This is a genomic window from Myroides sp. DF42-4-2, from assembly GCF_030326445.1.
Lineage (GTDB): Bacteria > Bacteroidota > Bacteroidia > Flavobacteriales > Flavobacteriaceae > Flavobacterium.
Genome location: NZ_JACAKI010000014.1, coordinates 44,270 through 101,940 on the forward strand (window position 1 = coordinate 44,270; position 57,671 = coordinate 101,940).

A 57,671-nucleotide genomic window follows, 5' to 3' on the forward strand; every position below is an offset into this window, starting at 1 on the left:
ATCAATGAAGATGGTGATACAGTTAGTTTGGATATTTCTTCTGTTGTAAAAGCCAATGAAACGCTAACGACTTTAGTAAAAGATGCTTCAGGTAATGGACAATACACTTATACCAATGAGGCAGGAACACCTGTAGTTATCGATGTAAAGGCAGATGTTATCAGCAATTTTGAGACTATCATCAACACTACAGAGGTTCAGGATATCATCAACAACATCATCAAAACAGTAGGGGGAAATGTTTACTATGATGGTAGTTCTTTTACTTATATCAATGAAGATGGTGATACAGTTAGTTTGGATATTTCTTCTGTTGTAAAAGCCAATGAAACGCTAACGACTTTAGTTAATGTTAACGATGTGTTTACTTATACAAGTGAAAATAGCACAGCAACAGAAATTAATATTCCGAGTCTAGTAAAAGATCATGAAACTTTGACAACATTAGAAAATGTAAAAACACAAGAGACAGAAGAAAGTGGTGAAGTTATTGATATTTATACCTTAACATATAAAGATGAAAATGGGAATTTAAACCCTATCGATATAAAAGTATTGGTGAAGGGAAGTGAAACACTTACAACTTTAGTTTATGATCCTATAGCTCATGTTCTAACTTATACTAATGAAAAGGGAGAAGAAACTATCTTAAAATTAACTGATTTAGTTGGAGATGGGGAATCATTAACTAAGTTAGAATTTGATGCAAGTACAAATTCTCTATTGTATACTGATGAAAAACAAATCATTCATACAATTGATTTAGAGACAATAAATAAACATCCTTGGTATGATTCTGCAACACAAAAAGTAGCAACATCTAATACATCTGATATTTATACAAGAGGTTGGGTAGGAATTGGTTTTACAGAACCTTCTAATGCACCAAATGAAAAGTTGAGAGTTAATGGAAGTATAACTGCAGTTAATAGTTATTATGCTGATTATGTTTTTGAAAATTATTTTGATGGTTACTCTGCACTTAAATATGATTATAAGTTTAAGGAATTAGATGATATTGCTGATTTTATTAGAGAAAATCGTCATTTACCTGGTATTACACCAATCCATGAATTGAAGAAATCAGAAGAAGGGTATGCAATTAATGTTTCGGAACTTTCTGTCCAACTTCTAGAGAAAACGGAAGAGTTGTATTTACATATGATTGAACAAAATAATGAGTTAGAGCAGAAAGAAGCTAGGATAAAAGAATTAGAAACTTTAAATCGTGAAGTATTAAAAAAGATTAATCTTTTAGAGGAAAAAGAAACTAAAATAAATGAATTGGAAATGATAAATAAAATGTTTTATCAAAAATTAGAGCAATTAGAGCAAGAATTGTTAGAGTTAAAAAGTAAAAACTAAACTTTTAAATTATGAGTTATAATACCACTACATATAAGTATATGAAATATAAGTTTTCATTATTATTGATACTTCTTTTTACGGCTTTTTCTAGTTTGGCTCAAACCCATATGACTAAAATTAAAGATGGAACAATATCGGGTACAAGTGCCACTCCGAATCCTGGAGTTATATTAGAATTAGAAAGTGTTAATAAAGGTTTTTTAGCCCCTCGTTTAACAACGCAACAAAGGGATGCTATAGCTATAGAGAATCGAACAGATGGTTTATTGATTTACAATAGTACAACAGGGTGTTTCAATTATTGGAGTACGATTCAAGATACTTGGTTGAGTTTATGTGGAACACCACCGCCTGCTGTATTTGAAATCACTAATCTACAATGTAGTTCAGTACAGTCAAATGGGAACTTTAAACAAGGTGAATTTTTAAATTCTTCAAACTTTTTAACTATTCCAGTTACTGTAACTCAAGCAGGTACCTATGAATTAACTGCTACAACAGATAATGGATATTATTTTACAACTAAAGGAACATTTCCTACCGCAGGTGCATATACGCTTTTTGTCCCAGGAATAGGTACACCGAATAACGGGTATGATTCAGGTGCTCAAGGTGATAGATTGACTATTTTACTGAATAATAGAGAAAGTAATTGTGAAAAATATATTTTTGTAGAAAGAGCTAATGTTAATTATAGTATCGTATGTCCAGACACTTCTATTGAAGGAGCCTATATGATTGGACAAACTTTGACAAATACACATAAAATAGTTTTAAAAGTTAATGTTATTTCTGTTGGATATTGGAGTATAACAACCAATACAAGTAATGGGTATTCTTTTAGAGGAACTGGTAATTTTAGTCAAGCAGGTGAGCAGACCGTAGAGTTGTTAGGAACGGGAACACCTATTAGTTCAGGGACTAATTCGTTTACTTTTACAACCAATTCAGATCAGATGTCAGCTGCTTGTACAGCTGAAATTACTGTACAACCAATTAAATATACAGTAGATTGCTCTCAAGCGACTATAGCAGGTGTTTATAAGCAGGATGAGGCTATGACTGCCTCAAATACTGTAACTATTAAAGTTGATGTTCAAGCCACTGGTGAGACTAGTATTAGCACTAATCCTGTTGCTGGAATTCATTTTACTTCTGGACCTTTATCTTTTGATAGTATTGGAGAAAGAAATGTTGTATTAACAGCAGTTGGTACGCCGACTACTCCAGGGGATCATACTTTTACTTTAAATGCAGCTAGTGGAATGATATCACCTTGTTCTTTTGATGTTACAGTAACAGCTCAACCAGTAGCTTATAATTTAATATGTTCATCTATTCAATTAGAGGGCTCATATGCGCCCAATATTGCAATGACTACTGAAAATAAAATGATATTAAATGTTAATGTTCAATATCCAGGTGCTTATTCTATTTCTACCAATACGGTAAATGGAGTAACATTTTCAGCAAGTGGTACTTTTACAATAACAGGTACACAAGAAGTTACCTTGACTGCTACGGGAACTCCAGTTACAGGAGGAATTCATCGCTACACTATAACAACAAATAGTTCTATAGGAGCTAATACATGTAATAGAAATATCGAATATTTATATCGAAAAATGAATATATTAGGTCTTGGTGGAGGCGCCTATCAACTTGGATCAGCTTCTGGATCTGAAGCATCAAGAGCAATTCCACAAGCTGGGAGTAATTTTGGTCCTAATGGAACTGTAAAGATGGAAGGTATAACGATTTTTAATGGAAACTATATACAAGGAAATACTTTAAAGAACAGTATTAATAGTAATAAAATTGACGTAGTTGTTATTGGATATAATTATCAACCTGATGCAAATTCTATAGTGATTTTAGCAGATTTTGTTAAGAATAAAAAAGGAGTATTGATTCATTCACAAGAAAATGGTGCAACTTCTACAGAAAACATGATTAACGCTATTGCGTATTCAGCAAATACAACCGTATCAGGAACTGGTCAGACTTATATAAATCCAGTACTAAATTTAGATGATCCAATTTTAAATGGACCATTTGGGGATTTAAGAGGTAAAAATACAGGAAGTGATGTAAATAATTCTTACTATGTTACGGGCTACTCAAGTGAATTAAAGAGTTTCGTTCATCAACAAGGTAATACAGATCGTTCATGGTTTTTAAAGCATAATTCTTTAGGATATGTATATATTGGTGATTCAGGATGGACAGCAGGAAGTGCTAGTAATAACTCGACTACAATTTGGCCAGCTGCTATAACATCAGGTGGGGCACCAATCTCTAAAACTTACAACGGAGGTACAATTGTATTTAATAGTATTATGTATGCCAATACATTGACTTGGGCAATAATATATGTTCAAGAGAATACAGATGTAAATTATCAAATTCCTTAAAATAAATAATGAATAAGAACAAGGCTACTTAGAATCGAACTAAGTAGCCTTTTTTGTTATAATTAAAAATCTTATAATTCTATAGAATAAATCAAAAAAAAATTATATTTATTATGTGTGTTTATTTCTGTTAATAGATAATCTTTATTGTTTGTTTGTTTAAATTTATTGTTTTATACTTTGTTTTTAACGAAATAAAATAATAGTATTGTATGATGTTATGACCTATAAATATAGAGTATAAATGTTTGTATATGGAATCTAAGCTTTTAAAATTTAATTTAATCTTATTTTTAGTTTTTTTTGTTAGTTGTGATAATAAGGTAATACCTGAAAAAGCAACCGTAGTTGAAAATTTTGAAATTAAATCCTACTTAGGTACTTGGTATGAAATAGCAAGATTTGATCTTTATTTTGAAAAAGATTTAGATAATACATCTGCACATTACTCTTTAAATGAAGATGGAACAATTCAAGTAGTAAATATTGGTTTTAATCACAAGACAAAAAAATGGAAAAAAATTGATGGTAAAGCCAGATTTAGAAATAATGAAGATCAAGGAGCGTTGGAAGTAAGTTTTTTTGGACCTTTTTATTCAGGATACAATATAGTTGCACTTGATAAGGATTATAAATATGCTTTAGTTGTAGGGAAGGATTTAAATTATTTATGGATGTTGTCTCGAGAAAAATTTATCCCTGATAATATAAAATTAGATTTTGTAAACAAGGCACAACAAATTGGATATAATACCTCTCGTTTAATTTGGGTTAAACACGATAAACTGCATAATCCTTACTTTTAGATGATATATTCATTTTTTTAACGATTAATATTACTATATATAAAATAAAAAGGGAGCTAATATAAGCTCCCTTTTAGTTATTAACTAATTGTAAATTAGAAAACCAATCTAAGTATATTTTAGACACTAATACAGTTGCGTTAAATATTAGATCTAATTACTTTCATTAAAATTTACATATTAGAAATATAACAGTTGTTTATGAATTGCAAATGTAATTAAAAAAATGAATATAATATGTTTTTTATTTTCATATTTTATACCATATTTTTCTAAAAGATTAATATAAAAATATTTATTATCTGAATTGTAAAGATTTAAACTAAAAATGGTTATTCAGTCTTTTTTAATAATTTATCTATTGTATCTGTATAGGATTTTTTATCATTACTATGATCTTTTAAAAATAAATACAAAGTTTCTACATGAGAACCCATATCATTGACAGATTTTATATTATTTTCTATACTATATATTTGCACATAATTTGAAATAGTGCTCATAACAACATTTAGTTGTTTTTCATCCTTAAATTTAACTTTCATATTGAATTTTTATACAAAAATAATTATAATCTTTGTAAATGGTTTAAAATTAATTATTTTTAACATTTTTGATATTAAAAATGTTAAATAATGGGAGATGTTTATTATTAATCAGCTTACTTATCTCTAAAAATAAGCCGTTAATCTGAGCCCTGTCGAAAGATAGTGTAAGTCAGCCTTATTGGACTCAAATTTATTATTTGAAGAATTAAGCTGAGGATTTCCTGGTGTATATCTAATGGTAGGCTTAGTAGTAGAATAATCTGCGTATAAAGATAATCCTAATTGATCGGTTATATTGTAGGTAAAAGCTGTACCTGTTGACCAACGAAAAGAACTATGAGGTTTATAAGAGCTAATAGTCATGTCATCTAGAATGTTAACTGGTAGAAATATATCAGTGTCATTTTGTTTGGCTTCAATTTTACCAGAGGCCCCAAAAGAATACCCTATTGTAGCTTTTAACATCATATTAAATTTAGAAGAAAAATGAAACGCATAATAGGGACCAATACCAGCATTCATGAAACCAAGTGCAGAATTTACGGTAGAAAGATTATACTGTTCAAAAGTATCAGAAGCTTCCAGTTTGTTTGTATTATTTTGTGCTAAAGGATATCCTGATATGGTAAACTCTCCTCCAATCCCTATTGATTTTGTGAAAAAATAAGCGCCTTCAAAGCCTGCTTCCCAACCAATTTTAGCCTCAGGTCCATCGTTATGAAATTTAAGTATGTTATTACTATTAAAACTAGCTCCTAATCTAACTGCTAAGAAAGAAGGGGTTTCATTGCCTTCAATTTTAGATAAGAAACTCAGATTATCTCCTTTATTACCATATATTTTATCAATGAAAAAGTAAGCCAAATTAGTGGAAAGAATTCCAAAACCAGCACCTGCTAGAATATCAGGTGACCAGTGTCTATTATTCATGCTACGACCTATCCCTGTTATGATGGCCATTCCGTAACCTGTGATAGAATAAGAAGGATTAACCAATCCATATTCTTTATCTAAAAATGCTGCATTGGCAAAAGCAGTTGCTGCATGACCAGATGGCCATGAATTAGCAGTACTACCATCGGGTCTCATTACTTTGGTTGAGTATTTTAAACTGTTTACAAAAATTCCAGTAATTAGCATGCTTCCAGCATAATTGTACACGCTTCGCCTTATATTATTTCTACCATTAACCCCAGATGCTTTTAAACCAAAAGCTAAAGCTCCAGGAGCATATTGTAGATAATCATCAAAAGTATTGGCAAATTCGGGAATATATTTATTTCTAGTCTCAAGAATATGCTCTCTGCCATTCCAGGTTATAGCTGTCGAGCCAAAAAAAATAGTTGGAACGAAAGTTATTTTAACAGATTCACTATTCCAGAATGATTTTGGAAAGATAGAATCAGATACTTTATAGTTAGTATAATTCTTCTTATAGGCAGAACCAAGATCCTCTTGAAAAGCATGGGCTATTGAAGTTGTGAATAGAAGTGATAAAAAATACAAGGCTTTTATTTTTTTCATATTGAATTCATTTTTGTTTGTATAGGATTATAATTATGTTTTTATATGAATATACACTTATAGTCATGTTTAAAGCTTACTCATTTTTTGTCAAGTATTTTTTTGTTAAGGTGTATCCATTGCTATTATTTATTATCCTAAAAGGATATTATAAAAGTATGTGTTTTAAAATATCCTTTTAGGATAATAAATGTTAAAAACGATGTTTTTTTTATTCTAGTAATGTATTTAGTGTTTATTTTTGGTTCAAATTAATTAAAACATTAAGAATAGTAAAATATGAAAAGAAGTTTATTGAAATTTTTAGCAGTAGGTTTTTTGGTATCGTTGTCAATTGCAAGTTTTTCTTGTTCTAGTGATGATTCTAAAAACGAAATTATTACAAAGAAAGAATCAGGGGCTAAAATATTATCAAATCACGTATGGATTACCTCAAAAATAGTGGATAATAAAGGTAACGATATTAGCTTAGATATTATGCCAGGTGCTATGTATGCAGGATATGCTTATTATAACACCAATGGAACTTTTAGAATTGTGGATTTTAACGATGGTCATAAAATGTTTGGTTTATGGAGTTTAACAGATAATGATTCTAAACGCAATTTAAAGGCGTATAACTCAAAAAATGAAATAGCTTTTGAACGTTCAGTAGATATAATAGAATTGAATAATAAAAAGTTTACCTACTCGATTGCAGATGTAAATAGTCCAGAGATTATTTATAGTGTTGAACATATTCCTGTTACTAATCACCCTGAACCAAATACTCCAGCTGAAATTTTATCAAGTGTAGAATGGAAAACTACTAAGGTTTTGGATATTACAAACGGGATAGATAAAGCTATAGAGTTAGATAGAGCTGTGCCTCCAGCCTCAAACTTTTCTGGCGATGCATATTATATAAATGATAGTGGTAGAGCATATTTTCCTAAAAATAAGGATAATAAGTACGTTAATGGTAGTTTTCTAATAACAGCTTATGGAGATAAATCAGCTGTTCGCTCTCAAGGCGATTGGTATGTTTCATTAGATGGTAAGACTAGAACTTTAATGGGGAGAGCAGCAGATGGATCTATTACATTTGAAAGAACAGTAGATATTTTTGAATTAACAAATGATAAATTCACCTATGATATACAAGTTGAACAAACTTTGTTAAGGGTGGAGCATGAACCTATCAATTAATTAGTTATTTGTATTTTTTCCAATTAAGCAAAAAGACGTCCTCAACTATCATTAACTTGTTGGGGATGTCTGCTTTTTTTTTTGCGTATTCGTTTTAAATTGATTCTACTAAAATAGTTAATAATAGCGTTGTTCCTTTATTCGATTCAGATTCAATTTTTAACTTAGCTGATATATTGTCTGCTCTTTCTTTTATATTTTTAAGTCCAATACCATGATTGGAATTATACTTCATGCCTAAACCATTATCTTTAATACTAAAAATAATGTAGTTATTTTCAAAAGCAACACTGAGTTTACATTTACTAGCATTAGCGTGTTTATTCACATTTTGAAAACACTCTTGAATAATTAGATAAATATTAATTTTTTGATGGTTAGTTAAATATTCAAGATTAATATTGCACTCAAAACTATAGTCAGTTTTATTTTCATTATTTTGTTTGTTGACTAATTCATTTAGAAGCTTTTCAAATGATTTGTTTTGCAAAACATCGTGGTATGCGAATGAATGAGATATATTTCGTATAACATGTTCTAGATGTATAAGTTCTTTAATTAAACTATTTTTTAATTCTTCATTAGGAATTTGTAATAGTTGTGTATTAAAGCGAAGAGTAAAAATGCTATTAACCACTCCATCATGTAAATCTCTAGCAATACGATTACGTTCTTTTAAAATAGTCTGATTCTCAATGTTTTCTTTTTCTAGTATTAAATTTAAGATTTGTTCATTTTTTTGTTGTTTATCATTAGCATAAATTAATTCCCTATTTTTAATTCGCAATCTCACTACAATGAAAATAAAAATAAAACTAATTATAGCACTTGTTATGATGAAATACAATAAAATAACGCGTTGTTTTAGTATTGAGTTTTCTTGTTCTAATATAAAAGTGTCAAACTCAATTTTTGTAAAACTTTTTACTATTTTATTCTGTTGCTCTTCCATAAAGTAAGATGTATTAACTAGTTCAGCAATTAATTCCTGTGTTTCATAGGTAGGATGAGCTTCTAACAATTGTTGTATTACTTCTTTTTTTTGTTTGTAGAACTTATTTTTATCTGCTAATTCATAAGCCTTTAGTAACCAGTTCAAGGATTGATAAGTTTGGTTTTGTTCTCTGTATAATTCTGCTATATAAGTGGATAATGATATGGCGTAAAAAGGATGGTTTAATTCTATGTATGTGTTATAAGAGTCTATTAAATCATTTACAATATTTTTCTGCAATCCTTGTTGATATAATATTTTGTGGTAAGACCAGTTTAAATGCGCTTGTATTTGATTTGCTTTTATATTTTTAGCGTTGTCTAATCCTTCTAAACAAAAATCCTTAGCCTTTGATAATTGACCTAAATCAATATAGTTTAAAGCTATGTTTAAACACAAATTAGCAAATGCAAGATTGAATTTTTCTTTTGGTAAAATAGTATATATTCCTTTATCCTTTTTTAATTGATAATAGATTTGTTCTAATACAATTAACCCCTGTATTATATCTTTATCTGTTTCTTTTTTGTAAAATGTTTTTAGCTGATTCGCTTCTATATTTATTGGGTTTTTTGGATCCTTTTTTAAAATATTTAATGCGAAATCAAGCTTCGATTCTGATTCCTGATACAAATCTACTTCATAGAGTAAACGAGCTTGATAATAAATATTTTCAGCTAAGGCTATACTATCTTTACTTTCTTTATATAAATGTTCTGCCTTAAGATAATAGGTATAAACACTATCTAATTGTTGTTCATCATGATAATAAACGGCCATATTTTCATAAAGGTGTGCCAATCTAGAAATATCATATTGTTCTTTAGCTTGTTGTTCGGCAGTTTTTACTAGTTTAAAAAAGAGTTCTGTATTACTACTCCAGCGTAACTTTGAAATTAAGCTATCTATTTGTTTATTCTTTTTCTTACTTTGGTCTGATTGTAGAATTTCGTAACCTGCTTTACTGTATTTATTGGCAATACTATCTTTTTGGATTTGAGTACGTTTGTATGCATATAGATTATCTAGGTCTGTTTGATGTATAGTTTGTTTACGATTGCATCCAAATAGAAAAAAGAAAATAAATACAATAGGTAATATATATATGAATGATGGTTTCGCTTTATGTATAAACATTAATGTGAAGCTAGAAAGTTTCGAAAATGTACAGTATATAAACGAAAGACTAAAAAAGAAGAATAAATGCTCCATCATTATGTAAATAAATTGGCTAAAATAAAGAAACAAATATAAAGGTTTTCATTTGTATCCTCCTTAGATAAAATTAAAGGTTTATGATGAAAAAAAACAGACGCTATTGATACTCTTTTTTTAGTGTTATTAAGGATCATATCTTTATATATGAAATAAGGTGTTTAAAATCATTGATTTAAAAGTTCGACTATTTCATGATACACAAAATTTAAAAGTCTGAAATTAGCTATTTATAAGACATACAGAATAGGGGGGATCTCCCTTTTTTATATAGATTAGAAAGCCGATAACTTATATTATCGGTTTTTATATTTGTTTTTCCTTTTATAATTCTACGTTAACGTTTTTTTTAAAATATAAATTTTCAGTCGTACTGCACTTGGCCACCAAAGCACTTTAACTATCTACTAAAATATTTAAAATCTTAAAAATTAATCTAAATATCCTTCTTTTTCAAAATATATTCGTGCACTTTTGTTTAAATTTGATCATCAGATATCCATTCTATAAAAAACAGAACAACTTTTCAATGCAAACATACTTAATCAATACAATAAATAATTTAGTATTTTAAATGTTGAATTAATTGCAAATTCCAATAGTGAATCAATTAAGAAATCAGAAGATGTATTTATCAATCAATTGAATACATTATTAACGAATCACAATTAAATCCTAGCCTAGGAATATACTAGCGATCAACTAAAAAGAACTACTTAACTGTTTTTTAGTTGAATCAATGAATACTATTTGTTTTTTACAGAAGAAGGAGAAAATCCAAAATGTTTCTTGAATACCTTGCTAAAGTAAACAGCATCTTCAAAACCAACTGCCCAAGCAACATCAGCAACACTTCCTCCATTTTTCAACAATGCACAAGCCTTTTCAAGGCGAATATTTCGAATGTAATCCGCAGGCGTTTTTCCCGTGATGGTTTTCAGTTTACGAGTGAGTTGACTAACGGATAGAAATATACCTTCTGCTAAAGTATTTACGCTAAATTGCGGATTAGAAATATTGGTTTCTACCATTACAGTTACATCGTCAACGAATTTTCGATCGCGGCTATTCAATTCGGGTGTTTCTTCTGCTGTTGGAAGATTATTTCCATTGAATTTCTTTCGAAGTAATGCTTTAAAAGCTAAAATGTTTTTTACACGGAGTTTGAGTTCCTGGAGTGAAAACGGTTTGGTTAGGTAATCATCTGCTCCAGTTTCTAACCCAATTAGCTTGTCTTTTTGTTCTGCTTTTGCCGTAAGCAACATAATTGGAATATGAGAAGTGGCTATATTGTTTTTGAGTGTTTCACACAATTCAAGTCCATCTGTATCTGGCATCATCACATCACTAATAATTAAATCGGGAAGTAATTCTTTTGCGAGTCTTATTCCATCCGTACCATTTGACGCTTCCTCATAGCGGTATTGGCTACCTAGATTCTGAACGATGAAAGAACGAAGTTCTAGTTGATCTTCTATAATAAGCAATAAAGGAAGTTCTGGGTTTTCATCTTGAGCATCACGAGTTGTATCTTCAGTTGCTGTTTTGGCAGGAAAGATTGTATTGTGTTCAACAGCCGCTGCATCTTCTATATCTTCTGTTGCTGCACTTTCGATCCAAAAAGTAAAAATACAACCACCTTCGATAGGAGACTCTACCGCAATGTCACCACCATGGAGTATCGTCAATTCTTTAACCAAAGCCAATCCAATACCCGAACCGGCATAAGTGCGTTTTCCTGGTTCGTCCACTTGATAAAAACGCTCGAAAATTTTAGGTAAGTGTTCTACTGCAATACCTTCTCCTGTATCGGCAATGGAAACCCTCATCTTTGAATCCACATAATCGATGTGAGCTGTTACACTTCCACCAGCTGGTGTGTATTTAATTGCATTGGAGATTAAGTTGGTCATAATAATAGCCAAGGCCTCTGACGAATAAGTAAAAGGATGCTCAGCTAAATATTTTGCTTCTTCGGTTTGTTGAAGCAAAAGAGCAATGCCGTGTTGTTCCGCATAGGAATGGAACGATTGTACTAACATACTAGTCTCGTTGATTACATTTCCTCTTTTGTATTCCAACTTGTATTGGCCACTTTCCATTTTTGATAAGTCCAACAACTGATTGATGAGCGTAAGTAATCGTTTTCCGTTGTGTTCAATTTCATTAAAATGGACAAAATCTTCTTGGCGTCCACTTTCTTTCAACACTTCTACATGTCCGTTAATTAAGGTGAGCGGTGTTCTAAATTCATGTGAAATATTAGCTAAAAATCGGGTTTTAAACTGTTCATTTTCCTTTATAATCTCTACTTCTTTGCGTTGTAATTCGAGATTTTGCTTTTCGACCTTTAATTTCTTACCTCTCAACTTGAAAAAATAAATAGTCAAAATAGTTAAAAACCCCATAACACCAAACCCTGCAAATGCCACATTGCGTTCTAAGTTTTTCGTTTTAAGTTCAGCTTGAATAACAGCTGCTTTCTTATCGTATTCATACCCCATGGACGCCTTTAAACTTTTCTTTTCAGTTTCTTCATTGTTTAGACTGTCGCGATAGACAATGTATTGCTTGTAGTTTTCGAAAGCATCTTTAAAGTTACCAAGGGTACTGTCCACTTGTGTTGTATTGTAGTAAATATCTTTAAGCAAAGTTTTCATGCCTATTTCTTTGGCAAGTGATAGGGCTTTTTCGTTGTATCTTTTAGCAGATTCTGGGTGATTTAATCGCAATTCAACAAGACCTATATTGGTTTGCGCTTGTGCAATTCCTGATTTATCTCCGATTTCTTGGGATAATTGTAAGTATGTGAAGTAGTTTGCTAAGGCTTCAGCGTATTTGCCTTGCTCTTTATAAATAACACCTATGTTATTATAAGAACCAGCCATTTCTTGTTTATTTCCCAGTTCTTTTTTTATTTTTAAAGCCGCAAGGTGGTTCTCTAAAGCTTCCGGATATTTACCTTGAAGTTGATAAATATTTCCAATGTTGTTGTATGCCATTCCAATTCCCTGTTTATCTTCACTTTCTTGATACATTTTTAAAGTAAGGTGATAGTTTTCCAATGCTTTAGCATACTTTTCTTGATTTTTATAAACAATTCCAATGTTGTTTAGCGAATTTAAAATGCCTTTTTTATACTCGAGTTCTTCAAATAATTTTAAGGATTTAAAGTAATTTTCCAATGCTTCTGGATAGTTTCCTTGATATAAATGAGCAATTCCAATGTGATTGTATGTATTTGCAATACCCCATTTATCTCCGATCTTTTCTATTATTCTTAAGCTAGAATGGTAGTTTTCTAATGCTTTTGTATAGTCACCTTTAAACACACTGGCAATCCCAATGAGTTGGAAAGCGTCAACTTCTCCATTTTTAAAGTTCAATTTTTGCGCTAGTTTTTTTGACTTTTCTGCGTAACTGATCGCACTATCTAACTGTGATACCCTAACAAGAAGATTAGCTAAATCCTTCATTTGATTTACCGTTGTAGTATCAGGCGAAGTTTGTTTTTGAAGTAGGGTCGTAAGAGAATCAATTTTTCTTTGTTGTACTGAATTACCTTCTTGTGCAAAAAGAGTGAAGCTAATTAAAAAAGCAAAAAGAATGCTAAAATAAGGAGTTGTATTGTTGTTAAGCATGGGGAGTTTTTAGAAAACCAAAAGTAAAGAAAACGATTTCATATCTAAAAAATTACTTTATACTTTAACTTAGTTGAAAAATTAAAAGTAAATGTTAAAATAATAGAGGCGAATAGTTACTTTGAATCGTTTTTTATAATTGATTTCACAATTATACACCTAAATCGCTTTATATATTCCTTCCGTTTTAAAACTAATAGAACAACGGAATAAAGAAGAGTAGTTTATTTATTAAACGCTTGTTGAATAGAAAAAGCAGCAACAGTACTAAAAGTTGCTCCAACTGGGGGGCCTACATAAGGATAGTTAATTAAGTACATAAAAAATGGAAAAAGAATTTCCGAAAATAGCAATTAACAAAGGTCATAAATACCTTCCTAATTCCAATCCATCAGTTTTAATTTTAGAGATAACTGTCTCAATTGATGAATTTGACTTTAATATAAGTATAATGATGTCCCAATTCCATACTGCCAATAAAAGAAAACAGGCATTTTGAGCTTATCCATTGTATATTCTTTTAATTTATTAAGATTATTTTTAATCTCTTTTATTGTGACAAAATTTAATTGACGGATATAACTATTTAAAATTACTAAATTAGAATAGCCTTACTAGTAAATTTAGCTAATTTGTAAGGCTATTTTAATTGTTTAATTATTCATATACTCTTCTAATGTTTCCTTTAGTTTATCTAAATAGCTAGTTTTTGATTTCGCCCTTGTTTTCATTCGGTGAAAGGCATGATGTATATCCAAGAGTGTAATGCCAAATAATTGTTGAAAGAGTATTGCAATTTTACGTATTTCAAGTTTTCCATTATTTATTGAACCAGATACATATAAAGCATAGATGAGTTCTATAAGTGCATTTTGAGATTCTGACCAAACAAGTGTCTCTGATATGGATGGACAAGGTTGAGTTCTTCTTAATTGTGTATCTATTTTCTCTTGTAGATAATATTGCAATAGATTATGAGCGAGTATTCGAGAGACCTTATAATCATAGTAAGTAGAAAAAAGAGTATCTATTTCAAAGGCGAAGCTGTTGATGCCAATAAGTGGCGTAATTTTACCTAGAGTGAAATATTCTAGATCTTTATCCGATCGGTTTGATTTGTAGTATTTATAGAAATCACACTGACTAAAGTGTTTTTTATATTCCAAATTCAGTTCTTCTATTTTCTTAAGGTAGTATTTATGCTGAGAGGTATAATCTAAAGGACAACTCAATTCTATCCTATAAACTTTATTGTAAAAAATTAGCTTACTAAGAATTTTGGGTTTAATAACTTTAAAAAAAACAACTTCATCTGATTGATTTGTAAAGCCATTTTTTAGAATAGTGGTTTTTATATTCAGAAGTACAAGCTGAATAAAATGTATTATTTCTAGTGTTTTTTCAATAGTAATAGATTCTAAAAGACCTAATTCTGCTTCTTTACTTTTAATTGAGTTTAAAGCATTTTTTAAAATCATGTTTTGATGTTCCATAATTATTGAGTTTGGTTGGTTAATTATGGATATCATTTGCTCAAAAAATAGATGTAGTATTTGCCTTTTTAAAATAACACAAAGTCACTTTACTAATCAATACGTGAAAACACGATAAAATATGCGGAAAACACGTATTGCATCTTAATTGAATATTATAAATATTTACATTATTAACTTTAAATGCTTAATTTTATGAATGTTAACAAGAATTCAGGAACACAAATTAGCCTTGATAAGGCTATTGAATTTACACATGCTTATCAAGAGAATAATCTTGATTTACCCAAAAGTTACTTTGTAGGACTCGATAAGTTAGACGAGTTACTCGAACAAGAAGGTTGTATTGGACTTCGGATTTATCCAGGATTAGACTCTGATACAAATCAAAGTAATTTGGTCTTGGTAGGCGTGGATGAGAGTGGAGAGGATATGACACAAGGAATTATACTAGAGCACCTTGTTCTTTGTCCTCCTTTATGTCCTAAGCAAAGTCAATTAGTAAAAAAATGATTAAATGTTTTACAGCATACTTTTATATGCAACACTTATAGCGGGATGTGCCCCACTTAGTTTGTTTTTGGCTGGTCATAAGTATAGGACTAAAGCAAATAGAGTGGTTCTACCTTTAGTTGGACTTATGGTCCTTTCATCTGTGTATGAATACGTTGTTAGTTTACAACTACAAGTTAGTGTTGTATTATGGTATCTGATTTATCCAGCTTTTGAGTTTGCAACTCTATATTTTTTGTTTGAGAATTATATAACTCAAAGACCTAAGTGGCTTTTTCAAAGTTTACTAGGTCTTTTTGTTTTGTTTTACATTTTGTCTTTATGTTGTTTTGATACTGATTCGTATTTAATGTCAACAGGACTAAATAAATTATACAGTACTTTTTTTGTTTTGCTGTGTACCTTTTTGTGGGTTAGACAGGTGTCAAATCAGAAGAAGATTTTAAAGCTATACAATGAGAGTCAGTTTTTTATTGTAATGGGGCTTTTCTTTTATTATGTCACAACGATTTCTGTATTTACTCTCCTTGGCTTTATTGATAAAAGCGATTTATATATTTATGATTATTGGCTGGTTAATATTATAGCAAGTTTGATTTTAAGAATAACAATATCTATCGGTGTATGCAAAATGATTTAAACTTATTTTTTTGGCTAGGAACTTTCATTATGATCTCTTTAGCTATTATGGTTATTATTCTAGTTATTTTCTATCAAAAAAAGATAGTAAGACACCATAACGAGCAATTAAAAGAACAATTAAGAACCAATCTTATTGTTGAGCACAAAGAAAGGGAACGTATGGCAAAAGAGTTGCATGATGGGCTTTGTAGTGATCTAGCAACTATACAAAATCTAGTTTCAGTTTTAGAACTCAGTCCCAATAAGAATATGCAGGCTGAAACAATAGCAGATTTGCGCGATGGTGTCCAACTGTGTTATGATGAGGCACTGAGAATAAGTTATAATTTAGCTCCTCCGTTAGTTAATGATAACACCATTAGCGTTCTTTTGAACAATTATATAAAAAGAGTCTCAAAAGTAAGTGATCTTGAGTTCACGTTTATATCAAATAAGCCAACTTTTGTATTAAATGAAATTCAAAAATTTGAACTTTACCGGATTGTACAAGAGTTAATTCATAATATTATTAAACATAGTTATGCAAAAAAAGCAATGATTAATCTTGTTTGGCAAGATGACTCACTATGTCTACATCTTGTTGATGACGGTGTTAAATATAGCTTTGATAATCAAAATAAAGGACTTGGTCTTTCAAATATAAAAGCTCGTATTGTACAGCTACAAGCCGAATTTATCCATGATTCTACAGATGATGGGAACGATATTCGTATAACAATAAAAAGAAACGAATATGATTAGAATAGGAGTAGTAGATGATCATAAATTGTTTCGCAAGAGCTTTTTACGTTTGCTTTCTCAAGTTGAAGATGTAGAAGTTTTGTTTGATTGTTCCAATGGTATTGAGCTATTTGAGAGACTAAAAACCACAGAGATAGATATTGTTTTTTTAGATATTCAGATGCCAATAATGGATGGCTATCAAATAGCAAATTTGCTTGAAAAGGATTATCCAAAGATTAAAATTCTAATACTGACTAGTTTTGATGATTCTTATAGTATAGAGCGAATGCTTAAGCATAATATATCGGGTTATTTGACAAAGAATATTTCATTTTCAAAACTCAAAAATGCCATTTATGCTGTAAAGTCTGATGGGCTTTATTATGACAATCAAATCCGAGATATTGTGGATCAAATAGAGGATCAAAAAACATCTCAACAGGTTGTTTTATCGGATAAAGAAATTGAAATAATCAGGCTTTATGCCATGCAGTACACTGTTAAACAAATTGCTGAAATGCTTAATTTAAGTACAAGAACTATTGAAAAATATAAGGAAACATTGATGCAAAAAACAGATTCTAAGAATTTTATTGGAGTTATCTTATATGCCTTGCGATGGCATTATATTGAGGATAGTGATTTTAAGTAGTGAAAACACGATAAAAAAACCGTGAAAACACGTATTGATTTGAATTATAGTGAATTGTAGTTTTGATTATCCCAAAATGCAACGACTATGAAAGCCAAATACGTCCTTATAATATCCTACTTCTATATTTTACTTTTTGTATATGCAGCCATAAGTAAGCTCATTACTTTTGAAGCTTTTCAGGTTCAGTTAACACAGTCCCCACTGCTTAGCGCTTACGCCAATATCATTGCTTATTTAGTGCTAGGAGCCGAACTATTATTTGCTTTACTGCTTTGTACTAAAACAACAAGACTCCTAGGCCTTTATCTTAGTTATGGGCTTATGGTTGCATTTACTCTCTATATTTACCTGATACTGAATTACAGTGATTTCATTCCTTGTTCTTGTGGTGGAATACTTGAAAAGATGGGATGGAACGAGCATCTGTGGTTTAATATTATAGTTAATCTACTGGCCTTAGTTGCTTTATTTTTTCTTGATCAGAAAAGAAAACGATTTTATCTAGGATCAACCCTCACAACAATTATAAGTAGTTTACTTGTTATTGTGCTTTTTCTATCCTCAGAACATATTATAAAAAAAGAGAATCCATTTATTAGAAGGTATTTGCCTCATGGCGTGGTAGAGGATGATACCCTAGATTTAAGCGTAAATACTTTTTATCTCTCAGGCTATAATAAAAACAAAGTTTATTTAGGTAATAGTGTATCTCCCCTTATTTTTATAAGTGTTGATTCACTTCTAAATAGAGAAGATTTCACTATTCAAATTGACTCTACACAATTTGGATATCGATATTTACGATTAAAGACTGATTATCCCAATTTCTATTTAGCAGATGGTTCAATTCCAATTGTCTATAAAGGGATGCTTAATTCCAATGAAAAGACCAAGACTACAGAAATATTCAGCTTTAGAGAAGCCTATTTTACCGATTATATCCCCTTAGATTCAACTTCTATTGCCATTAAAAGTCAAAGTAGTGAAGACTACAATAATATTTTAGGACTTATTAATACTAAGACTACTCCAAGAGTCAATTTAAATTCAACTTTGCTAGAGAGTGATTCTGATGGAGTATTTGATAGTGACGGTATTTTCAGCTTTAGTAAAGAACACAAAACGTTGCTCTATACATATTTCTACAAGAATAAATACATTTTGATTAGTGAAACTTTGGATTTAATTAGTCAACGGCACACTATAGATAGAACTAAAGCTGTAACTATAACTTCTTCTAAACTAAGTACAGGAGAAAACAAAATGACAACACCTATAAGCGCTATAAACAAAAAAGTAGTGGTTAAAAACAATCTCTTGTTTATTGTATCAAATTCTCTTGGACAAAACGAGTCCGAAGCTATCTGGAAACAAGCTAGTATTGTTGATATCTACGACTTTAAAAAAGACAATTATATAGCTAGCTTTTATATCTATCACCTAGGGGATAGTAAGCTTATTGATTTAATTGTCACAGACCATTATCTCTATGGTTTATTTGATCAAAAGCTTGTCCGTTATCGAATGGCCAAATCACTAACAGATAAGTTTGAGTAAAGTTTGGCTTCACTTTAAAAAATAAGCTATCAACCAATAAATTTTAGTAAGATGAAAAAGTTTTTTAAAACAGCAGCAATGCCAATGGCAGTATTTGCGATTGCTATCGGAAGTGCATTTGCAACAAACGCAATGAAAAATGAACAAATTGCTGAGGATGCTTATCAAAAGATGGATTCTCAAGGCGTTGTTTGTATCAAAAAAGTAGCTTCATGCGATATTAATGGAGCAACAGTGTGCACATGGTCGGATGGTATTATTGACCATCAGTTATATGGTAAAGAGTTTAATCCAAAATTAAACGAAACAGTTTGTACTAGGCTTTTGTACAAAACTGAATAGTTTGATATATAAACGCCCTAGAAAATAGGGCGTTTTGCTTTGAATATTAATTGATCATCCTTTCTTTTTCGAATGTTGTGTTATACTTAACCCAATAAGTTTCCGTGGTATCTTTATTTTTTAAGAAATAATCAAACCAATTTATCAACCTCTTGGTAATATCAACTTGGTTTTCTTTTATTGAAAATCCATGACCTTCATTTTTATAAAACAAGGCTACATGAGGGATGTTGTAACGAAGCATACCAATGAAAAATTCTCTTTGTTGTTCCCAATGAATATTCTCATCTAGTTTACCTGTAAAAGTGAGTATAGGAGTCTTTATTTGATTGGTAAATAAAATTGGAGAATTTTTTAGAAAGAGTTCTTTATCTTCACTAAATGTTTTCGGCATTTTATATTGTCCATTTTCAAACTGAAAATAAAAAGGGGAATTAAAGTTTTCATTATAAGAGAAATAAGATCGGACAATATCTGAATTTCCTGCACCACTGACTGCTGCTTTAAAAATATTTGTTTGTGTTACTATGAAGTTGGTTTCATATGCTCCATGAGAAAATCCGAATATTCCAATATTTTTTTCATCAATTGCTGTTTCTTCTTGTAAGACTGATTTTAAACCTTGCTCAACACAATGGAGAGCAGATAAACCAGTCCCTTGTTCCGTATCTAAAATATCTGGCAAAAAAACAAAATAGTTTTTGTTTTGTAATAGAGTAATATTAAATCCTGTATCATTTAAGTAAGTTGGGTAAGTAAAAATATTTTTATGATGAAATTGTATTTCATAGACATGGGTAATCATAGGATATTTTTTACTTGAATCGAAATCTTTTGGATAAAATAGTATTCCTTTTAGGGGGGTACCAAATTTATCTTTATAAGTAATTATTTTTTGCTTCTGCCAGGAGTATAATTTTTTTGGCATTTTACTATCTAGAAGTAGATCAGTTTTTCCATTTTGATAGATATAAACTGTTTTAGGTTTATTAAAGTTCTCTAGCGAGTAAGTAATAGTTTTAAAGTCATCACTATATTTTATATCTGATATTTTATCCTCAGTTTTTTCAAGTATTGTGCTTTTTTTTTGATCATCTAAAAGTATAAGTGCTTGTGTGTTATCTTTAACGTTGAGTTTTTGAATTAATAATTTATAATCACTTGATATTGATTGATAATGTAGTTCACTATTGGTGTTAAAAAGGGTTTGGTTGGCTAAATTGATAATGTTATAACGTGAGTCAATATTGTTACTGTCTATGATAATTGAGAAATTTTTGTTTTTTGTATCGTAACGCATCAAATTTGAATGCGATACAAAATAAAAGTAACGCTCATCATTGGACCATATTCTAAGTCTATTTGCAAAAAAGCGTAGACTTAAATCATCATCTTTTATACTAATAGTATTTTCAATTAATCTATTGTTTATATTGTAAATATGTAGAATATTATTCTTGATATATACAAAATAACCTGCTTTTGGTGATAGGCTTGTAGTGTTAAAGGGGGATTCTTGTTGTTTAGTAATGATAGTTAACGTATCATTTTTAACATCATAAAGACTGATATCACGAGGTCTTGAGGACCAAGAATAGGAATAGTCGTAATACTGATTAGAATCAAAAACAAGTAGTGTGTTTTGATCTAAATTAATGGATTCATAGTTATCTATTTTTCGTGGTTGATAAACTTTTTTATTTTTATAATCAAAAAGAACATGAGTGTTTATTTTGCTTTCTTGAATTTCTGCTTTTGAATAGGCAATAGCATATCTTAGATAACGATCATTTGTACTCCACAGTTCAGTTTCTTTCGCATCATATGGAAGATTTCCTAAAGTATATGCTTGAATTAATTTAAAGCTAGATTCACTTGTTGATTCTAATTCATTGTAATGAGTATTAGTAGAATTATCTAAAGTTTGTTTATTATAGCTATTTGTCTTGTAGTTATAAAAGGTTAAGTAAGGATATTTATTATTACCTAAAGAAGTTGGAAGAAGAAAAATAACAGGGTGTTTTTTACTCCATATTACTTGTTTTATTGGATGAGTTATTTCACTATTTATTACCTTTTTTAAATTTACTAAGTTAATGAGTTCGATTCCTTGTTCGATTTTCTTTCGTTGGATTAAAAGCATCTGTTGATCATCGCTAATATTTATAAAGTTAATGTTGTCCTTTTTGTCGCTCCAAATTTCTTTAATTTCTTTTTGAGATACCTTCATAAGTTTGTAGCTTTCATTATCTGAATCTAAAAAGAAAACAAGACTGTATTTAGGTATAATGATAGGTTCAGTAACGTTAGAAATTACACGTGTTCGTATTGTATTGGTATCGAATATTTCTAACTCATTCTTTTGAGTGTTATAACTAGTAAATAAATGCTCATTAAATGTATCAAAAAGAAAGTTGGTTTGCTTACTGAAAATTAGCTTTCCTTTATTGAATATAAAAATGCTATCTCGTTTTGAGTCAAATTTATATTGTTTTCTCACCAGAGCTATTTTTCCATCAGAAGACAGTTGGTTATTTTTAAGTTCACTATATTTTAGACTGTCTTTAATTGTTTGTGCATTAATTGAAAAAGTAATGAATATAACAAAAATACAATATCTAAGACCTGTTTTAGTATTCATTTTGAGGGTTGAGATTAGGGTTAATAAGCAATTCTTTCTCAGGATAAGGTAGTAGAGCGTGTTTGTCTTGCCAGTTTGGTTTAGACTCCTTTAAAATTGACAGTTTATTATTCCTTTTTAAGTCAAAAAAACGTCTTGCATGTTCTAGGAAAAATTCTTTTCTGCTTTCCTCAAGCATGACTAGAATAGTATCTTCTTTACTGAGATTGTTGGATAAACTGGTTAAACCTGCTCTTTGTCTAATTACATTAAGATGAGGTATAGCTTCTTTTTCTCTGTTTTGATATATAAGCGCTTCAGAGAGTATAAAGTAGGCTTCCTCTATTCTAAATAGTATTGAGCATTCATCTGTATTATTTACATAATTTTTATACTTATTGTTGTAACTACCAGCTGATGGAGAGAATTCTGCGATCCAATTTGATTTTCTAAAATCATTGTTGTCAAAAGAATTTAGTAAGTTAGGACTCAGTTTATATAGCCAATCATCTACAAGCATTATATAGTTTCTTGCTTCATAAGTAGCTGAGGTAGAATTGCTATTGCTTAATTGCCATAAGGTGCTTTGAGCGTTCTTTTTAAATACTTGTGATAAATCAACTTCTAAATAATATAGAGGATTGTCTATTAAAAGTTGAGCATAAAATTCAGCCTTATCATATTTTTTTTGTAGTAAATAGTTTTTAGCTAAAATAAGCTCAACTACAGCCTTATTAATATAATATTTTTGAGAAGATTTATCTTGATATGAAAGAGACTCTAAAGATTTAAGTAAGTCTTGTTCAATATAATTTAAAACTTCTAAATGAGATGTTTTTTTAATAGATGCGTTCTCTTTATAATTTGTAGAGATCGTATAGGGAATATCTCCGAAGAGTTGTGTTAATCCTTGATAGTACATTGTTCTTAGGGTATATGCTTCAGCTAAAAATGTAGCTTTATCTTCATCTGAAATTCCAGTAGATTCGGTAACACCAATTATAAAAGAGTTAATGGCATAAATATGAGAGTAGGAAGTATTCCAAAACACTTCAAATATGGAGCTACTAGGATTAAGTGTATTATTAAATAAGAGTGATTCGTCTGCCGTTGGTGGAATTGATACTGGGACTAACTCGTCTGTATACAACCCCAATTGAGTTGCAATTCCTTGGCTATTACCTGTATAAATGGAATTCTCTCTAAGATTCAAATACAAGTTGGTTAATACAGCAGTAGCACTTCGTTTATCCTTAAATACATTTTTTGCATTAATCTGATCTGTTGGTAAATCGATTTCAATCATTTTTTCACAAGACTGAATCATTAGTATGCTTATTAGCAACAAGCTGATATATATGTTTTTTTTCATAACTTTTTGATTTAAAATTTTAGTTGAATGCCAAAAGCATACGTTTTGAGTGGAGGGAGATAACCTATTACTGTGAATTCAGGGTCTAATCCATAATAATTTGTGATTGTCCAAATATTTTGTGCTTGAAAGTATAGTTGAAGTGACTCTATTTTGGTCTTGGGAATTTTAAGTAAATATGATAAAGAGATATTTTTGAGTCTTATATAAGAAGCATCTCCAATAGACATATTACTACTTTTAAATAGATTAAAATCATTTGCCATAATTGGATCCATTCCACTAGTAAAGTATCCATATTGACTGTTTAAATTTGTTGGCGACCAACTATTAAGCACTTCTATTGGTTGATTAAAAATAGAGCCTGGCGTATTTAGATTATAGTTTTGATTATAACTAGTTTGCTTGACAAACTGAAACAAAAAATCAAGACTAAAATTTCTGTAGTTTAATGTGTTTTGTAATCCACCATGATAGTCTACTTTTATCTCTTTAATGTTTTGTTTATCGGAGTTAGCGTTTATTTTACCATCGTTGTTGTAGTCAGTAAAAGTATATCGTCCAGTTTTAGGGTCAATTCCTTCAAAATTGTATAGTCTAAGAACACTAGTACTTTTACCTACAACAAACTGATTTGCATAAGTAGAGCTTTCTAAATTAGGAAAAGAAAGCAATGTGTTTTTTGGAAAAGAGATATTAAAACTGGTTATCCAATTAAAGTTTTTAGTTATGATATTCTGTGAGTTTAGACTAAACTCCCAACCTTTATTCTCAACTGTAGCAGGTAGATTGTCTTGAATAGAAGAGAAACCTGTAGTACCTGGTAATGGTATCCCAACGAGTTGATTGGATGAAGTATTTCTATACCAAGCAAGATCAAATTGAAGTCTGTCATTAAATAAAGAAACTTCTATTGCTGTTTCTATTTTTTTAGTTTTTTCCCAGCTAAAGTCAGGATTATAAAGTCTTGATGGATTAAGCCCAGTGAGATCATCATATCTGTTTGGGTTAATTGTGTAAGTGTCTAAATATTGATAATCTCCAATATTGTCATTACCAGAGGTTCCGTAACTGGCTCTTAGCTTACCAAAACTTAGCCATGAAGAATCACTAAAAAGTTGTTCTTTTGAAAATATCCATGCTGCACCTATAGCACCAAAATTCCCGAATTTATGATTGTCTCCAAAACGGGAAGAACCATCACGTCTAGCAGTTAAATTCAATAAGTATTTACTATCATAGTTAAAATTAATCCTTCCAAAAACAGCAACGTATTTATACTGTAGATTAGCAGATTGATTAACGTTTGTGACTTTGGCAGCAGCAATATTTGAAATAAAATCATCAGTTTGAAAATTGGTTCCAGTTAGGTGTAAAGCATTAGTTTGACTTGATTGATAAGTCAAACCTACAAGTGAATTTATAGCTAAGCTGCCCATGTTTAAGAGATAGTTTATTTGAGGTTCAATTATATAAGATTTATTATCTCTAAAAGTATTCTCTGCAGTAGATTCCTCTGATGTATAATTACGATCAGGATTATATATTGTGTGTGGAGTAAGTTTTTTTTCTTCAGTATCAGATCTGTTATATCCAGTAGTCAATTTGAAATAAGTATTTCTAAATATCTCATAGCTCAAATCTATATTTAATACAAGATTCCTACTGTCATTTTCGTAAGTTTCATACATTGATGAAATTGGATTTGTATCTCCTGCAAAACTCCAATTTAAACTCCCATCTGGCTTATATAAACTTGGTGCATTAGGAGATAGGGTAAGAGCACTTTTAGTTAGATCAGTAGCAATTAGATTATTGTTTTGTAAAACATAGTTAGTCGATGAATTCAGTTTAAACTTTCCATCTTTGCTGTTGTGATTTACATTAAATAGAAAAGTATTTCTTTTATATCCCTTATCTGTTGGAAATACTGTTGTTTGAGATGATTGACTTGCTGAACCAGAAAAATGAGTAGTCTCGTTTCCACCGTTTATTCCAAGTTGTATATTTCGACTAATAGCTGTCCCTCCAATGAGTTCTTTTTGCCAATCAGTATACCGATACCTATCCCAAGTGCCATTTATGTCATATGCATTATCGGGATACGTAGTAATTCCATCATTAATATAGGCTTCATCTCTCATTTGGTTAAACTGCTCGGTATTTAAAAGTTTCATTTTATTTGCGACTTTGCTAAACGATGTAGAAGAGGAGAGAGTAAAAGAAAGTTGATCTGATTTGTTTTTCTTAGTTGTTATAAGAACTACTCCATTTGCACCTCGCGAACCATAGATAGCTGTAGCATCAGCATCTTTTAATATTTCAATACTTTCTATATCCGAAGGATTTATAGCATTTAAGATATTAGTATCACTCATGGGAAGTATAGAAACTGATAAAGAGGAATTAACTAAGTTTGAATTAGGAATAACAACCCCATCTATAACATAAAGAGGTGCATTGCCATTGATCGCGTTATTTTGATATCGGCGCAGACTATTTCGACCACGAATCTGTATATCAAATCCCCCTCCAGCAACCCCAGTGTTTTGAGTAATACTAACACCGACCATTCTACCTTGAATGGCTTGAAGTGGATTCAAAACCGGCTGAAACTCGATATCCTTTGCAGTCACTCTTGCAATACTTCCTGTGCGTTCTCGATCCTTTACCGTATAGTAACCAGCGTTAACTACAATTTCTTCAAGTGTTGTAGTATCCTCAAGTAGCTCAATATTTAAAACGACTCCCATACTACTTGAGTACACCATGGATCGCTCTTTGTAGCCGAGCATGGAAAAGGTAATCCGATCGCCAATAGACACATCTATCGTATATTTTCCATCAAGATCAGTAGCTACAGTTTTGTTTCCAACCGATACAATCACTCCACCAAGAACACCTTGAGCGTCCTTTACAGTTCCTGAGAGTTTTATAATTCCTTTTTGCTGCTTATTTTGTAATAGGTAAGAAGCATTAAAAAACAAATGATTATCATTTGATACGGCATAAGTTGGATAGATAATTAAAAGACTAACAAGCATAGCTATCCTATAACCACAAGTGGTCAATATTTGAGTTTTCATAATTTTATAATTGATTTTGATACAACAAGGCCTTTAAATCATCAAGATTCATATTGCCGTAGTACTTTGATCGGCCAGTTGCACCAAAAGGTTAGTTAATGGGTAATTTGTAATAGATAATAAAAAACTATCTCCTTCACTCTAAGCACGTCTCCCAAAATGCAAAAGAGCAAGGAGATAGCCATGGACTTTTAGCATGGCTCAAAACTCCCTTTAAGCCACACAATTTTTTGTGAGTTTTTTGTGCTTACTACTGGCTGACGTCTACATTATAACCAACCTAGATACACCAAGATAGTAAGCGGTTTTTTCCATAATAAAATAGTTTTAAGTGTGATTAATAATTAATAATAGAACAGTAGGAAAGTCTTATTTCATAGCATTTTTCCCTTACTAACTAATTAATATTGCCCTATAATCGAATGGATGAACGAATTATATAGATGTGAATTAAAAGGCAATAGATATCCTGTACGCATCCAAAAACAGTTTTTGGACCTAGCGTAAAAAGTGTATTATGCTAACTAAATAGATAATAGGGTAGCCATCCAACATCGAACAAGTCATGCTAGATACAACTACAACAATGTGATTTAGTTAAACTAAAATTTAATCATAGGCTAAATGTGAGTTTAGTTACTAATTTGTTGTTTTAATAAAATGTAATAATTGATAATTTCTCGAATAGAACATTCGATAAGTCCATTAAGGATAGATAAGGTATTGCAAGCATTCATTAAAACGAACACTAAACAAATCCACCTTTGTTTTAAAACCTCTATATACCAAATTGGGAGACGGTATAGTTTAGAAGTCTGTAGTATGTTTAATATAAAGCGAAACTTAAGTATTTCAATAAAGTGAGAAGTAAATGACAAGCCTATATAAAATAAGTTGGCGTGGGTACTCACAATATCTGCATCAGAGGTACTGGTATACCGAGGAACAGACAAGTGAGCCCACGCCTAGGTCGTGAGCTTTTAAACTTATCTTCTCGCTCCTTAAAATTACCAGTTTTCTGATACGAGATTCTAAGCAATAGCTTTAAATTTTTTTAATAGTCTAATTACAAAAATAGAATTTTTATAAAAGAGAATCAAATATAGGTAAAAATAAATATACATCCTAATAGGGATGTGATATTGTTTTTTTTTATGAAGTACTTGCTAATAAAAATAGTATGGCAAAACTTGAACAGATTACTATTATTATTTCAGAGTTAGAGTTGTTTTTAATTGATCGAATTCGTGAGTTAAGAGGTAGAGCTGTGCCATATATTTCGCAGGTTGATTTATCCATAAAGATGGAATACTCAGAAGGTTATATTGGAAAAGTAGAGAATTTTAAAACTAGTAGTAAATACAACTTGAGAAGCTTAAATCTAATAGCTAATAGCCTTGGACTTGAATCTTATACAGAATTGTTGCCTACGACTATTTTAAAAAATGATTTATTGGAATTAACTATTGAGGTCAAAGGAAGTAATGATAGGGTAGATTTTGATGAAAATAACCAAGTAATTAAAAATTATAATATTATTAAAAAACGCATTTTAACCAAAAAAGAGATAAAGGAATTTAATACTAGACGTAGTAAAAAATCTTCTTAAAAAAGAAAAGATTAAAGGTTTAATATTTTGGGATTAAAGATAGTTAGGATTGAAAAAAAAGTAAAATCCTAGGTAATTATGGTACTAAGAATCTGTTCATAAAAGAGTTCTTTTTTTATGAAAATAGTGCTTTTTAATTAATCATTTTTCAGCTTGTCGAAGCTTCATTTCTCACTTCTATCCTTTGCTGTTTATCTTCAATTCTTTCTTTTTCTAGAGAATGAATATAAAATAAAAAGAGACTAAAAAGAATTAATGAGTAAGCAAGCCATTTACCGATACGTTCTATAAAACGTATAAAAATAGAAGCTTCAAAACGTGAGAAGCCTTCTAAACCAGCTACATTTCTACGATAGAATTTTCTCCTATTTATTCAATATATGAGTGCAATTCCTATAAAAAGAGAAATAATTCCTATTGTTAGTGTAATGGTTACCATAAGTAATTAGATGTATTTTGTTGATATTGTATTTAATTACATAAATATAAGCTAAATCAAAACTCATGTATCAGTATAAGGAAGAGAAGCGCTTACTCGAGTTAAGTTGTTTTTCACTGTTTTTCCTTTGGATAACATTAATAATAGGTTTATTTTTAAGAAAAAATCTTACAGTAAAATTTGAATGTTTTTATTATTATATTTTAATCATAAAAAATAACATTTAGGTAATGATATTACTGAGTCGATTAGATGTGTAATCGATTTTTTAATCAATTATTTTTAAAGATTTTAAAAAAAACACTCTATTAGATGGCTGTTAACAAAAATGCACAAATTCGCTATAAAGCACTTGATAAATGTTTCTCTAATCAATATAAAAAATTTTATATCGACGATCTAATTAATTATTGTTCTACAGTATTAATGAATCATTATGGTAAAGAAATTTCTGTTTCTCGCAGACAAATTTTTAATGATATAGATTTTATGAGAAGTGATGCTGGATTCGAAGCACCTATTATTTCGATTAAAGAGGGCAGAAAAGTTTATTACAGATATGAAGATTTAAATTTTTCTATTTTAAACAAGCCTTTAACAGATGTTGAATTACAAGCCATCGACAATACCTTAGAAATTATTTCTAGAATTAAAGGTATACCAGGTTTTACTGATTTAGTAAGTACGCAAGCTAAATTACTTGGAACTAGGTATTCAGATAATAATCATATCATATCATTTGAAGAAAATGAATTTCTACAAGGTATCGAGCATTTAACGCCTTTGTTTAATTATATTAAAAGTAAACAAGTTTTAAAAATCGAAAGTTTATCTTTTAAAACAAACGAAAATTATCGTTCCGTTATTTCACCTTATTATTTAAAACAATTTAATAAAAGGTGGTTTTTATTTGGATGGAGCCATGAGTTTAATAATTTGCAAAATATAGCTTTGGATCGTATCATCTCTATTGAAATGGGTGATGTAAATTATGTAGATTCGACTATAGATTTTGAGGAATACTTTGATGAAATTATAGGAGTTACAAATTTTGCAGATAAAAATATAGCTAATATAAGCATACAATTATCAGATAATATTATTCCATATATTAAATCAAAGCCTATTCATGGTTCTCAGAAGATAAATGATAATATTATTACTTTTCAAGTAAAATTAAATTACGAACTAGAATCTCTTATTTTGTCGTATGGCGAAAATATGAAGGTTATAGAACCTATAGAATTAAAAAATAATATTCTTAATCGTCTAAAAAACACTATTAACCAATACTAATTAACTGTTTATGAAAAACAGCATACAATTCAAACATTTCAGAAAGTTTGAAGATTTTCCAAAATTAGATTTTAATGACATCACTTTTGTTGTAGGTAAAAACAATTCAGGTAAATCCACATTTGTGAAAGCATTTGTGATGGTCAACAATTACCTAAAGTCTGGTAACTTAAAACAGTTAGATCTAAATCAAGGAAGCGTGGAATTATTAAATATCGTAACTTTTGATCGAGCGTTGTGCAAAACAATGTGTGATAGAGAAAGTAAAGAACATATCCCTATTACATTAAAATTAGGTAATTATGAATTTTATCTAAACGTAACAGGCAAAAAAGATAGTACGATCTTAGATGTGGCTACTTTTAAAATTACTGATACATCGTCTTTTTTTACCGTCGAGATTGATCCGCAAAAAGAACATGCTATAGTTTCATATAATTATAAAGAAACTGTCGAGAATAATGCACTAAATGAAGCCATACATCAAAAGAAAGCACTTAAGCAAACACTTACATCCATAACCGATGAACTTTCTAAAGAAAGTATTGATATTAAAAGTCGATTAGAAAAAATAGCTAAAAATATTGAGAGTTTAAAAGATGCAAAAACTGAAATTGAAACATCTTTTACTGTGGAAGCGGATTATAACGGCAATGAATTCACTCAATTATTTAATGATTTATTCAGAGAACTGGATGTTCAATATTGGATTGAAAACCCGAATGTAGAGCTAATAGAAGAAAGTCAGGGTAACAGTATTGATGAAAACGATGTCACAGAAGAAATTTCCGAAAATGAAGAAATTATAGAAAGCGATGAAGAAGAAGTTTTCAGTGATTTACGTTACTATTACATCAATCGCAATAAATTCGAAAATTTCTCTGATCAGTTTTTAAGTTTTACAAATAGCTCCAAAGTGTTTTATTTGCCAGCAACACTTAACAAACAATCTGCTTTATTATCAATTCGAGATAAGAATAATGATTTGGCCGATGTAGTACATAAATACTATCAATTAGGTTTACAAGATGACCCTATCATCTCAGGTTTTGTTAAAGAGTGGATTAAGGAATTTCAGATTGGAACTGATTTAAAAATTGAATTAATAAACGGTGAGGCTTATGATATCACTTTAAAAGAAAATGAAGTATTTATTCCTTTAGCAGATAAAGGAATGGGATCGATTCAAGCGGTATTGTTAATTCTCAGGTTAGCCTCTGTTATTTATTACAAAGAGCAAGAAAGCAAAAAATCGAACTTTAATTACTTCGTTATTGTAGAAGAACCTGAACTTAATTTACATCCTGCGTTACAAAGTAAATTATGTGATTTGTTTTTTGATGTTTACGATAAATATAAAGTGAAGTTTATTATAGAAACACATTCGGAGTATATTATACGTCGTTCTCAAGTTATGAATGCTATTAAAGAATATGCCTTAGACTCTGACGATATCAATCCAACACCATTTTCAACTATTTATTTTAATTCTGAATCCGATGTGGTTGCTTACTCCATGAATTATCAGCCAGATGGTACATTTGAAAATGCTTTTGGAAATGGTTTTTTTGATGCGTCATCTTCAAGTACTTTAGAACTAATTCGTTTAAAACGTCAAAAAAATCAATAGTTATGAAGTTTGAAGTTTACTCGGATAAGGAGATTTTAGAAGAGATTTTGCTTGAAAGCTCTAAATACCAAAATTGGAACAACATTTTAAAGCATCATTCTGACGTTTACTTAAATATGTCTCAGACTGATTATGACCTTGAAATTGCTTTAGCTGACGAAAGTATTTTGTTTCAATATTTGCAAGATACGGGAGGTAAAGAACCTATCCCTAATGAGCAATTTTTTATTGATTTTGAAGCTGATAATAATATAGTTGAAGGGAAGCCGCTATCAGCTTTTTTCTTAAAGAAAGGTGACGCAGAAATCAATAGTTTAAAAGAGCACTTTGGTCTTTTATTCCAAAATGAAAAAATTGATGACAAGATTATATCGAATAAATTCCAAAAAAACTGTAACAAAAACGACATATACAATAATGCTGGATTAATTGGTTGGAAAGCAATAATGCCAACTCAAACTTTAGGTTATAATTCATTAATAATTACAGATCCCCACTTATTTAATAATGACAAAAATGTAAATGGAGTATTTGTTAATTATGGTGTGGAAAATATTATCTTATTTTTAGATGCTATATTACCATTACAATTAGGAGTTGAATTTCATTTATTAATTGTTTCTTCTCGTCAAAATGGAGGTTTTTCTGAAGCTAAAATGCAATCAATATTTCATGATTTAAATACTAGGATTATTGCATTAAGAGGTTATTCGATTACTACAGAATTAGTAATAACTCCTAATTCTATTCATCGAAGAAGCTCTTTTTCAAATTATCATTTAATTAATTGTGATAAGGGGTTTAAATTATTTTCTATAGATGATCCAAGTAGAGTAAATGATGATAACTCTTTTAAATACTGGAATATATTTGAAATTAATCTTCAAGCTCATGGAGATAGTCAATTTAAAGAATTAGTGGATGAGGTTCCAAAAATCAAGGCGGGGATTAGATCTGCAATAAATACCATTAACGGTATGAAACGTAATTTAGAGGATAAAAAATGTTACGGCTTACCACCAGATTATTCAATAAAAAATAGATTAATTAATCACTTTCCTTAACCAATGCATCTCTACTGCACAATTAAAACATATCTTTGCATAAACAAAAACAAACAATAGTATTACATGTCTACACAAAGACCCGATATAAGCTTCATTTTTAATATTACCGATAAGGTACTTTGGAACGTTTTCAAGAAAAACGAAATTGGTGATGTACTCTTACCTTTCGTGGTATTACGCCGTTTAGATTGTATCCTTAAAGATAAAAACGAGAACATACGCACTGCTTATGAAAACTTTAAAGGAAAGGTAGCGGATGATAAATTAGCTCCCATTTTAAAAAAGGCAGCAGGTGGATTAAATTTCTATAATACATCACGACACACGTTCGACTCGTTAAAAGAAAGTACAAAAACCATTGATATCGATTTTCATAATTACATAAATGGTTTTAATGCTATTGTAATTGAAATTTTAGAGAACTTTCAATTCGAAAAAATCATCGCTCGCTTGCAAAAGAACAAACTATTGTACGAAATGGTGAAAGCCATGTGCGATGTAGACTTGTCTTTAGAGAAGTATGATAACCAAAATATGGGTTATGTATTCGAAGAATTGATCCGTATCTCGAATGAGCAATCCAATGAAACGGCCGGAGAACATTTTACACCACGAGATGTAATTGAATTGATGTACAAGGTGGTCTTCTCGACCGAAAAAGAAGAATTATCCCAACCAGGAATCATTCGTACTATTTATGACCCTACATTGGGTACAGGTGGTATGGTCAATTTAGCAAAGAATTATATCGTAGATGAATTATTCGTTACGGGTGTAAAACCAACTATTTTCACCTATGGTCAGGAAATAAATGAACAATCCTATGCTATTGCTAAAGCCGAAGCATTAATTTCGGGAGGTGATGTTGATAATATCAAACACGGTAACACTTTAACAAACGATCGTTTCCCAGATAAAAAGTTCCATTACCAATTTGCTAATCCACCGTACGGAGTAACGTGGGCAAAAGATTACGATTTTGTAGCCAACGAAAGCACCAATCCTGCTGGTCGTTTTTATGCAGGTTTACCTGCTAAAAGTGACGGACAATTATTGTTTTTACAACACATGATTTCTAAAATGGAAACATCAGGTGGTAAAATAGCTGTTGTAACCAATGGTTCTCCTTTGTTTTCAGGTAGTGCAGGTGGTGGCGAAAGCGATATTCGTAAATTTATTATAGAAAGTGATTTGTTAGATTGCATCATTTCATTGCCAAAAGATATGTTCTATAACACAGGTATTGGTACGTATATCTGGTTTTTAGACAATAACAAACCTGTTCACCGTCGTGGTAAAGTACAACTCATCAACGCATCTGATGTTGAAGATAAACGTACTGGTAAAATAGGTTTTGCAACTCCTAACAAACGTAGCTTAGGTAATAAGCGTAACGAAATCTTAGAACATCATATTGATGCAGTGGTAGATATGTACACCCATTTTGAAGAGAGTGAGTATTCTAAAATATTCGATAACGAATTCTTTGGTTATTATAGTGTGCCAGTAGAAAGACCTGTTTATGATGACAAAGGCGAATACAAAAAAGACAAAAAAGGAGATTTAGTAGCAGACAGCAAAAAACGTAGTACAGAGCGTATTCCGCTATCCGATGATATACGCACATATTTTACAGAAAATATTTTACCGCATGTAGACCATGCATGGCCAGATGCCAATAAAATTAAAATTGGCTACGAGATTAATTTCTCTAAATATTTCTACAACTATGTGCCGTTACGTGCATCTACAGATATCAAAGAGGAAATACTAAATCTTGAATTTGGCACAAATGGGGAAAAAGGTATTTCTGATTTAATTAAAGAATTGTTTGTGTAATGGTGGAGCGTTTTAAAAAATCCAAGTTTGAATGGTTTGATGAAATTCCCTTGTCTTGGAGTGAATCTAAAATTTCTTATTTATTTGAAATAGGTAGAGGACGTGTTATATCCCAACAAGAATTAAAAGAGGATGGGATGTATCCCGTTTACTCTTCGCAAACAAAAGATAATGGATGCATGGGGATGATAGATACATATGATTTTGATGACAACTTAATTACATGGACTACAGACGGAGCAAATGCAGGAACAATTTTTATTCGAGAAGGTAAGTTTAATTGTACGAATGTTTGTGGTACATTAAAACCTATATTGGATATTGAATTGAAATACTACTATTATTATTTACAATTTGTTACTCAATTCTATAAAAGACCAGATACAAATGGGGCTAAAATAATGAATAATGAGATGGCAAATATACATACATTGATTCCTCCCAAGGAAACCCAAATCCACATTGCTAAATTTTTAGACAAGAAAACGGCCGAGATTGATGCTATCATAGAGAAAAAAGAAAATTTATTACTGCTGCTGGAAGAAAAGAAAAAAGCCATCATCAACGAAGCGGTAACGAAAGGTATTAATCCAAATGCTCCGATGAAGGATTCTGGGATTGAGTGGATTGGTGAAATTCCTGAGCATTGGGAAGTAAAGCCTTTAGGGTATTTAGGAAGTTGCCAAAATGGAGTAAGCAAAGGTGGTGATTATTTTGGAGAAGGTCATCCGTTTGTAAATTACGGTGATATTTATAAAAACTACGAATTACCGACAACAGTTGAAGGTTTAGCAAAATCTTCCGAAGAAGATCGTGAAGCATATTCTGTATTATATGGAGATGTTTTTTTTACTAGAACATCTGAAACTATTGAAGAAATAGGAATTGCTTCTACTTGTTTAAAAACAATTGAAAATGCAGTCTTTTCAGGCTTTACGATAAGATTTAGACCTTATAGTCTAGAAGAATTATATCCAGAGTATTCTAAATACTTTTTTAGAAGTAATTATATTAGAGTTTCATTAGTTAAAGAAATGAATCTTGTAACTAGAGCATCTTTGAGTCAAACTCTATTAAAATCACTTAAAGTAATATTGCCGCCTTATGAGGAACAAAAAAGTATTGTTTTATATTTTCAAAATAAATTCCAAACAATTGATAAGGCGAAAGAAAAAATAGATGTACAAATCAACAAACTCAAAGAATACCGTCAATCATTAATCTCAGAAGCTGTAACAGGCAAAATAGATATATAGGCTATGGCTACAGGAACGAACGAAGGTGCTTTTGAAGCACATGTGGTAAATTATTTAGTGCATACGGTACAAGAGTATCAGGAGAAACACACTTCTGTTTACAATAAAGATTTATGCCTCATTGAAGAGGATGTTATAAATTTTGTAAAAGAGACACAACCGGATGAATACCTAAAGTTAGAGCAACAATACGGCGCTTTAACGAATCGGAAGATTGTAGAAAACGTTGCAAAATCTATTGCTAATAATAAAACCTTACAGGTTCTTCGTGAAGGTGCTTTAAAAGATCGTGGGGTAAAATTGCAGTTAGCTTATTTCAAACCCAATCACGATCGTTCACCTGAGCATTTAGATAAATACAAAAAGAATAAGCTTACAGTTATTCGTCAACTAGCTTATTCAAACAGAAATAACAACTCACTTGATTTAGGTTTCTTCATCAATGGTATTCCTGTAGCTACTGCTGAACTTAAAAATGCGTTAACAGGTCAGTATCTTTCCCAAGCGATAGAACAATATCGTAAAGACAGAGATGCTAAAGAAAAACTATTCGAATTTCAGCGATGCTTAGTTCATTTTGCAGTAAGCACAGAAAAGGTAGCCATGACTACGCGTTTAGCCAATGAAAAAACCTTCTTTTTACCATTTAATCAAGATTTAGAAAATCATTGTGATGATGATTTTGCTACGTCCTATTGGTATCGCGATGTAATGCGTAAAGATTCCTTAATGGATTTGGTGCAGAATTTTATCAATTTACAAACCAATGAGGAGAAAGTCTTTAATCCTAAAACAAATGGAATAGAAGTAAAAAAATCAGAAGTATTAATTTTCCCCCGTTTTCATCAACGTCGAGCAGTTAATAAATTATTAAGTGATGTTAAAGAAAAAGGAGTTGGTCAAAAATATTTAATCCAACACTCGGCTGGTTCTGGTAAATCAAATACGATTTCTTGGTTGGCTCACCGCCTATCAGATTTGTACCAAAATCCCTCTGACCCAAAATCATTATTTGATACCACGATAGTGGTTACAGACCGTCGTGTATTAGACAAGCAGATACAAAACAACATTCGTCAGTTTGAGCAAACGCCTGGAGCTGTAGCCTATATCGATGAAAATAAATCAGCACAAGATTTACGTATAGCAATCGAAAACGGGAGTAGAATTATTGTAACCACTTTACAAAAATTCCCTGTAATCTCTGATACGGTATCACGTTTTTCAGATCGTAAATTTGCCGTAATTATAGATGAAGCCCATTCATCTCAATCAGGTGAAGCTGCTCGACATCTTCGTAAGTCCTTGTCTTTAGAAGAGGCGGAAGAAAAAGACGTAGTAGAAAAAAGTTTAGATGATATCATTGAGGATGAAATCAAAAGCAAAGGCGATCAAAAGAATATTTCATTTTTTGCTTTCACAGCAACTCCAAAAAACAAGACATTAGAAATTTTTGGGACTGTAAATGCATCTGGAGATAAAACCGAGTTTGATTTGTATTCTATGGAACAGGCCATTAAAGAAGGCTTTATTTTGGATGTGCTGAAAAACTACATGTCTTGGCGTCGTTATTACAAATTAGTTAAGCGTTCGGAGGTAGAAGATAAAGAGTATTCTAAAAAACAAACCTTACGTTTATTGGCAAACTATGTAGATTTACAAGATCATGCAATAGAGAAAAAAACACGTATCATGCTTGAACATTTTGCATCGCAAACGCAAAATGAAATTCAAGGTATGGCTCGTGCCATGTTGGTAACAAAAAGTAGATTACACGCAGTTCGATACAAACTAAAGTTTGATGAAATCATGCGTGAAATGAACCTGCCTTATGAAGCTTTAGTGGCGTTTAGTGGAACCGTTACGGATGGCGATACGGGAGCAGAACACACTTCTGAGTCCATGAATCAATTAGAAGGTAAAATATCGGTACCAGAAGCTTTAAAATTGCCTAAATATAGAATTCTTATTGTAGCAAACATGTATCAAACTGGTTTCGATGAACCTTTATTACATACCATGTTTGTGGATAAGAAATTAGGAGGAACAAGTACGGTGCAAACCCTCAGTCGTTTAAACCGTACTCGGAAAGGGAAAGATTCTACCATGGTTTTAGATTTTGTGAACGATCCCGAAAAAGTTCAGGAAGACTTTCAATTCTATTACGGTAGTAATCGCATGGATTTTGGAGATCAAACCGACCAAAATTCAGTCTATGATGTATTGAATAAAATTGAATCTACGAATTTAATTTATCAGAATGATGTAGAAGCTTTTGCAGAAATTTTCTTTAGAAAAGGTGATAATATGGAATTATTACAACCTATTTTAAATAATTTGGTAGAACGATTTAACGGTCTTGAAAATGAAGCTCAAATTGAACTAAAAGCTACTATCAATGACTTTATTCGTTTGTATAGATTCTTGTCACAAATTATAACCTTTACCGATATTGATTTAGAGAAATATTATGTACTATTAACAGCATTATTTAAAAAACTACCATCGAATAGAGTTTCATTACCCACTGATGTCTTAGAGAATGTAGAGTTAGATAGTTACAAACTTCAGCACCAATATACAACGGACCTACAATTAGAGTCTGCCGAAGTAAATATGCAAGGCCAAACACCTGGAGGTGCTAATGGTATTCAAGAAGATGAATTTGAATTGTTAACCAAAATCATAAAAGTATTAAATGATACCTTTGGTTTAGATTTAAAAGATGAAGACAAAGTCGAGTTCATGAAGATGAAAGAGAATGTTTATCAGAACGAAGAGCTAATGACATTCTTTAATAAGAATAACTCTAAAGCCAATATTCAGGATAAATTCGATGAAACTATCGATGATGAGCTTTTGAATTTTATTGATGGTAAATTAAGTTTATACAACAAACTTACAGATGATCGGGTAAATAAAGAGTTTAAACGTCTTTGGTTTAATGAGGTATATGATAGAGTGTTAAGAGGAGTGTAAATTAGATGCATATATAATTTAGATTAAAGTTTAAAATAACCCATTGGCAAAGCTTGGCAGATTTATTCTACCAAGCTTTGTTGTTTTGTAATGTTAGCTAACAAATTTAATTAACCCATTAAATTCTAACATTATGAATATAGATCGCACAGAATTCCTTTTATGGATGGAGCGTATTATGACGCGCTTCGATCACTTATCAGAACATATAAAAATCCTTCCTATAAAAACTCAAACTATAGACGGAGAAGAGCTTTTAGACAGTCAAGATGTAATGGCACTTTTTAAAATAAGTCCACGTTCCTTACAACGTTACCGCTCAGACGGTAGACTTCCTTATTATACAATTAGTGGTAAACTCTACTACAAACGCTCAGATGTCAATCAGTTTATCAGAGAATGTTTTAAACATCCTGTACGCAAGAAGTAAATAGCAGCTAAAAGCCAAGAGTGACCTTTAGAGCATACTATTTACTAAGCAGACTCTCTTGGCTTTAGTTTTAAGTTTTTAATCATTTAAAACTAGGTATTATGAGTACAGAAACCACACAAAGACAAGTCGAGCACGATGTACTTCTTGTCAACGACAAAACAAAAAATAAGATTCAAGTAGTTAAAGGACTGAATAAAGAAGGTAAACTTGAAACAGTACCACCAACTAAAAAGAATCAAAATCAATTTTTAAAAGTAGATCGTAACGGAGATTTCTTTTCCAACTTCTTTTCTAATTTTTTCAGCCAACTTAAAAATCCAACACAGTTTACTTTTTTTAGAGTTCCGGAGCTATTGACCATCAAGATGGCTAATCAAATGCAAAAAGAGCTCAATCAATCAGGGCCAACTCATGAGTTGTTTTTAAAACATCAGATTACAGAAATTGGTAATGAGTCAAAGAAAGAAAACAAAGTAGCTGAACCCGTAAAAGAAGAGGGACAGTATAGTTCTAATAAGTTTGATATTAAAGATATTGATTGGGATTCACTTTCAAGGCTTGGGCTATCAAAAGAAAAATTGCAAGAAATGGATTTATTAGAACCACTATTACAAGGCTATAAAACCAAGGATTTAGTAGCTGTAAATTTAGATTTAGGCTCAGCTGTGTTTTCTTTGGATGCAAGACTTTCACTACAAAAAAACGAAGAAGGTAAAGTGGTTATGGCACTAGAAGGAGTAAAGAAATACCCTAATCTTAATGTACCGCTTTATGGACATGAGTTTTCAAAGCAAGATAAACACAACCTTTTAAAAACAGGGAATATGGGTAGGGTAGTGGATCTTGTCCATCCAACAACAAAGGAGATGATTCCATCGGTTGTAAGCGTGGATAGATTAACTAATAACCTTGTAGTGACAAGAGTTGAGAAAATGCAGTTACCACAAGAGGTAAAGGGCATTGTACTTAGTGAACAGCAGCTACAAACTTTAAAAGATGGTAAGCCACTACTTGTAGAAGGCATGACCTCTGCTAAAGGAAATCTATTTAATGCCGAGATTCAGTTTAATGCAGCTAAAGGGCATATTGAGTTTTTGTTTGAGAATACTAATAAACAAAGTCAGTCTCAAAACCAAACACAAAACCAATCCCAACTCTCTGATGATCTAAAAACCTTTAGAGGCAAAGAACTTACTAAAAAACAGCAAAGTGATTTATTGGAAGGTAAACCAATTTATATCAAGGATTTGATTGATAAACGAGGTAATCCTTATCAAGGCTATGTTACGTATAATAAAGAAACTAAGCAAGCTGATTTTTCGTTTCAAAACCCAAACAAAGAACAGCAGTCAAAAGCTCAATCGCAGTCAGAAAAACAAGCAGATGAGCCTAAAAAAACAAAAGGACGTAAAATGTAAAGCTAAAGACTATGATTGTAATTCTTGCAGAAAAACCAAGTGTGGCTAGGGAGATAGCAATGCTTGTGGGAGCCAAAACAAAAAAGGATGGCTTTATCGAAGGAAACGGCTACTGTGTGACTTGGGCAATTGGTCATTTAGTTTCACTAGCTATGCCAGAGGATTATGGATTTCAAGGTTTTAGAAGAGAAGCTTTACCAATTTTACCTAGGTCATATTTGTTACTTCCAAGAAAGATCAAAAAAGCAAACAAATACACTTCTGATCCATCGGCTTTAAAACAGCTTAAAGTTATTGATAAACTCTTTAAAGCAGGTTCTGAGATAATTGTAGCCACTGATGCAGGTAGGGAAGGAGAGCTTATATTTCGCTACATCTACCAGTATTTAAACTGTGATAAACCATTTAAAAGGTTGTGGATAAGTTCGCTAACTGAAAAAGCCATTAAAGAAGGCTTACAAAATCTTAAAGAAGGAAGTGAATTTGATGGACTTTTTAGAGCAGGTCACAGTAGAAGTAGAGCAGATTGGCTTGTTGGAATAAACGCTTCTCAAGCACTAACTGTTTCAATGAATGATTCGGTGTATTCTCTTGGGAGAGTACAAACTCCAACGCTTAGTCTTATCTGTAAACGGTATTTAGAGTATACTTCTTTTAAAAAGAAACTCTATTATCAAATTGAGCTTGTCCATCAAAAAGAAGGTATACTATTTAAGTCTCTTTCAACAGATAAATGGGAAGATAAACAAAAAGCTGAGCAAGCTTTAAAACTCATTGAAAAACAAAGTGAGGTTGAAATTGAGAAAGTAGAAACCAAGACAATAAGAGAAGAATCCCCACTTCTTTTTGATTTAACTTCACTTCAAAAAAGAGCCAATGAACTCTTTGGATTCTCAGCAGATGAGACTCTCAGCATTGCTCAGAGCCTGTATGAAAAGAAGTTTATCACCTATCCAAGAACATCGAGTAAGTATATTCCAGAGGATTTATGGGCTGAGGTTCCTAACTTATTAAAGGTTCTTTCAGATGATAGTAGATATAGTAACCTGCTTCTAAAACTAAAGATGGCAAGGCTTAATAAGAAGATAGTAAATGATGTAAAGGTTACGGATCATCATGGACTATTAACTACAGATAGACTTCCTTCAGCGATTAATGCTAAAGAAGAGAGTATTTATCATTTGATTGCACAATGTGTATGGGAAAGTGTATTTGAACCTTGTGTAAAAAAGCAAACAGAGGTAACCTTAAATGTTTTGGATTATGAGTTTCGTTTTAAGTCTTCTTCAATAATAGAACTTGGATGGAGAGAGGTAAGAAAGGAGTTATCCAATAATGATGAGATAGTAATAGATCTACCAGATTTAAAACAAGGAGATAACCTAAAGATAAAAGAAGCTAAAACTCTTGAAAAATCAACAAGACCTAAAGCTTTATATACAGAAAGTACACTTTTATCGGCTATGGAAAACGCTTCTAAAGAGGTAGAAGATAAATCACTTCAGAGCGTTATTAAAGACATTGGAATTGGAACAGCTGCAACAAGAGCTTCTATTATCGAAACGCTTTTAAAAAGGGATTATATAACAAGAAAAACCAAGTCACTTGTTCCAACTGAAAAAGGACTTAAAGTATATGAAATAGTCAAGAATAAACTTATCTCCGATGTACTATTAACCGCTAAATGGGAAGCTGATTTTAAAGATATTGAAGAGAATACAATTGATATGGAAGAGTTTCATAGTAAGATTGAAGATTATACTTCGGAGATAACAACAGAGCTTTTAGCAATAAAACCAGTTAATGAAACGGATCATCTATCTTGTCCCAAGTGTAAAGGGCATACACTTCAATTAAGAGAAAAGGTAGTGAAATGTTTGGATACTGATTGTAGTTGGGTGTTGTTTAGGGAGGTATGTGGAGTAAAACTAACTATTGATGATATCACTGACCTAATACAACAAAGCAAAACCAAACTCCTAAAAGGATTGACAAGTAAAGCAGGAAAAAAGTTTGATACTTACCTTATCTTAAAAGAAGATTGTACTACAGGGTTTGAGTTTAAAAACAAGTAATTAAAATTAAACAAAGCAAAAGGAGTTATCTAAAAATTAGGTAACTCCTTTTGCTTTATATCTTAGTTTTTATGCTTTTTAGCATGTTTTTTCTGCTGTCCAGGAGCATAAGGTTTAGCAGACTTTGATCCTGTTACTTTTTTCATTTGTCCAGGAGGAACATCATTGTTTCCATGTGATTTTACGTGTACAGAACAAGAAGCTAAAAGTAAAGCCATTAAGGCTAAAATACCTAAGTGTTTTATTCTTTTCATATTTTTTGTATTACTATTTGGTAAGATAAGAAGTACTGATTTGTTTGTACTTATTTAAGCTTATTAAACAATGAGAAAACAAAAGTAAATAAATTTTAAACCCATCCGTTTAAAACTAATAAAGTAAAACAAGAAGTTATCTGATTCAGATAACTTCTTGTTTTAAAAACTAATTGAAATAATCAATTAACTATTTCTAAATACATGACCATTTTCATAAGTATAATCACTCATAAATAGATCTCTAGCAAAGCTGTCATAATCAAAGTATGATTTTACAAAATCAGATAAATCGTAACATTCATCAATGATTTGATAAGCGAAATCTTCTTCACTGTTATAATATCCTTGATAATCATCTTCAAATGATTCAAATAACGAGTCTATATCATCAGATTCAATATTGTAATTACCAATGCTGATCCAAGCTGAAAAAGCTTCTAAGGTTTTATAATCTAAATCTGATACTTTTTCAATGATTGTAAAAATATTTTCTGAAAGACTACTTTCTGATATTAACTCAGATTGGATGTTTTCCCAATCTTGAAACATAAATTCAGGGTCTGTTTCATCACAATGTAGTTCTTTACAAAATTCATAAAACTCTTCAATAGAGCTAAAGTTACTAAGTTCGATCCAATCTCCTTTAATTGAACCATTGTTATACTTAGCATAAGTACCAACATAAACTTTTGAGTGCATTAAATTTTCCATGATAAATAGCATTATGACCTTAGGGTCTGGTTAATTTCATGGCACTTGAGTTTTGGTTTTTAGCTAAATGCAGTTTTTACAAAATAAATACGCTCAAAGTTTGAGGAAGATTTATTGCAGTAATCCAAAGGACTTGAACTTGTAATAGCTAAAAAGTGAAAAAACTTTGCCTAATGAAATACCACTGCCAAGGTTATAATTAAAAATGGAGCATATATTTTGTCAGTTCAACTATTTATTTTCGTATCACGATGTATGATTAAGTCGAAAAAAAGGGAGTAACAAAATCAAAATTATTCATTGATAAGAAGAATAGGTTGTTATTTATAGTTAAGGTTCTTAGGGCACCCATAAAGACTTATAATTATTCGGTATATTATCAATTAAGATACTTGTATTTGCAATGATTTGGTTGAAGAACTTGGATTGGCTTAAACTATGATTTCAAAAGATTCAAAGGAGTTGAAGAGTAGTAGATTTATTAAAGGGACAATTGACTATAATTCTTACTTTTTTGTAAGATGTATTGTTATGGTGATCGTATAGAATGATTTAGCTTAGGGAAATAGGGAACAAACAGCGCTTCTTATTGCGCTAAATAATGTGTTCTAAGTATCGTGCCTTTTATTTTTTCTTTTACTCTTTATGTTTTTACTTTTCATCATTGTGCTTATGTTTAGCTTTAAATTAGATCAAATAGTGCGATTGCCTATGTAAATTATCAAAGTTTCCATACTACTTGTTATATAGATTGTATTGATGCTCTTTGTTAGCTTCTTTTTTAAATAAATCCATTCCCTCAAGATTTTGTATGTTTTATTGGACCTTTAGTTGAAGTTCCTGTACTGATTGATTCTACTTGTACGTGTGAGTTTATTAATGAAAAAGAAATATTGTATTTAACTCAACTTTTGATCTTTTTAAGTCGTTATTATAATTAGGATTTTAAATTAAAAAAGAAGCTAAATATCAAAGTATTTGGCTTCTTTTTCTAAATATAAAATAAGTGTATTTACTTTAACTTTGTTGGATAATTTTTTAGATATGCAATGAGTGGACTAGGAAGAAATTTTTTATTATCACATTATATTGATTTAAAAAAAACAATTTTACTTTTTTTTAGTTGTTTTATACTCTTTTCTTGTCAAAAAAAGAGTATAAAATTACCTTATCTAGGCAACCATAAAGAAGTCATTTCAGAAAATGGAGAAATAATTCGACATTATTTTAAGGTTCCTAATTTTCAATTGATAAATCAGGATAGTATTGTAATTAATAATACTAGTTTTAAAGATAAAATATATATAGCTGATTTTATATTTTTGAAGTGTCCTACTATTTGTCCCATAATGAATGTAGAACTTAAAAGAGTATATGATATTTATAAGGACAACTCGAATGTTCTTTTTGCTTCACACACAATAGATCCTGAAAATGATTCCATTCCTGCTTTAAAAGTGTATAGTGATCAGCTAGGTGTAGAAGCAACGAAGTGGTTCTTTTTACATGGTGAAAAGGACTATATTCATCAATTAGCCGAAAAAGGATATTTTTCACAAGCTTATGAAAACAAGGAGGTTCCCGGTGGTTATGCACATAGTGGGGGCTTTTTGTTAGTAGACAAGCAAAGACATATAAGAGGGGTCTACGATGGAACAAATGCAAAAGATGTAGATCGATTAATAATTGAAATTGAAATTTTACTCCAAGAAAAGTTAGATTAATTGAAGAAAAGTATTTTAGTTTTAGTACTGTTATCCTTTATTTACCAAAATACTTCTAGTTTTTGGATACTAACTTCATTTTATATAAATCAAGATTATATTGCAAAAAATATTTGTATCAACAGATTTGATATGATTCCCGTTTGTAATGGGAAATGCTATCTTCAGAGCGAATTGTCTGCTGATTTAGATAAGAAACAAGAACTGCCAAATATAAAAATAATCGATTTCCAACCTTTGTTTTGTCAGAGTTTATTTGTTGAAGATGATATCAGCTTTACGCTTGATTATCTACTTAGTTACCCGGAATATTTTTGTGAATTTCTAATTTCATCATTAGTTTTTTCTGTTTTTCAACCTCCAGAGCACGTTTAGTTTTTGGACGATGGAATAAAAATTTGCTAGATCTAGACTTAGATCTAGTGATTTTATATTCTATGTATAGAAATGAAGAATTAATTAAAACTTGAAAGAAAAAAATGAAACAAACTAGCCGATTACCTGTTTGCAATATTGGTATGTTTGATAGTTCTAGTGATTTTTGGATTGACTCCATAGAAGGGCTCCTTAAAAAGTATCCTTTACTTGAATTTGCACATATAAATACTTTTTATATGATCTTAGTACTAGAAAAAGCAAATGGTGAAATTACCATAGATAATGAAAAGTTATGTATTGATAATTCACAAGTTATTATTATAAAACCAAATTGTATAAATAAAATATTTATTAATACAGAAGCCAAGGGGAAAATTATATGTTTTAATGAAGATTTTTTTTCGTTGAGATATAACAATAATGTATTGAATCAATTTGCTTGTCTAAATGAGGGTTTTTGGATTTCCATACGATTACCTACAACTTATTTTAAAAAAATTGAGTCAATAGTGGTACTTATGTTGGATGAGTATATAATTAAAAAGAAGGCATGTAAAAAAGTTTTACGTTCTTACTTGAATATTTTATTAGTTAATTTTGATCGATTATACGTCCCTGTAAAAACGGAGAGTCTTTATAATCCAGTTAAAGATAAAATTCAAAGATTTCAAAAATTGATTGAACTTAATTTTAAGACTCATAAACTTCCCTCTGATTATGCAGAAATGCTAAATATTAGTACCAACTATTTGAATAAAATATGTAAAAATTTATTGGGTCAAACCTCTGGAAGCCTTATACAACGACAGATTATATTAGAAGCTCAACGATTATTAAAATACACTAACAGCTCAGTTAATGAAATTGCACTTGAATTGGGATTTGATCATCCATCTTATTTTATTACGAGTTTTAAAAAGACAACGAATAAGACTCCCGAGCAGTATAGAAAAAGTATATTTAAAGAGTAATTATTTAAATAATATGAGTGATTTTTTTAATTTTAATTACTTATTTTGTTAATATTTGTGTTTTAATTCGCAAAAAGCAGTATTGTTTTATTAAACAATCTGCTTTTTTTGTTTACCATAAAATCGTAGATAATATAAGAGATTTGCTGAAACAAAATAAACAACATTACTTATGGATTTTCCAATGTTTCATCTCGATTGGCTTAATAATCGGATGTTGATTGCAGGTATTGCGACCTTACATGTTATCATTAATCACGGATTAGCAGTTGGCTTCATTCCTTTTGTTACTTGGCTAGAACAAAAAGGTATAAGAAAGAGTGCTAATAATCAAATAACGGATCTAAAATGGGATCAAATGGTATATAAAATGATGAAAGTTGCTTTCATTATAACAACAACCATAGGAGCATTAACGGGCGTAGGTATATGGTTTTCAGCATCGTTAATTAGTCCTACATCTATAGGTTCTTTAATTCGAGTTTTCTATTGGGCTTGGTTTACAGAATGGCTTGTATTTGTTACAGAAGTTGTATTGATTATGATTTATTTTTTAACATGGAAAAATAGTAATTCTTCTTTGAAAGCAAAAATTAGACACATTAGATTTGGTTGGTTTTTGAGTTTAGCTTCTTGGATCACAATGGTAATTATTGTTGCTATATTAGGTTTTATGATGGATCCAGGCAATTGGACAAGTAATCCAAATCTGATCAATGGATTTACCAATCCACTATATTTACCTCAATTGTTTTTTAGGACGCCTATGGCCATGTTAATGGCTGGTGTTTTTGGTTTATTTCTAATAACCTTATTTGCAAAAAAAGAACATGAAATCCGTCAATATGCAGTAAGAGCTGCTTCAAAATGGATTGTTTTTTGGTCACCATTTACCTTACTTGGAGCCTATGTTTATTATAAAGCTATTCCTGAGGGTATGACTGCTAATATGAGTACTGCTGTAGGAACTATTGATTTTGCCCAATACTATGATTTGTTGAAGTATATTATTATAGGTGGTATTAGTTTAGCTGTGGTTATCGCTACTGTTGGGTTAATAAGAGCAAGAATAGTACGGGCTTATATGGTTGTAGTACCAGTGTTATTTGTTTTTGCTTTTTTGGGATTTTTTGAGAGAGTAAGAGAATTCGTTCGTAAACCTTATGTGATTGGACAGTATATGTATTCGAATTTGCTATTGGAAGAAGATTATCCTGTTTATCAAAAAGAAGGAGTTCTTAAGCATGCTACCTATACATCAGTTTCTGAAATAACCCAAGAGAATAAAGTACAAGCTGGGGAGGAAGTGTTTATGCTTGCATGTAGTAGATGTCATACAGGTCAAGGAGTTAATAGTGTAGTAGATGTATTTGAAAGGATGATGGGAACGAAAGACACTTTAAATGTAAATACAATGAAAGCTTATATGCCGAACATGCACACTGGGAGAAATTACATGCCCCCCTTCCCTGGTAATGAAGCAGAGGCAGAGGCTTTAGCTGTATTTATTAGATATCTGCAAGATACAAGAGCTACAATAGAAGGTGCACAAACAAAAGGGGTTGATATTAACCCAAACTATAGTGTAGAAACTTTAATCAAAAACCAACTAAACCAACCAATAGATGATCACAATGAATAGTTTTTGGCTTACTTTAAGTACGAGTGTACCAGTTCCAAAAGATCTTCCTCTACCTTTACCACTTCCAGAATGGTTATTAATACTAATTTTAGTAGTATCCTTTTTAGCGCATTTAATTTTCGTGAATTTGATGTTAGGAGGAACGTTATTATCCCTATGGGCACAAATAAAAGGACTTAAAGACAAAAAGTTTGATTGCCTGGCAAAAGAAATAGCAGCAACTATTACAGTTAATAAAAGTATCGCTGTTGTTTTAGGGGTAGCTCCTTTATTGAGTATCAATGTTCTTTATACGGTATATTTTTATTCTGCAAATGCTTTAACAGGACTTGTTTGGATTGCGGTAATCCCATTAGTTGCCATTGCCTTTTTATTGACGTATTTGCATAAGTATACTTGGAAATTGTTTGAAGAGAACAAGGCAGTACACATTTCTATTCTAGCAGTAGCTACAGCAATTTTACTCTTTATTCCTTTTATATTTCTTACAAATATTAATTTGATGTTATTTCCTGAAAAATGGGGAGTTATCAAAGGTTTTTTAAGTGCTATGACTCTTCCAAATGTATTTCCAAGATACTTTCACTTTATTTTTGCTTCAATTGCTGTCACAGGTTTATTTTTGTTTTGGTATATGTCAAGAAAAAGCTATCCTTTCAAACAAGTATTACCAGGTTTTGAAAGATATCAGATTCAAAAAATGGGATATTCATTAGCACTTATAGCTTCGATAGGTCAAATGTTAATCGGTCCTATTGTATTATTTACACTTCCTTCAAAAGGAATTAGTTTGACACTTATTTTGGTTATTTTTTCTGGTGTTGCTTTAGCACTTCCAGCCATGTGGATGATGTGGAAAGGCTTACAAGCGCCTAAACAAGAGATTGGTAAAAATTTCTATAAAGTGGTAATGCTTATGTCTATTACTGTAATTTTTATGGGGTCAGGGAGACATATTTATAGAGCTAATGCGTTAGAGCCACATCAGAAGTTAGTGAAATTAAGAACGGAAGAATTTGAGAATAGAAAAAGAGAGATTCTAGAAAATAAAAAACAAGAAGAGTTAGTGGAAAACAGTAAAGAGTTGTCTGTTGCAGATTTAGGAAAAAAAGTATTTAATCAATATTGTGCAGCATGTCATAAAGAAAAAGAGATGCTTATAGGTCCACCTGTAACTGAGATGGGAGAAATTTATATAAACAATAAAACAGCGCTTGTACAGTGGATTAAATCTCCAGGTAAAAAGCGCGAAAATGCTCCTCAAATGCCTGGATTTCCACAAATATCAGATGATGATATGAATAAATTAACTGAATATATTTTAACGATAAATAACGAGTAATGGAAGTTGTATTAATCTTTTTAGCAATAAGTTTATTTTTAATTTGTATTAAAAATTTGATAGATATAAATCTTTTAGCCTTAAGAGTAAGTAAGAACAAAGAGCTAAATAAACAGAATAATGATTTAGATCAAAATTACCAATTTATTAGAGGGCTCTATTAGTTATAAAGTCCTATTGCACCCATAGTTCTCTTAATATTGGTAAGTAAAAAGGAGTGTGATAGTCATTAAGCACTCCTTTTGTTTATTTAATCAGGCAATTAATTTACATATACAATACTAAATTTTGTAATGAAGAAAATTAGTAGGATTTTTGCATCGTGAAATTCGCAATTGTCATATTATCCTTATTTATGTTATTCAAACCGGTACTACCAGTTGTTGAATATGTAGTGTTATATGATTATATCAAAAATGAGCTTTGCGTAAATAAAGATAAGCCAGAAATGAAATGTAATGGGAAGTGTCATTTAAAAAAAGAAATGGCGAATGCTTCAGATTCTGGAAAAGAAAAAAGTAAAAGCAATTTCGCATCTGCTGAAATACAAATTGTGTACTTTCAAGAAGTACTAAATAAAACTGCTATTTATTCGTTTCAAACTTATAGCTTCAAAGCTTTTTTTGCTTTGGTAAACCAATATTATTTTTCCTTTTCAAATTTTCTTTTTAGACCTCCAGTCTAGTTCTCTTTGAGGGATGGTTTAGTGATACTGTGTTTGTGAACTCAATGCGTAAGGTTGGGATTAATTCCTATGTGGTATATCGTGATAATCTATCCTGAAACAACAAAGGAAATTTGTTTAATCTAGGTATTGTATAATTTTATTCAATGCCCTTAAATCAATGTATTTTGATATTTTTTGTAGGATAATTCAAGGTGATCGCACGCTTGAACTATCAAATACGGCCTATTTGGTTGGAGATAAAAGAAACACTTTTGTTTTTTTACTACCCAAATTTTTAGGTGTGATAACTTATACAATCTTTTTTACTACAATGAGAATTTTTATTTGGATAGTAGCAATGTTTATGCTTACTACGGCTTGTACTATAGACAAGACAGATTTTGAATCAGAAAACAATACGGTTGTTCCTGATGATTACGAGTTTAAAGAGGTAGTTTCTATAGATAAAGGAAGCTATCATATTCGTGTAGAAGCTTTAAATGGAAAGCTTTATAAGGGATATAATGAAATTAGACTAAGAATTACGAAGGCAACCACTCAGGCGCCCATTCAGGAGGGAAAAGTTACTTTTTTACCCGTCTTAACTACTTCAGAAGGAAATAAAGAGACCTGCCCAAATCAATATGCGTTGATGTATGACAAAGCCGAAGAGGTATATAAGGGGTTTTCTGTCTTTACTCAGGAGAATACCCAAGGAGATTGGAAAATAACCATCACTATGGAAGATGATAATGGAACCCTAACGGTAAGTCAGCCTATTGCTGTTGAAAAACAGGTAAATAAAAATTTAAATATGACATCCTTTATAGGAAGTGATACGGAAAGTTATCTGATTGCTTTAGTTGCTCCATTGAAACCAAAGGTAGCAGAAAATGAACTGGTTGCTGCTATATATAAGTTGGATTCTTCTAATACTGCATTAGGCGAAAACGATCCTACTTTTAAAGATAAGTATGTATTAGTTGAGGATTATACGCTATTGTTAGATCCGCGCATGCCGGAGCCCTCAATGGGAAATCACTCTTCACCTCATAATAAGGATTTAGTGCAAAAAGAAGATGGATTTTATTATGGCATTGTAAATTATACCATGACAGGAAATTGGACATTGAACTTTATTTTGTTAAATAAAGCAGGGCTTATCTTAAAAGGAACTAAAGTGCCAACAGATTTTACTCCTGGAGTGGAGGGGGAAAAAAGTGAATTATTCATTGATACCTTATTTTAATGGTTATGAGAATTTTAACGACTTTATTAATTTTAGGATATTCAACGGCAGTTCTTGCGCAAGAAACTAAAATAAAACAAGACAGTGTATCGACAGTTTTAGAAGAGATATCAATGCTGGTTGAAAAAAAGAAAAAGATTGAGACAGAAATGAAAATGGCTGTTTCTGTAGATGAGTTTTTGGCTTCTTCCGAGCAAATTAGTTTTATTAAACGCGGAGCGTATGCTTGGGAACCGATGCTTAATAACATGAGTACAGAGCGATCTACTTTAACTATTGATGGAATGCATATTTTTGGTGCATGTACTGATAAAATGGATCCAATTACTTCTTATGTAGAGAGCAACAATCTTTCAACCATAGATATTAAATCTGGACAAGAAGGTGGAATGAATGGATCTACGATTGCTGGTAGTATTGATTTGAAGAGAAAGACGACTGCTTTTGGAAGAAGTAATCCATGGGCAGGGGGCTATCAAACAGGCTATGAGTTTAATAATAAGCAATTTTTTAACCTAGCTAATGTATCTTTTTCTGGAAAAAAACTAGCAGGTGATGTTAGTATAGCCTATAGAGAAGCGAGTAACTATAAAGATGGGAATAATGATGAGGTGAAACACTCACAATACAAAAAAATCAATACTTCCCTAGGAGTAGCATATAAAACATCCGAATTGTCATCAGTGAGAGTGGATGCTATTTTTGATGTAGCGAAGGATGTGGGATTCCCTGCTTTACCAATGGATTTATGGCTATCTCGTGCGATTATTACTTCCTTGTCGTACAAGCAGTTATTTGAAGATCAATTTATCAAAGTATGGGATACGAAAGTGTATTACAACGCCATTGAACACTATATGGATGATACGACACGCCCAGAGAATTTAGTCCACATGGATATGCCAGGATGGAGTACAACCTATGGCTTATTGTCTAAGGCTAATTTTAAACAAGGGAATTATTCTTCTGAACTCCAATTAAACGCCTATAATAATTTATCTATTGCTGAGATGCGCATGTATCCTCAAGATAGAACTGAACGTACTATGTTTGCTTATAGTTGGCCTTGGGTTACTACTACTTATGCAGGGTTGTCCTTAAATAATACAGTTGAATTTTCCGAAACGAATCGAGTAAACTTTGGAGGATCAATAGGGGTAAATTATAACTATTCTAAATATGTAGATTTTAACTGGATCTTTCACCCAGGAGCACCTCAAGAGAAAACTAGATTTTTACCTAGTTTACATGCAAATTATGAAATAGATGTCAATCGATTTAACTTTTCGATTGGAGCAGGATATGGTCATAGAGCACCTTCTGTGTCTGAAGCTTATGGCTATTATATTTACAATAGCTATGATCGATATGATTATATAGGAAATCCAGATTTAAAAAACGAAATCTCCAATGAAATAAATGCAAGTGTGGGATATAAGGATCAAAGATTTTCTCTGAAAGCTAAGCTGAATTATTTTTATATCAAAAACTACATCATTGGGAGAATCTTAAGCTTGGGAAGCCCCATGAATTATCAATCTGTTGGAGTAAAAGGATATACTTCTTTGGACTATGCAACCTTATTTAATTTCGCACTTACAGCAGATTATCACATCCTAGATAATTTGCACTGGAAAGGTAATGTTACCTATGCAAAAGGGCAAGATAATACAAAGGGAAATTTACCCTTTATAAGACCTTTTAGCTTTAATACTGCTTTGCATTATTCATATAGAGACTTTGGAATGCAAACTTCTGTTCATGGAGATTTGAAACAAAGAGATTTTAGCCCTGAATATGGGGAAAGCTTAACTCCTTCTTATACGATTTGGAATGCATCTATTGACTATACCTTTTATGTCAATAATTTTAAAGCGATAGTTCAAGTAGGAGCTGAAAATTTACTAAACGAGTACTATAGTACTTATGCTGATTGGGGCAATATACCAAGAATGGGGCGTAATATTTTCACCTCTTTTAAAATCAATTTCTAAAATAAACTTAATTAATAAATAAAAACAAATGAAAAACTTTAAAAAGTATCTTTTAGTATCTGTGGCTTCATTAGCCCTTGTTTCTTGTTCAAGTGATGATAGTAGCCCTGTGGCTAATAATGTTATCTTAGAATTCAATAATACGTTTAAGGCTAAGACGATTGTTCTTGGTGATGCAACATCTGCTTCTGCCTCAGTAAATACATCTGCAGAGGGACAGGTACATCAGTTCTCTGAATTAAAGTATGTAATCAGTAATATTCGCTTAATTAAAAGCGATGGAAGGGAAATTCCTTATAATGTAAACGATTTAGATCATGGAGCTACGGTAATTGATCAAGCTAAAGAATCGACACTTAGCTACGTTTTGAATAATATCCCTGCTGGAGAGTACAAGCAAATTAAGTTTGGGTTAGGAGTAAGAAGTGATTTGAATACGTTAAATCAAGTGAAATTCCCAGTTTTCTATGCAAATGCTGGAGCGAATGACACAGAAATGATGTGGGAATGGGGAACAGGTTATCGTTTTACAAAAATTGAAGGATTTTATGAGGCAGATAAAAAACAAATGTCTATTCATTCAGGAAGTACAGTAGAAAACGGAGAGGACGGTAAAGAAACTCAAGGTGTTGATGCTTATAGAGATATTACCTTGGATTTACCAAATAATGCAGTGGTAGGAAGTTCTTCGCCTAGAATAGTTATAAAAGCTGATTTTGATCAATTGTTAAGCGGAAAATCAAATACAATAAAACTAAGTACAGGTACAGGTATGAATGACAATGCAACACCAAATATTCATACTGCTTTGCAAATGGTTAAGTTTGTAGATAATTTAGGAGGAAATGGCACAAGTGATGTAAGCGGAATGTTTTCAATTCTTAGTGTAAAATAGTTAGTTAATTAATAAGTAAAAAGAGTCGTTATTAAGTTAATGGCTCTTTTTATATCTAATTTCCTTGTTTTTAATACGTATTAAAAATGATAAAAATTAAAAAGTTAAGTATTTTAGTTCTTGTGCTATTTTTGGCGGCATGTAGCGAGGATGAGAATGTATATATGGATTTAGATAATCCTGAAATAGATTTGCCTGTACCTAGTGGTTTTCCAGCCTGGAATTCCGCAGCATTAAAAAATAAACCTACAAAATATGGAGCTGAACTAGGAGAAAAACTATTTACCGATAAGAGGCTCAGCAAAGATAATAGTATTTCATGTGCTAGTTGTCATATACAAGCTTCTGCATTTGCAGATCATAACCCAAAAGCAGTAGGAATTGAAGGAAGGATAGGACTTCGTAATACTCCACCGATTCAGAACTTACTTTTTATGAAGTCTTACAATTGGGATGGAAGTAAACTTCAATTAGAAAATCAACCTATTGTCCCTATTATTACTCATGAAGAAATGAATTCTTCTATTTTGGAAGTAATTGAAAAAATTAGTAGTGATATAGGATACAAAGTATTGTTTAAAAAAGTCTTTGGAGATGAAACTATTACGCCAGAAAGAATTTATAAAAGTATAGCTCAATATGAATATACTTTAATCTCTGCTGATAGTAAATATGATCGCGTAAAGCAGGATAAGGAGAAATTTACTATTTTAGAGTCTTATGGATACGAGGTGTTTACACAAAAATGTATTAACTGTCATAATGGAGTCCTATTTACGGATCAAAGTTTTAGAAATATAGGATTTCCTGTAAATATTGATACTAATGAGGCTGGAAGAGCAAGAGTAACAGGAAATCTAGCCGATTATATGAGTTTTAGAGTACCTTCACTCAGAAATATTGAATACACAGCTCCTTATGGGAGTTTTGGCCAGTTTGCTTCTTTGAAGGAACTCTTAGACTATATGAATAACGGAGTGTTAGAGGCTGAAAATTTGGATTCTTTTTTTAAAGATAATGGGAACCGAATTCCACTTTCTGAAGCAGAGAAAGAAGCTCTAGTTGCATTTATGTTAACATTGAGTGATGAAAATTTTATAAGTAGGTAATGCCTTTGTTTTATTCTTGACCATAGAATATAGTGAGGTAAGTTCTACTCATTTTCTGTATTTGTTAAATATTATACTTGTCTAATTAAATATTAGTTTTTATTATTTAGAAATTGAGAATTGATTTGTTTTAAAACAGAACTCTAGAAATGTAAGCTATTAAAAATATATAGAAAGTTTTCTACTAGTTTTTTCTATAAGCGATATTATATTACATAAAATATGATGTCTCAAAATGTAATAAATAAAACAACTTTATATTTTGAGATGTTTATTGTAAAAATCAAGATCGGTTTTACAGTTAGGAGTTTTTGAATCAATTATATTTCATGGATGGTATTATTTTTATGTAAAATTATCTAAAGTAAAAATCAAATTTATATAAAAAGCGTCATAAGACGCCTTCATCTGCGAAAGAGTAATAACTCTCAGAAGTTATTATTAAATGATCTAAAAGAGCAATATCAAGTATTTGACTTGCCTGTTTAATTTTGATAGTAATCTGCTTATCTGCCTCACTAGGTTGTAATTTCCCAGATGGATGATTGTGTACTAAGATACAAGCAGTTGCTTTTGTTTTTAACAAAGCTGCAAATAGTAGTCTAATATCAACGATTGTTCCAGTAATACCACCTGATGATATTTCAAGTACACCAAGTACTCTATTATTGTTTGAAAGCATAAGTACTTTGAACTGTTCTAAAAGTTCAATCTTATTCTCATCCCAAGCTTTTAAAGCTACTTCAAAAGCGGAGTAAGAAGAGTCTATTCTTGGTCTTTCAGATGCTTTAACTTTAGACTTGTAGATTAGTTCTATCTCTGATGCCACTAACCAATTGTTGTTTAAAACTGCACTTTCCATAATATTATATTTTTAAATTAATTATGGAGCAGCTACAGGTAATGTTTAAGCAAGCTCAAAAAGCAACGCAATAAAGTGTAGACAAAGTCAAGCATTTATGGGGGAATTTTTTGAAAGCGAACTGCGTAGCATTATCTAGCTTAGTGAGATAATTGGTAAAAAATATAAGGTATTAGGAATGATTTGTTTATTATTGTTAGTGAATAAGTAGGGGGAGTAGTGGAAAGTATATCTCTATGCTGTAAAGCAAAGAGTATAGCTATTTTGTCTTAAATCACTTAAATAGATTTTTAGTTTGATGAAAAAAATAGTTGTTTTAGTTTTATTAGTAGTGTTTTCTATTTCTTGTAAGAAAGAGAGTGCACAAGAGAAAGAACAGGAAGTGTCTTATATGGACTCAATTACATCAGATATTAGTAAAATCTACAGGCAAAGTGATTTTAATGGATTTACTGTTTCTATTGTCAATGATAAGGGAACTTTGTATCAGCAAGGATTTGGATATGCTGATATTGAAAATGAGATTCCTTATACAGATCAGACGATTCAAAATATAGCATCAGTTTCTAAGGTATTTGTTGGAGTTGCTTTGTTAAAAGCTCAGGAATTAGGAAAGCTAAAATTAGATGATCCAATTAATAACTATTTACCTTTTAAAGTAGTTAATCCTTCCTTTCTGAAGGAGGTAATAACAATTCGACATTTAGCAACTCATACCTCAGGTATTGTTGATAATGAATTTTATTTAAGTAAAAACTACATTTTAAAAGAAGGAACATCTACTATAGATTCAAGTTTATGTTTTGATGATATGCAAATCTTTAATCCTTCTGATTCTATTATTTCAATAGAAGAGTTTTTGCAAAATGTACTTGTACAAGGAGGTAAATGGAACACAAAAGATACTTATTCTAAGTATAAACCGGGAGCGATGTATGAGTATTCAAACATAGGTACAACGTTAGCTGCTTTTGTTTTAGAAAAAGCAACAGGAGAGCGGTTTGATGTTTTTACTGAGAAGCATATTTTAGAGCCTTTAAAAATGAAGGATTCTGGATGGAGTTTTCAAAATGTGAAGTTTGAGAATTATTCTAAACTGTATGCAGATAAGAAAAGAGTACTTCCTTT

40 protein-coding genes and 1 pseudogene (1 of these 41 cut by a window edge) are annotated in these 57,671 nt (G+C 30.9%); 30 read left to right on the forward strand and 11 right to left on the reverse strand.

Translation table 11 applies throughout. From position 1 onward, the window contains the following. The 3 genes and pseudogenes from HX062_RS11190 to HX062_RS11200 all read left to right on the forward strand — a co-directional run. Positions 1-1,365: pseudogene (locus HX062_RS11190) on the forward strand (hypothetical protein); the annotation flags it as partial. 41 nt (positions 1,366-1,406) lie between these two features. Continuing rightward, positions 1,407-3,782: a phage tail-like protein gene (locus HX062_RS11195; RefSeq protein ID WP_286467463.1), complete on the forward strand. Its 2,376-nt coding sequence runs from the start codon at positions 1,407-1,409 to the stop codon at positions 3,780-3,782. Between the two features lie 254 nt (positions 3,783-4,036). Next, on the forward strand, positions 4,037-4,588 hold the full coding sequence (locus HX062_RS11200) for a lipocalin family protein (RefSeq protein WP_286467464.1): 552 nt from the start codon (positions 4,037-4,039) through the stop codon (positions 4,586-4,588). A gap of 332 nt (positions 4,589-4,920) precedes the next feature. On the opposite strand, the gene HX062_RS11205 is transcribed toward HX062_RS11200, so the two are convergent. After that, complete coding sequence (locus HX062_RS11205) at positions 4,921-5,133, reverse strand: hypothetical protein (RefSeq protein ID WP_286467465.1); 213 nt, start codon at positions 5,131-5,133, stop codon at positions 4,921-4,923. A gap of 126 nt (positions 5,134-5,259) precedes the next feature. Then, on the reverse strand, positions 5,260-6,660 hold the full coding sequence (locus HX062_RS11210; protein WP_286467466.1) for a phosphatase PAP2 family protein: 1,401 nt from the start codon (positions 6,658-6,660) through the stop codon (positions 5,260-5,262). A gap of 279 nt (positions 6,661-6,939) precedes the next feature. Here HX062_RS11210 and HX062_RS11215 point away from each other — a divergent pair, with 279 nt between their 5' ends. After that, positions 6,940-7,848: a DUF4822 domain-containing protein gene (locus HX062_RS11215; protein WP_286467468.1), complete on the forward strand. Its 909-nt coding sequence runs from the start codon at positions 6,940-6,942 to the stop codon at positions 7,846-7,848. Between the two features lie 94 nt (positions 7,849-7,942). Here HX062_RS11215 and HX062_RS11220 read toward each other — a convergent pair whose 3' ends face one another. From HX062_RS11220 to HX062_RS11230, 3 genes are all read right to left on the reverse strand, one after another. Then, positions 7,943-9,979, reverse strand: a complete 2,037-nt coding sequence (locus HX062_RS11220; RefSeq protein ID WP_286467469.1) for a sensor histidine kinase — start codon at positions 9,977-9,979, stop codon at positions 7,943-7,945. Positions 9,980-10,803: 824 nt separating this feature from the next. Next, positions 10,804-13,698 (reverse strand): tetratricopeptide repeat protein, encoded by a 2,895-nt coding sequence (locus HX062_RS11225; protein ID WP_286467470.1) that lies wholly within the window; start codon positions 13,696-13,698, stop codon positions 10,804-10,806. A gap of 653 nt (positions 13,699-14,351) precedes the next feature. Continuing rightward, positions 14,352-15,191 carry an RteC domain-containing protein gene (locus HX062_RS11230; protein ID WP_286467471.1) on the reverse strand — a complete coding sequence of 280 codons (840 nt, stop codon included), beginning with the start codon at positions 15,189-15,191 and terminating at the stop codon, positions 14,352-14,354. A 195-nt stretch (positions 15,192-15,386) separates the two neighbouring features. On the opposite strand from HX062_RS11230, the gene HX062_RS11235 reads away from it, so the two are divergent. The 6 genes from HX062_RS11235 (at position 15,387) to HX062_RS11260 (ending at position 19,623) form a co-directional block, all read left to right on the forward strand. Continuing rightward, positions 15,387-15,704 (forward strand): hypothetical protein, encoded by a 318-nt coding sequence (locus tag HX062_RS11235; protein WP_286467473.1) that lies wholly within the window; start codon positions 15,387-15,389, stop codon positions 15,702-15,704. 4 nt (positions 15,705-15,708) lie between these two features. Beyond that, positions 15,709-16,344: a hypothetical protein gene (locus HX062_RS11240; RefSeq protein WP_286467474.1), complete on the forward strand. Its 636-nt coding sequence runs from the start codon at positions 15,709-15,711 to the stop codon at positions 16,342-16,344. Then, entirely contained in the window at positions 16,329-17,087 is a 759-nt protein-coding gene (locus HX062_RS11245; protein WP_286467475.1) for a sensor histidine kinase, read from the forward strand. The genes HX062_RS11240 and HX062_RS11245 overlap by 16 nt, the downstream gene beginning before the upstream one ends. Continuing rightward, positions 17,080-17,721 carry a response regulator transcription factor gene (locus HX062_RS11250; RefSeq protein ID WP_286467477.1) on the forward strand — a complete coding sequence of 214 codons (642 nt, stop codon included), beginning with the start codon at positions 17,080-17,082 and terminating at the stop codon, positions 17,719-17,721. The genes HX062_RS11245 and HX062_RS11250 overlap by 8 nt, the downstream gene beginning before the upstream one ends. An 87-nt stretch (positions 17,722-17,808) precedes the next feature. After that, on the forward strand, positions 17,809-19,281 hold the full coding sequence (locus tag HX062_RS11255; RefSeq protein ID WP_286467479.1) for a MauE/DoxX family redox-associated membrane protein: 1,473 nt from the start codon (positions 17,809-17,811) through the stop codon (positions 19,279-19,281). 51 nt (positions 19,282-19,332) lie between these two features. Next, a complete protein-coding gene (locus tag HX062_RS11260; RefSeq protein ID WP_286467480.1) occupies positions 19,333-19,623 on the forward strand; it encodes a DUF6520 family protein in 291 nt (96 codons plus the stop codon). Positions 19,624-19,669: 46 nt separating this feature from the next. Here HX062_RS11260 and HX062_RS11265 read toward each other — a convergent pair whose 3' ends face one another. The 3 genes from HX062_RS11265 to HX062_RS11275 are packed head-to-tail and all read right to left on the reverse strand — an operon-like array spanning position 19,670 to position 26,701. Beyond that, positions 19,670-22,264 carry an alpha/beta hydrolase family protein gene (locus HX062_RS11265; RefSeq protein ID WP_286467481.1) on the reverse strand — a complete coding sequence of 865 codons (2,595 nt, stop codon included), beginning with the start codon at positions 22,262-22,264 and terminating at the stop codon, positions 19,670-19,672. After that, positions 22,254-23,615, reverse strand: coding sequence for a RagB/SusD family nutrient uptake outer membrane protein (locus HX062_RS11270; protein ID WP_286467482.1), 1,362 nt, complete (start codon positions 23,613-23,615; stop codon positions 22,254-22,256). The genes HX062_RS11265 and HX062_RS11270 overlap by 11 nt, the downstream gene beginning before the upstream one ends. Before the next feature lie 11 nt (positions 23,616-23,626). After that, positions 23,627-26,701: a SusC/RagA family TonB-linked outer membrane protein gene (locus HX062_RS11275; protein ID WP_286467484.1), complete on the reverse strand. Its 3,075-nt coding sequence runs from the start codon at positions 26,699-26,701 to the stop codon at positions 23,627-23,629. A gap of 1,180 nt (positions 26,702-27,881) precedes the next feature. Between HX062_RS11275 and HX062_RS11280 the strand changes: the two genes are divergently transcribed. The 10 genes from HX062_RS11280 (at position 27,882) to HX062_RS11330 (ending at position 42,742) form a co-directional block, all read left to right on the forward strand. Continuing rightward, complete coding sequence (locus HX062_RS11280) at positions 27,882-28,310, forward strand: transcriptional regulator (RefSeq protein WP_286467485.1); 429 nt, start codon at positions 27,882-27,884, stop codon at positions 28,308-28,310. Between the two features lie 751 nt (positions 28,311-29,061). Further along, positions 29,062-30,045, forward strand: coding sequence for a helix-turn-helix transcriptional regulator (locus HX062_RS11290; protein WP_286467487.1), 984 nt, complete (start codon positions 29,062-29,064; stop codon positions 30,043-30,045). A 10-nt stretch (positions 30,046-30,055) separates the two neighbouring features. Beyond that, positions 30,056-31,675, forward strand: a complete 1,620-nt coding sequence (locus HX062_RS11295) for an AAA family ATPase (RefSeq protein WP_286467488.1) — start codon at positions 30,056-30,058, stop codon at positions 31,673-31,675. A 2-nt stretch (positions 31,676-31,677) separates the two neighbouring features. Beyond that, on the forward strand, positions 31,678-32,739 hold the full coding sequence (locus tag HX062_RS11300; protein WP_050377095.1) for a hypothetical protein: 1,062 nt from the start codon (positions 31,678-31,680) through the stop codon (positions 32,737-32,739). A gap of 66 nt (positions 32,740-32,805) precedes the next feature. Then, on the forward strand, positions 32,806-34,581 hold the full coding sequence (locus tag HX062_RS11305) for a class I SAM-dependent DNA methyltransferase (protein WP_286467490.1): 1,776 nt from the start codon (positions 32,806-32,808) through the stop codon (positions 34,579-34,581). Further along, positions 34,581-35,837 carry a restriction endonuclease subunit S gene (locus HX062_RS11310; RefSeq protein ID WP_286467491.1) on the forward strand — a complete coding sequence of 419 codons (1,257 nt, stop codon included), beginning with the start codon at positions 34,581-34,583 and terminating at the stop codon, positions 35,835-35,837. The genes HX062_RS11305 and HX062_RS11310 overlap by 1 nt, the downstream gene beginning before the upstream one ends. 3 nt (positions 35,838-35,840) lie before the next feature. Then, positions 35,841-38,816, forward strand: a complete 2,976-nt coding sequence (locus tag HX062_RS11315) for a type I restriction endonuclease subunit R (protein WP_286467492.1) — start codon at positions 35,841-35,843, stop codon at positions 38,814-38,816. A 133-nt stretch (positions 38,817-38,949) separates the two neighbouring features. Beyond that, complete coding sequence (locus HX062_RS11320) at positions 38,950-39,246, forward strand: helix-turn-helix domain-containing protein (protein ID WP_286467493.1); 297 nt, start codon at positions 38,950-38,952, stop codon at positions 39,244-39,246. 101 nt (positions 39,247-39,347) lie between these two features. Then, entirely contained in the window at positions 39,348-40,667 is a 1,320-nt protein-coding gene (locus tag HX062_RS11325; protein ID WP_286467494.1) for a DUF3945 domain-containing protein, read from the forward strand. An 11-nt stretch (positions 40,668-40,678) separates the two neighbouring features. Then, a complete protein-coding gene (locus tag HX062_RS11330) occupies positions 40,679-42,742 on the forward strand; it encodes a type IA DNA topoisomerase (protein ID WP_286467495.1) in 2,064 nt (687 codons plus the stop codon). A 62-nt stretch (positions 42,743-42,804) separates the two neighbouring features. Here HX062_RS11330 and HX062_RS11335 read toward each other — a convergent pair whose 3' ends face one another. Continuing rightward, on the reverse strand, positions 42,805-42,996 hold the full coding sequence (locus tag HX062_RS11335) for a hypothetical protein (protein WP_286467496.1): 192 nt from the start codon (positions 42,994-42,996) through the stop codon (positions 42,805-42,807). A gap of 186 nt (positions 42,997-43,182) precedes the next feature. Continuing rightward, positions 43,183-43,710 (reverse strand): antirestriction protein ArdA, encoded by a 528-nt coding sequence (locus HX062_RS11340; protein WP_286467497.1) that lies wholly within the window; start codon positions 43,708-43,710, stop codon positions 43,183-43,185. Between the two features lie 1,049 nt (positions 43,711-44,759). On the opposite strand from HX062_RS11340, the gene HX062_RS11345 reads away from it, so the two are divergent. From HX062_RS11345 to HX062_RS11385, 9 genes are all read left to right on the forward strand, one after another. Continuing rightward, positions 44,760-45,434 (forward strand): SCO family protein, encoded by a 675-nt coding sequence (locus HX062_RS11345; protein WP_286467498.1) that lies wholly within the window; start codon positions 44,760-44,762, stop codon positions 45,432-45,434. 479 nt (positions 45,435-45,913) lie between these two features. Next, positions 45,914-46,783 (forward strand): helix-turn-helix domain-containing protein, encoded by an 870-nt coding sequence (locus HX062_RS11350; RefSeq protein ID WP_286467499.1) that lies wholly within the window; start codon positions 45,914-45,916, stop codon positions 46,781-46,783. Positions 46,784-46,955: 172 nt separating this feature from the next. Further along, complete coding sequence (locus HX062_RS11355; protein ID WP_286467500.1) at positions 46,956-48,425, forward strand: c-type cytochrome; 1,470 nt, start codon at positions 46,956-46,958, stop codon at positions 48,423-48,425. Next, entirely contained in the window at positions 48,409-49,767 is a 1,359-nt protein-coding gene (locus HX062_RS11360; protein ID WP_286467501.1) for a c-type cytochrome, read from the forward strand. The genes HX062_RS11355 and HX062_RS11360 overlap by 17 nt, the downstream gene beginning before the upstream one ends. Before the next feature lie 355 nt (positions 49,768-50,122). After that, positions 50,123-50,452 carry a hypothetical protein gene (locus HX062_RS11365; RefSeq protein WP_286467502.1) on the forward strand — a complete coding sequence of 110 codons (330 nt, stop codon included), beginning with the start codon at positions 50,123-50,125 and terminating at the stop codon, positions 50,450-50,452. A 313-nt stretch (positions 50,453-50,765) separates the two neighbouring features. Next, positions 50,766-51,683 carry a hypothetical protein gene (locus tag HX062_RS11370; protein ID WP_286467503.1) on the forward strand — a complete coding sequence of 306 codons (918 nt, stop codon included), beginning with the start codon at positions 50,766-50,768 and terminating at the stop codon, positions 51,681-51,683. A 5-nt stretch (positions 51,684-51,688) separates the two neighbouring features. Beyond that, the gene (locus tag HX062_RS11375; RefSeq protein ID WP_286467504.1) at positions 51,689-53,677 is read left to right on the forward strand and encodes a TonB-dependent receptor plug domain-containing protein; all 1,989 of its coding nucleotides are present in this window, start codon (positions 51,689-51,691) and stop codon (positions 53,675-53,677) included. 28 nt (positions 53,678-53,705) lie between these two features. Continuing rightward, complete coding sequence (locus HX062_RS11380; protein WP_286467505.1) at positions 53,706-54,572, forward strand: MbnP family protein; 867 nt, start codon at positions 53,706-53,708, stop codon at positions 54,570-54,572. Between the two features lie 86 nt (positions 54,573-54,658). Further along, positions 54,659-55,681 carry a cytochrome-c peroxidase gene (locus HX062_RS11385; protein WP_286467506.1) on the forward strand — a complete coding sequence of 341 codons (1,023 nt, stop codon included), beginning with the start codon at positions 54,659-54,661 and terminating at the stop codon, positions 55,679-55,681. 391 nt (positions 55,682-56,072) lie between these two features. Here HX062_RS11385 and HX062_RS11390 read toward each other — a convergent pair whose 3' ends face one another. Continuing rightward, positions 56,073-56,543, reverse strand: coding sequence for a JAB domain-containing protein (locus HX062_RS11390; RefSeq protein ID WP_286467507.1), 471 nt, complete (start codon positions 56,541-56,543; stop codon positions 56,073-56,075). Positions 56,544-56,841: 298 nt separating this feature from the next. Between HX062_RS11390 and HX062_RS11395 the strand changes: the two genes are divergently transcribed. After that, positions 56,842-57,671 carry the 5' portion of a serine hydrolase domain-containing protein gene (locus HX062_RS11395; protein ID WP_286467508.1) on the forward strand. It continues 415 nt past the right edge of the window, so 830 of the gene's 1,245 nt are visible here — the first part of the coding sequence; it begins with the start codon at positions 56,842-56,844; its stop codon lies off the right edge, out of view.

Bases quoted from the DNA above. Each gene is read 5' to 3' on its own strand.
- HX062_RS11195 (WP_286467463.1), top strand. From the start codon at position 1,407: ATGAAATATAAGTTTTCATTATTATTGATACTTCTTTTTACGGCTTTT.
- HX062_RS11200 (WP_286467464.1), top strand. From the start codon at position 4,037: ATGGAATCTAAGCTTTTAAAATTTAATTTAATCTTATTTTTAGTTTTT.
- HX062_RS11205 (WP_286467465.1), bottom strand. From the start codon at position 5,133: ATGAAAGTTAAATTTAAGGATGAAAAACAACTAAATGTTGTTATGAGC.
- HX062_RS11210 (WP_286467466.1), bottom strand. From the start codon at position 6,660: ATGAAAAAAATAAAAGCCTTGTATTTTTTATCACTTCTATTCACAACT.
- HX062_RS11215 (WP_286467468.1), top strand. From the start codon at position 6,940: ATGAAAAGAAGTTTATTGAAATTTTTAGCAGTAGGTTTTTTGGTATCG.
- HX062_RS11220 (WP_286467469.1), bottom strand. From the start codon at position 9,979: ATGTTTATACATAAAGCGAAACCATCATTCATATATATATTACCTATT.
- HX062_RS11225 (WP_286467470.1), bottom strand. From the start codon at position 13,698: ATGCTTAACAACAATACAACTCCTTATTTTAGCATTCTTTTTGCTTTT.
- HX062_RS11230 (WP_286467471.1), bottom strand. From the start codon at position 15,191: ATGGAACATCAAAACATGATTTTAAAAAATGCTTTAAACTCAATTAAA.
- HX062_RS11235 (WP_286467473.1), top strand. From the start codon at position 15,387: ATGAATGTTAACAAGAATTCAGGAACACAAATTAGCCTTGATAAGGCT.
- HX062_RS11240 (WP_286467474.1), top strand. From the start codon at position 15,709: ATGTTTTACAGCATACTTTTATATGCAACACTTATAGCGGGATGTGCC.
- HX062_RS11245 (WP_286467475.1), top strand. From the start codon at position 16,329: ATGCAAAATGATTTAAACTTATTTTTTTGGCTAGGAACTTTCATTATG.
- HX062_RS11250 (WP_286467477.1), top strand. From the start codon at position 17,080: ATGATTAGAATAGGAGTAGTAGATGATCATAAATTGTTTCGCAAGAGC.
- HX062_RS11255 (WP_286467479.1), top strand. From the start codon at position 17,809: ATGAAAGCCAAATACGTCCTTATAATATCCTACTTCTATATTTTACTT.
- HX062_RS11260 (WP_286467480.1), top strand. From the start codon at position 19,333: ATGAAAAAGTTTTTTAAAACAGCAGCAATGCCAATGGCAGTATTTGCG.
- HX062_RS11265 (WP_286467481.1), bottom strand. From the start codon at position 22,264: ATGAATACTAAAACAGGTCTTAGATATTGTATTTTTGTTATATTCATT.
- HX062_RS11270 (WP_286467482.1), bottom strand. From the start codon at position 23,615: ATGAAAAAAAACATATATATCAGCTTGTTGCTAATAAGCATACTAATG.
- HX062_RS11275 (WP_286467484.1), bottom strand. From the start codon at position 26,701: ATGAAAACTCAAATATTGACCACTTGTGGTTATAGGATAGCTATGCTT.
- HX062_RS11280 (WP_286467485.1), top strand. From the start codon at position 27,882: ATGGCAAAACTTGAACAGATTACTATTATTATTTCAGAGTTAGAGTTG.
- HX062_RS11290 (WP_286467487.1), top strand. From the start codon at position 29,062: ATGGCTGTTAACAAAAATGCACAAATTCGCTATAAAGCACTTGATAAA.
- HX062_RS11295 (WP_286467488.1), top strand. From the start codon at position 30,056: ATGAAAAACAGCATACAATTCAAACATTTCAGAAAGTTTGAAGATTTT.
- HX062_RS11300 (WP_050377095.1), top strand. From the start codon at position 31,678: ATGAAGTTTGAAGTTTACTCGGATAAGGAGATTTTAGAAGAGATTTTG.
- HX062_RS11305 (WP_286467490.1), top strand. From the start codon at position 32,806: ATGTCTACACAAAGACCCGATATAAGCTTCATTTTTAATATTACCGAT.
- HX062_RS11310 (WP_286467491.1), top strand. From the start codon at position 34,581: ATGGTGGAGCGTTTTAAAAAATCCAAGTTTGAATGGTTTGATGAAATT.
- HX062_RS11315 (WP_286467492.1), top strand. From the start codon at position 35,841: ATGGCTACAGGAACGAACGAAGGTGCTTTTGAAGCACATGTGGTAAAT.
- HX062_RS11320 (WP_286467493.1), top strand. From the start codon at position 38,950: ATGAATATAGATCGCACAGAATTCCTTTTATGGATGGAGCGTATTATG.
- HX062_RS11325 (WP_286467494.1), top strand. From the start codon at position 39,348: ATGAGTACAGAAACCACACAAAGACAAGTCGAGCACGATGTACTTCTT.
- HX062_RS11330 (WP_286467495.1), top strand. From the start codon at position 40,679: ATGATTGTAATTCTTGCAGAAAAACCAAGTGTGGCTAGGGAGATAGCA.
- HX062_RS11335 (WP_286467496.1), bottom strand. From the start codon at position 42,996: ATGAAAAGAATAAAACACTTAGGTATTTTAGCCTTAATGGCTTTACTT.
- HX062_RS11340 (WP_286467497.1), bottom strand. From the start codon at position 43,710: ATGGAAAATTTAATGCACTCAAAAGTTTATGTTGGTACTTATGCTAAG.
- HX062_RS11345 (WP_286467498.1), top strand. From the start codon at position 44,760: ATGAGTGGACTAGGAAGAAATTTTTTATTATCACATTATATTGATTTA.
- HX062_RS11350 (WP_286467499.1), top strand. From the start codon at position 45,914: ATGAAACAAACTAGCCGATTACCTGTTTGCAATATTGGTATGTTTGAT.
- HX062_RS11355 (WP_286467500.1), top strand. From the start codon at position 46,956: ATGGATTTTCCAATGTTTCATCTCGATTGGCTTAATAATCGGATGTTG.
- HX062_RS11360 (WP_286467501.1), top strand. From the start codon at position 48,409: ATGATCACAATGAATAGTTTTTGGCTTACTTTAAGTACGAGTGTACCA.
- HX062_RS11365 (WP_286467502.1), top strand. From the start codon at position 50,123: ATGTTATTCAAACCGGTACTACCAGTTGTTGAATATGTAGTGTTATAT.
- HX062_RS11370 (WP_286467503.1), top strand. From the start codon at position 50,766: ATGAGAATTTTTATTTGGATAGTAGCAATGTTTATGCTTACTACGGCT.
- HX062_RS11375 (WP_286467504.1), top strand. From the start codon at position 51,689: ATGAGAATTTTAACGACTTTATTAATTTTAGGATATTCAACGGCAGTT.
- HX062_RS11380 (WP_286467505.1), top strand. From the start codon at position 53,706: ATGAAAAACTTTAAAAAGTATCTTTTAGTATCTGTGGCTTCATTAGCC.
- HX062_RS11385 (WP_286467506.1), top strand. From the start codon at position 54,659: ATGATAAAAATTAAAAAGTTAAGTATTTTAGTTCTTGTGCTATTTTTG.
- HX062_RS11390 (WP_286467507.1), bottom strand. From the start codon at position 56,543: ATGGAAAGTGCAGTTTTAAACAACAATTGGTTAGTGGCATCAGAGATA.